Consider the following 54,402-nt stretch of genomic DNA (forward strand, 5'->3'; position numbering starts at 1 on the left):
CTCGCCACCCGCTACGACAAACTTGCCCTGACCTACCGCGGAGGAGTCGTCCTCCGCGCCATCACCATCTGGTTACACGAATTAGGAGACACGCCCTAGCGCGGTCGGAGTCGGGGCGGGCGGGCGCCGAGATCATCGCCCACGGCGAACATCCCGCCGACCTCGATTACAATGGATACCGGTCGGACCGCAGTAACCCCGGGCTCCAATATTCGCCGCCTAGAGCGGCCGCACGCCGAGAGGCGTTCTGCGGTCCGACCTTCACCTCCGCGGTGGCCCTGCCCGGCCACCTGAACGTCGAACGGTGAGCGCCGAACTGTGAGTTTTGCACCTTCACGCGCGCCGCGAAGGTGCCGAACTCACAGTTCGGCGAGGGCAGACCCCGATATGCGAGGTGGCCCTGCCCGGCCAGACCCCGCTCATGGATCTTGTCGAACGACCAATCCGCTGAGGACTCGGCACCGAACCCTCTACATGGAACGTGACGAGACCTGACATGCTTGTTCTCATGACTGCCGACTCCACGTACGACCTCGAGTCGACGGCCCCTGCCACCAAGGAGGAGCTGCTCGGCCGGATCGCGCAGGGAGACCAGGCGGCATTCGGAGAACTCTACGACCAGATCGCCCCGCGGGTTCTTGGCCTCGTCAAGCGCCTGCTGGTCGACCACGCGCAGTCCGAAGAAGTGACCCAGGAGATCTTCCTGGAGATCTGGCAGACGGCTACGCGGTACGAGGCCAAGCGTGGCGGGGCATCAACCTGGATCATGACGATGGCCCACCGACGGGCGGTCGACCGGATCCGGGCGTCGCAGGCCGGGCGTGACCGGGATACGAAGATCGGCATCCGCGACCTCGTGGCCCCGTACGACCACGTTTCCGAAACAGTAGAAGTTCGAATCGAGCACGAAAGGGTGAAGAAGGCGATGTCCAGACTGACGGAACTGCAACGCGAGGCGGTCAGCCTCGCGTACTACGGCGGTTTCAGTCATAGCGAGGTCGCCGAACGCCTGCAGATCCCGCTCGGCACCGTGAAGACCCGTCTCTCTGACGGGATGATCCGCTTGCGAGACGAATTGGGGGTGGCGTCATGACCGAGAAGAAGCCGAACCCCGCCGATCTGTCCGGCGCCTACGCCCTGAACGCACTCGGCGCGGACGAGAAGGCCGACTACGAGGCGTACCTCGCCGGATCCGACGAGGCCAGGACCGAGGCTGCCGAACTCGGCGACACCGCGCTCGCGCTCGGCCTCGCCGCCGACCCGGTCCAGCCGTCCGCCGGGCTCAAGGCGAACCTGATGGCCCAGCTCGCCTCCACCCCCCAGCTGTCCCCGCTCCCCGTGCCAGAAGCCGCTCCGGCCGACCAGGCCACTCCCGCCGACCAGGCCACTCCCGAGGCCGGCGTCGTCGTGACCGCCGTCGCCCCGCCGGCCGCGGCATCCGCCGAGCCGTCCACGAGGCGATCCGCCGCGGCCGACCGCGCCCAGCGGCGCTGGTTCCAGCGCCCCGCCGGGATGCTCGCCGCCGCCGCGGCAGCAGTCGCGCTGTTCGTCGGCGGTACCGTCGTCGGCCAGGCCCTGAACCCCAACCAGTTCGAGCAGCAGCAGGCGGCCCGGCTCGCGGAGATCAACGCCGCCCCGGACTCCCAGCGCGCGGCGACGACGACCACCGACGGCCACCCGGCCACCCTGGTCTGGTCGGGAGAGCTCGGCCTGTCCGCGCTGATGATCAAGGACCTGCCGGCGCTGGCCTCCGACGAGGACTACCAGCTCTGGTACATGAACGACGACGGGGCCGTCCCCGCCGGAACGTTCGACTCCACCGGGTCGGGAACCGTCTGGCGGGTGCTCGAGGGCACGATGCACGCCGGCGACCAGGTCGGCGTCACCGTCGAGCCGCAGGGCGGCTCACCGCAGCCCACCTCGGCGCCGATCGTGGCCATCCAAAGCTGACCGGCCGAGCGCCCTCGCACGGCGGAGCGTTCCCAGTAGGCTCGGGGCATGAACCTGCCCTTCACCCTGCTGATCGACCCGGTGCCCGCGGATTCGTCCCGCTCGGACTTCGCGGACACCTTCCACGAGATGGACTCCGCCGCACCCGCGCTGCGGGTGGGGGAGCTCAGTACGCAGCGCGGCGACGGCATCTTCGAGACGCTCAGCGTGGTCAACGGCCACCCGCAGGAGGTCGAGCCGCACATCAGCCGGCTGGTGAACTCCGCCCAGATCTGCGAGCTCCCGGTGCCGAACCCGGCCCAGTGGCGCGCTGCCATCGCCCACGCGGTGGCCCGCCTGCCGCACGACGGCGAACTCGCCCTCAAGTTCGTACTCAGCCGAGGAGTCGAGTCCGGCCCGGCGCCGACCGCCTGGCTGCACGCGACCAGGGCGCCGGACTACCGCTCGGTGCGGGAACAGGGCGTGCGCGTGATCACCCTCGACCGCGGCTACCCGCGCGGCGTCGCCGAGGTCGCGCCCTGGCTGCTCATGGGCGCCAAGACGCTCAGCTACGCGATCAACATGGCCGCCCTCCGCGAGGCCAAACGCCGCGGCGCGGACGACACGATCTTCGTCACCCACGACGGCTATGTGATGGAGGGCCCCACTTCGAGCGTCGTGATCCGCTCGGGCGGCAGCTACGTCACCCCGGCGCCGAGCGGCGCCATCCTGCACGGCACCACCCAGCAGAGCCTGTTCGAATACCTGGCCGCGGCGGGGGAGAGGGTCGAATACCGGGACGTCCCGGTCGACGAGCTGCGGGCAGCGGATGCCGCCTGGCTGGTCTCCAGCGTGCGCCTCGCCGTCGCCGTGACCGAGCTCGACGGCGCCCCGGTCCCGGTCGACGCCGAGCGCACCCGCGCCTTCAACGCCTACCTGCTCGGCCGCACCGCCTAACCGCGACCATCTGTGGCCCATTCGGACGACTGTGGCCGGCGCACCGGCCACAGTCGTCCGCTGTGGCAACAGTCGCCAACGAGGGGGTCTAGCCGAAGCGGCCGGAGACGTAATCCTCGGTCGACTGCACGGTGGGGTTCGAGAAGATCGTGGTCGTGTCGTCGTACTCGATCAGCTTTCCCGGCTTGCCGGTGCCCGCGATGTTGAAGAACGCGGTCCGGTCGGAGACCCGGGATGCCTGCTGCATGTTGTGCGTGACGATCACGATCGTGTAGTTCGCCTTCATCTCCTCGATGAGGTCCTCGATCGCGAGGGTGGAGATCGGGTCGAGCGCCGAGCAGGGCTCGTCCATCAGGATCACGTCGGGCTCGACCGCGATCGCCCGGGCGATGCACAGGCGCTGCTGCTGGCCGCCGGAGAGGCCCGAACCCGGCCCGTGCAGCCGGTCCTTGACCTCGTTCCAGAGGTTCGCGCCGCGGAGGGACTTCTCGGTCAGGTCGTCCGCGTCGCCCTTGGACATCCGGCGGTTGTTGAGCTTCACGCCCGCCAGCACGTTGTCCTGGATCGACATGGTCGGGAACGGGTTCGGGCGCTGGAACACCATGCCCACCTGGCGGCGCACGAGCACCGGGTCGACGCCCGGACCGTACAGGTTGTTGCCGTCGATGAGTACCTCGCCCTCGACGTGCGCGCCGGGGATGACCTCGTGCATGCGGTTGAGCGTGCGGAGGAGGGTGGACTTGCCGCACCCGCTCGGCCCGATGAAGGCCGTCACGCTGCGTGGCTCGATCGTCAGGGACACGCCTTCGACGGCGAGGAACTTGCCGTAGTAGGCGTTGAGGTCGGTGACTTCGATGCGCTTGGACATGTAATCCTTCGAGTTGACGGCTAGCGGCCGAGCTTGGGGGAGAAGAGTTTGGCGATGAGGCGGGCCACGCCGTTGAGCACCATGACGATCAGGATGAGCGTCAGCGCGCCGGCCCAGGCTCGGTCGAGGTACGCCTGCGCGTCCGCCCCCTGGTTGGCGTACTGGGTGTACACGAACACCGGCAGGGTCATCATCCGCTCGCTGAACAGGTTGTAGTTCATGCTCGCGGTGAACCCGGAGATGATCAGCAGCGGCGCGGTCTCGCCGATCACGCGGGAGATCGAGATCATGACGCCGGTGATGATCCCGGCGAGGGATGTCGGCAGCACGACCTTGAGGATGGTGAGCCACTTCGGCACCCCGAGCGCGTACGCGGCCTCGCGCAGGTCGTTCGGCACGAGCTTGAGCATCTCCTCGCTCGAGCGCACGACCACCGGGATCATCAGCACGCTCAGCGCGATGGCGCCGCCGAAGCCGAAACGGATGCCCGGGTCGTTGAAGAGCAGCGAGAACAGGGCGAAGGCGAAGAGGCCGGCGACGATCGAGGGGATGCCCGTCATCACGTCGACGAAGAAGGTGATGCCCCTGGCCAGGCGGCCGCGCCCGTACTCGGTGAGGTAGATCGCCGTGAGCAGGCCGATCGGGATGGAGATGAGCCCGGCGAGCCCGGTGATGAAGAGGGTGCCGATGACCGCGTGCAGCGCCCCGCCGCCGGCACCGACGATGTTCCGCTGGGACTGCGTGAAGAACGACGGGGTGAGGAAGGCGGGCAGGCCGTTGGTGAGGGTCGTCACGACGAGCGACACGAGCGGCAGCAGGGCGACCACGAACGCGGCGGTGACGAGGGCGGTCACCAGGCGGTCCTTCGCCTTGCGCACCCCCTCGACGAAGTAGGAGAGGAGGTAGATGGCCACGCAGTAGAGCACGGTGCCGAAGAACAGCGTGCCGGCAAGGTTGAAATCCTTGCTCGCGCCGGAGAGCTGCAGCATCAGGAATACGGCGGCGGCGACCAGCCAGCTGGCCCCGAGCACGGCCAGGGAAGTGTACTTGGGCAGCTTGCCGGCCGTCAGCGAGTTCGTCAGCGGCGCCGCGACGGTGGTGGTGCTCATCAGTTCGCTCCCGAGAAGGCCTTGCGGCGGTTGATGATGTACCGGGCGAGCATGTTCACGGCCAGGGTGATGACGAACAGGATCAGCCCGGTCGCGAGCAGGATGTTCACGCCGACGCCGTGCGCCTCGGGGAAGTTCAGCGCGATGTTCGCCGCGATCGTCGTGGGGTTCTGCGAGGTCAGCAGCTGGAAGATGACCTGCGGGCTGGGGGAGAGCACCATGGCCACCGCCATGGTTTCGCCGAGCGCGCGGCCCAGCCCGAGCATGGCGGCCGAGATGATGCCGGCGCGTCCGAACGGGAGCACGGCCATGGTGATCATTTCCCAGCGGGTGGCGCCGAGCGCCAGGGCGGCCTCCTCGTGCAGCACGGGCGTCTGCAGGAAGATCTCGCGCGAGATCGCGGTGATGATCGGCAGCACCATGACGGCCAGCACGACCGCGACGGTGAAGATGGTGCGCCCGGTCCCGGAGACCGGACCGGCGAAGAGCGGGAACCAGCCGAACCATTCGACGAGCGTCGAGTAGAACGGCTGGAGCATGGGCGCGAGGACGCCGATGCCCCACAGGCCGAACACGACGGAGGGCACCGCGGCGAGCAGGTCGATGATGTAGCCCAGGCCCTGCGCCAGCTTGCGCGGCGCGTAGTGCGAGATGAACAGCGCGATCCCGATGGCCACGGGGATGGCCATGATCAGCGCGAGGAAGGCAGACCAGAGAGTGCCGAAGGCGAGCGGCCAGACGTATTCCCAGAAGTTCGTGAACCCGGAGTCGAATTCGTCCGGGGCGGCCAGGAAGGCCGGGACGCTCTGTACGAACAGGAAGACGGCGACGGCGGCGAGGACCGCGAGGATGAGGCTGCCGGCCACGATCGTGGCGGTGGAAAAGACTCGGTCGCCGGCCCGCTGGGTGGTCCGGAGTGCATCGCGGTCAACTGCGGTCGTCATTGCCGGGGTCTCCCTGGAGCGCTGGGTGAAGTCGTTGGTACGGGTGGAATGGAGCCGACGGCCACAAACCCCAGTCTGCCCGACCCGCCAGCCGCATGCAATGCGACGGGCCCGGGCCGGGCAGCTTCGTGGTCGGTGTTACTTGACGGCCTTGAGGACCGCGGCGACCTTGTCCTGCAGCTCGGTCGAGAGCGGGGCGGCTCCAGCGGACTTGGCAGCCTCGGCCTGTCCCTCGGCGCCGGCCATGTAGCCGACGTAGGCCTTGACGAGTGCGGCCTGGTCGGCATCCGCGTACTCGGTGCAGACGATCGCGTAGCTGACCAGGACGAGCGGGTAGTGCGTCGCGTCGGTGGTCTTGCGGTCGAGGGCGATGGCGAGGTCGCTGGCGTCGCGGCCCTCGACGAGGGGCGAGTCGTTCACGACGGCGGCCGCGGCGTCTGCGGTGTAACCGACGAACTTGTCGCCGACCTTGATCTTGGCGACGCCCAGGTCCCCGGCGCGTGAGGCATCGGCGTAGCCGATGGTGCCCACGCCGTTGGTGACGGCGTCAACGACACCGGAGGTGCCCTGCGCGCCTTCGCCGGTCTTGTACGGGAACGGGTCGGCCGGCTTCTCGGTCCACACGTCCGGGGCGACCTGGTTGAGGTAGTCCGAGAAGTTCTTCGTGGTACCGGAGTCGTCCGAGCGGTGCACGGCGGTGATCGGCGTCGACGGGAGCTTCGCGTCCTTGTTCAGGGCGGCGATCGCCGGGTCGTTCCAGGTCGTGATGTCGCCCTTGAAGATCTTGGCGAGCGTGGCGGCGTCGAGGTTGAGGTCGGTGACCCCCTCGACGTTGAAGATCACGGCGATCGGCGAGATGTAGACGGGGAGGTCGACGGCCTTGCTGTCCGGGGCGCAGGTGGCGAAATCGCCGGCCAGCTCCTCGTCCTTCAGGAACGAGTCGGAGCCCGCGAAGTCGGAGCCGCCGGCGATGAAGGCCTCGCGGCCGGCACCCGATCCGGAGGGGTCGTAGTTGATGGTGACGTCCGGGTTGGTCTTCTGGAACGCCGCGGTCCATGCTTCCTGGGCTGCCTGCTGTGATGAGGCGCCTCCGGCGTTGATGGTGCCGGTGAGGGTGCTTGCGGCGCCGTCTGTGGGGGCCGCCCCTTCATTCGCGGCGCAGGAGGAGAGTGCGAGGGCGGCTGCGATAGCGATGACCGCGGGTCGGCCATACTGCTTGAAATTCACGAGGATCCCTTTCGAGGGTTGAATGCAAGTGACTTACTGCTGGGCAGGGCCAGTGCTGGCCCGCGAGCTAGGCTACCCGCGCGGGTTAACGGACCTCCCCCCGGTTGGTGAACGGGAGGTGAACGGGTCTCGACAAGCTCGACCACCGGGTCTCGACAAGCTCGACCACCGGGTCTCGACAAGCTCGACCACCGGAGGCAGGTCAGACCCGGGGCGAATGCGTTTCTATTGCGATGATGCCCGAACTCGGGTTGTCCGTCGACAGGTGAACGACGGAGAATCCACCGGGTTCGAGGTCGGCGGCATCCGAGATGTAGGCGCCGATCGTGGTTCCGGTGGCGAGCGCGATTTCGCGCAGGATCTCCGGGAGCACCGGGCCGTGGCTGCAGAGCACGGCCGTCTTCCGGGCGCGAACCCGTTTGCCGATTGCCGCGCGCACGTCGCCGGTGCCCTCTTCGAAGGCCTCCTGGCTGATCCGGTCGGTGCGCTTGATGTCGATGCCGGTGGCCGCGGCGAGGGGGGCGACGGTCGTCACGCAGCGCGTGGCGGTGCTCGTGACGATCCGGCGGGGGCGCCAGGCGCTGATGGTCTCCACGATGCCCGCAGCCTGCTGCACGCCGCGTTCGGTGAGCGGCCTCGAACTGTCCGTGCCGTCCCAGCCGCGCGGGGGCACGGCCTTCGCATGGCGGAGCGCGATCAGGGCGAACGTGCTGGTGATCCCGTTGTCGATCAGCCGGGCGAACGACTCGAGGATTTCGACGTCGGCGGCATAGCTGAGGTAGGTCCTGGCCCTCTTGATGGTGACCCATTCGATCGCGGCGACCTCGCCGTTGGGCACGAACGTCGACCGCTGGATCGCCTCCGGGGTCACCTCGGCGGCCCAGTAGTGCACGATCTTCTCCCGCCCGGTTGGCATGTCGTAGTGCGAGACGCCGAGCGGTACGCCGAGTGCGACGGCCAGCCCGGTTTCCTCCTCGATCTCCCGCACCGCGGTGCGGGGGAGGGACTCGCCGGGGTCGACCTTCCCCTTGGGGATGGTCACGTCGCCGTGCACGGTCCGGTGGATCAGGAGGACGTGCGGCTTGCCCTCGACCAGGCGCCAGCACACGGCGCCCGCGGCGTACACCGCCGTCTCGGTCATCGGCGGCCCGCCGGGCGCTTGCGCAGCATCGTCTGCTGCATGAGCCGGTTCTGCATGTCGTCCAGCGGGTGTCCGGCGTCGTCGCGGTGGTGCCGCGTCCACTCGCCGGTCTCGTCGAGCCACCACGAGGAGGTGCGGTCGTCCATCGCCCGGGTGAACAGACCGTCGATCTCGGCCAGGTGCCCGGGGTCGACGAGGCGCACCAGGGCCTCGACCCGGCGGTCGAGGTTGCGGTGCATCATGTCGGCGCTGCCGATGTAGACCTGCGGGTCGGCCGCGGTGTGGAAGGAGAAAATCCGTGAATGCTCGAGGTAGCGACCCAGGATCGACCGCACCCGGATGTTCTCGCTCATGCCGGCCACGCCCGGCTTCAGGCTGCAGATGCCGCGCACCCAGATGTCGACCGGCACGCCGGCCTGGCTGGCCCGGTAGAGCGCGTCGATGATGGCCTCGTCGACCATCGAGTTCACCTTGATCCGGATGCCGGCCGGCTTCCCGGCGATGGCGTTGGCCGTCTCATCCGCGATCCGCTTGAGCAGCGCCTTCCGGAGATGCAGCGGGGCGACGAGCAGACGCTTGAACTTCTTCTCGATCGCGTAGCCGGAGAGCTCGTTGAAGAGCCGGGTGAGGTCCTTGCCGACCTGGGGGTCGGCGGTCAGGAGCCCGAGGTCTTCGTAGAGGCGGCTGGTCTTCGGGTTGTAGTTGCCGGTGCCGATGTGGCTGTAGTGGCGCAGCACGCCCTGCTCGTTGCGCACGACGAGGGCCAGCTTGCAGTGGGTCTTCAGGCCGACGAGGCCGTAGACGACGTGCACGCCGGCCTTCTCCAGCTTGCGCGCCCAGGAGATATTGGCCTGCTCGTCGAACCGGGCCTTGATCTCGACCAGGGCGAGCACCTGCTTGCCCGATTCCGCCGCGTCGATCAGCGCCGACACGATCGGGCTGTCGCCGGAGGTGCGGTACAGCGTCTGCTTGATCGCCAGCACGTTCGGGTCGGCGGCGGCCTGCTCGAGGAAGGCCTGCACGCTCGTCGCGAACGACTCATAGGGGTGGTGCAGCAGGATGTCCTGGCGGCCGATGGCGCTGAAGATGTCCGGTTCGGCATTGGGCTCGGCCGGCAGGAGCTGCACGGCCGTCGTCGGCACGTGCCTCGGGTAGCGCAGCTCCGGGCGATCGATCCGCAGGTCGAAGAGTCCGCCGAGGTCCAGCGGCGAGGGCAGCCGGTAGACCTCCTGCTCCGTGACATCCAGTTCCCGGACGAGCAGGCCCAGGGTGACGTCGTCCATGCTTTCGGTGATCTCGAGCCGGATGGGCGGGCCGAAGCGGCGCCGGAGCAGTTCCTTCTCGAGCGCCTTGATCAGGTTCTCGGTCTCGTCCTCGTCGATTTCGACGTCCTCGTTGCGGGTGACCCGGAAGACATGGTGTTCGAGGATTTCCATCCCCGGGAAGAGGTCGCCGAGGTGGTTCGCGATGAGGTCTTCGAGCGTGACGAAGCGGAGGTGTTCGACGCCCTCGGTGCGGTCGACGCGCACGAACCGGGGGAGCATGGTCGGAACCTTGAGCCGGGCGAACTCCTGTTTGCCGGTCTTCGGGTTGCGCACCCGGACGGCGAGGTTGAGCGAGAGGCCGGAAATGTAGGGGAACGGATGCACCGGGTCGACCGCGAGGGGCATCAGGACCGGGAAGACCTGGTTGCCGAAGTAGTCGCGGAGCGACGCCCGCTCGCTCTCGCTCAGGCTGTCCCAGGCGACGATGTGCACCCCGGCGTCGGCCAGGGCCGGGCGCACCATGACCTGGAACGCCCGGGCGTGCCGCTCCTGCAGCACGTGCGCGGCGCGGGAGATGTCGGAGAGCGCCTCCTGCGGGGCCCGGCCGATGTTGGTCGGCACGGCCAGCCCGGTGAGGATGCGGCGTTTGAGCCCGGCCACCCGCACCATGAAGAATTCGTCCAGGTTGCTCGCGAAGATGGCGAGGAAGTTCGCCCGCTCGAGCACGGGCAGGTCCGGATCCTCGGCCAGTTCCAGCACCCGCTGGTTGAAGGCGAGCCAGCTGAGCTCACGGTCGAGGTACCGATCGCTGGGCAGTGCCGGGTCGTTCTCGCTGACCAGCGGCTCGAAATCGTCATCAAAGTCACTGCCGAGGCCGGAGTCAGCCTGGATGTTGTCGCCGTCCATCTGTCCATCCTTACACCGCCGGTCACTCTGGGGTGACGGAGAGGGTAAACGAACGCTTAACGCGGCAGCCGACGGTACTGCACGTCGATCGCGTGATCGGTGAAGCCGAGCGAGCGATACAGGTTCACTGCGGCCGTGTTGTGGGCCTCGACGTAGAGCGTCGCCGAGGTGCAGCCGCGGTCGCGCAGGCGTTCCAGCCCGGCCAGGAGCAGCGCGCGGCCGAGGCCGCGGCCGGCGGCATCCGGGTGCACGCCGATCACGTAGATCTCGCCGCTCGGTGAGCCCGGTTCGACCTTGAGCCAGTTGTAGCCGACCAGCGACCCGGTGGCTTCGTCGCGGGCGAGCAGGAAATCGGCCGGGTCGAACCACGGCTCCGTCTGCCGGGCCGTGAGGTCGGCCTGATCGAGCGAGCCCTGTTCCGGGTGGCCGGCGAAGACGAGCGCGTTGAGGGCGAGCCATTCCTCGTCGTCCACGCCCGGGCGGAACGCGCTGATCCGGGCGCCGACCGGACCGGCCGGCGGGGCCTCGGCCGGGGCCTCCCGGATTAGGGAGGCGCGCAGCTGGAGGAGGGTGCGCGCGGCGGGCATCCGGTAGCGGGTGGCGAGGACGCGTGCGGCCGGGTGGTCGCCGTGCGACCAGGCGGTGAGCTGGTCCGGCGCGTCTGCCAGGATCTGCCGGAGGGCCTCGGCGCCGTGGCCGTGGCCTCGATGGGCGGGCACGATGACGAAGTCGAGTTCACCCTGGCCGATGATGGCCGCCCCGACGGGCGCGTCGCCCACGGAGACCAGCATCGGGGTGCGACGGCCGGACGCGAGGTCGAGCATCGCCTGTTCGTTGAACGGCGAGTGGCCGTCGACCGCGGCCGCGGCGGTGGCGACGGACTCGAAGCGCTCCAGGGCCGCGGCATCCGACAGGTCAGGAACCGTGAGTGCGAGGGACACGTTCGTCCTCCTCCTCGCTGACGTTGAACCGGTAGCCGACGTTGCGCACGGTGCCGATGAGCGATTCGTGATCGCCGAGCTTCGCGCGGAGGCGCCGGACGTGCACGTCGACCGTGCGGGTGCCGCCGAAGTAGTCGTACCCCCAGACCTCGCTGAGCAGCTGCTCCCGGGTGAAGACCCGGGACGGATGGGCGGCCAGGAAGCGCAGGAGCTCGAATTCCTTGTAGGTGAGGTCCAGCGGCTTGCCGTGCACCTTAGCCGAGTAGCTGGCCTCGTCGATGACGATGCCGGCCGCCCGGATCATCGGCGACGCCTCGGCGACCTGCACGCGTCCGACGGCGAGGCGGATGCGCGCGTCGACCTCCGCGGGACCGGCCGTGTCGAGGATCACGTCGTCGACGCCCCAGTCCGGGCTGACGGCGGTGAGGCCGCCCTCGGTGATCACGACGATGAGGGGGACCGAAATCCCGGTGGTCCGGAGAATCTGGCAGAGCGACCGGGAGGCCATCAGGTTCTCCCGCGCGTCGACCAGGATCAGGTCGGATTCGGGCGCCGTGATGAGGTGGTGCGGTTGCGCGGGGATGAGCCGCGTGCCGTGCGAAAGCAACTGCAGGGCGGGAAGAACCTCATTGTTGACCGCCGAGGTCAGGATCAACAACTGCGCCACGCGCATCCTCCAAGTTTGGTGCGCCCCATACTACCTGCCCCGGAACCGACCCGCGGCAGGGCACAATGGGACAGTGAGCTGGCAGTGGAAGAGCATCGGGGCCGTCTGGCTCCTCGCCGTCGTCTGTGCCGTGCTGACGGGGATCTTCTCGGCCAGGGGCCAGGAGATCGTCTGGATCGGCCTTTCCCTGGCCGGGTGCACGCTCGCCACGCTCTGCGTGCAGCTCGCGACCGGGCGCAAGGATGGCTACGTGAACCGGGTCACCTCGAGCCTGGTCGGGGCGGTCGTCGTGCTCGCGCTCGCTACGGGATATTTCGCCGTCCTCGGCCTCGGTTAGAGTCCGGCCCCTTCCCGCCGGGTAGACTCAAGCCATGTCGACGATCGCACTCGAACTCCTCTTTCTTGGCCTCCTCGCGCTGGCGAGCCTGGCGATCGCCGGGGTTTCCGTGCTCGTGCTCCTCCGGCTGTTCCGGGGTCAGCGGTAACCAGCATGTTCGAGCTTCCGGCCCACCTGCCGTCCGAACTCGTTCCGCTGTCGTGGCTCATCGGGGTTTGGGAAGGCTCCGGCGTGCTCGATTACACGATCGGCGACGAGTCGGTCACCCGCGAATTCGGCCAAAGGGTCAGCTTCAGCCACGACGGACTCCCGCACCTCAACTACAGCTCGTACACCTGGCTCGAGCCCGCGCCCGGCACCGACGACGAGCCGACTCCGCTGGTAACCGAGACCGGATACTGGCGCCTGCACCGCAGCCAGGGCGCGGGAGATCCGGGACCCGGCCTCCTTCCCGGCCTGGGCGACCGGGCATTCGCGACGGCCGAAGAGGTTGAAACACTTCGTAATGCCGACGGCGGTTTCGACGTCGAAGTGACCCTGGTGCACCCGGGCGGCGTCGCCGAGCTCTACCTCGGCCAGGTCAAGGGACCGCGGATCGACCTGGTCACGGATGCCGTCCTGCGGACGAAGGGCGCGAAGCCCTACACCGGCGGCACGCGGCTCTACGGCCTCGTCGAGAAGCACCTCCTCTGGGCCTGGGACATCGCGGCACTCGACCAGGACCTGCGCACCCACGCATCCGGTCGCCTGTCCAGGGCGGAGTGAGACCATGACCACACCAGCCGGTTCCCCCCTTCTCGGCGTCGACGGCGCCGTGCAGGCCGACGGCCGCGACGTCGGCGTCGCCGCGCACTACGGCAACCCGATGACCGAGCAGCGCAGCCTGCTGGCCGGCACGGCCATCGTCGACCTCTCCCACCACGGCGTGCTCGGGGTGTCCGGACCCGACCGGCTCAGCTGGCTCAACTCGCTCTGCAGCCAGGAGCTGCGCAGCCTCGCCCCAGGGGCGTCCACCGAGACGCTCCTGCTGGATCCGACCGGTCGGCTGCAGTACGCCATGCGCGTGCTCGACGACGGCGTCGAAACCTACCTGATGCTCGAGGCGGCGGAACTGCCCGGGTTGAAGGCGTGGCTGGAAAAGATGCGGTTCATGCTGCGGGTGGAGATCACCGAGCACACCGAAACCTACGCGGTGATCGGCACCATGGCCGCCGAACCCGCCGCGCTGGGCCTGGAACCGGCCGCTCCGAACGGGGTGCCGCTCCTCTGGCGCGATCCATGGTCGGGCGTCGCGCCTGGCGGCTACCAGTACGCGGACGCCCCCGAGCACCCAGGGACGGCCTGGCACTGGAGCGAAGTCCTCGTGCCACGGGCCTCGCTGGCCGGGCTGCGTGCGGCCGCCGACGCAGGCAGCATCGCCGTCGCCGGCCTGCTGGCCTTCGAGGCGCTCCGCATCGCCGCCTGGCGTCCCCGGGCGGCCACCGAAGTCGACGAGAAGACCATTCCGCACGAACTCGACTGGCTGCGCACCGCGGTGCACCTGAACAAGGGCTGCTACCGGGGCCAGGAGACCGTGGCGAAGGTGCACAACCTCGGGCACCCGCCGCGCCGCCTCGTGCTGCTGCACCTCGACGGGTCCGACTCGGTGCTCCCCGGGCACGGCGACGAGGTCCTGGCCGACCGCGTGCGGCCGGGCGCCGAACCGGAGCGGGTGCCCGTGGGGCAGGTCACCTCGAGCGCCCGGCACTACGAACTCGGACCGATCGCGCTGGCCGTGGTCAAGCGCGCGATCCCGGCGGCCAGCACCCTCTACGTGCAGTCGCAGGGCATCTCCATCGCGGCCGCCCAGGAAGTGATCGTGCCGCAGTCGGCCGGGTCGGTCGCGGACATCCCGCGCCTGCCGCGCCTCGGCATCCGCACCCCGCACCGCTAACCCCTCCCAAACCCCTCCCAGTTCCCGCGAAACCGCAGTTGTGCGCGCTAAAACCGCATTATTACGCGCACAACTGCGGTTTCGCGGAGGGCATCGGGTCTCTCGGTAGAGTTGATACATGCCAGCCCCATACACACTCATCCTTCTCCGCCACGGCCAGAGCCTGTGGAACCAGCAGAACCTCTTCACGGGATGGGTGGATGTGAGGCTCAGCGAGCAGGGCATCATCGAGGCCCGCCGCGCCGGCGAGCTCATCGCCGAATCCGGCCTGCTGCCAGACGTGGTGCACACCTCCGTGCTGACCCGCGCCATCCAGACCGCCGACCTCGCCCTCGAGCAGGCGAACCGATCCTGGATCGACGTCAAGCGCTCCTGGCGCCTGAACGAACGCCACTACGGCGCGTTGCAGGGACTCGACAAGGCCGAGACGCTCGAGAAGTTCGGCCCGGAGCAGTTCCAGCTCTGGCGCCGATCGTACGACGTGCCGCCGCCCGTGCTCGCGGACGACTCCAAGTGGTCGCAGGTCAGCGACCCCCGCTACGCCGGCCTGGGCGACGCCGTCCCGCGCACCGAGTGCCTGAAAGACGTGGTTGAGCGGATGCTGCCCTACTGGGAGTCCGACATCGCGGCCGACCTGCGCGGCGGCAAGATCGTCCTCGTCACCGCCCACGGCAACTCGCTCCGCGCGCTGGTCAAGCACCTCGACGGCATCTCCGACGCCGACATCGCCGAGCTGAACATCCCCACCGGCATCCCGCTCGTCTACCGACTCGGCGAAGACCTGATGCCGCTCGGCCCTGGCGAGTACCTCGACCCCGAAGCCGCCGCCGCCGGCGCCGCCGCCGTCGCCGCCCAGGGCAAAAAGTAACCCTTCCCTGCCCGCGAAACCGCAGTTGTGCGCGCTAAACGACGTTCATAACGCGCACGACTGCGGTTTCGCGGGGGGAAGGGAGCGGGTTTAGGAACCGCTGAGCTGGTGCCAGTCGCCGGTGCCGAGGTACTGGACCTTCTTCGCGATCGACACGGCGTGGTCGGCGAAGCGCTCGTGGTACCGGCTGGCGAGCGTGGCGTCGACGGTGTCCGCGGCCTGGCCCTTCCAGGTCTCGCCCAGCACGGCGTCGAACACGCTCAGGTGCAGGGCGTCGATCTTGTCGTCCTCGTTGCGGATGGTCTCGGCCAGCACCATGTCCTCGTTGGTGAGCAACTCGGTGAGCATGTTGGCGATCTTGACGTCCAGGGCGCCCATCTCCGCGAAGGTGGGGCGCAGGCTCTTCGGGATGACCTTGTCCGGGAAGCGGTACCGGGCCAGCTGGGAGATGTGGGTGGACATGTCGCCCATCCGCTCGAGGGAGGCGCTGATCCGCAGGGCGCTGACGACGATACGCAGGTCCCGGGCGACGGGCTGCTGGCGGGCCAGGATCGTGATGGCGAGCTCGTCGAGTTCGACGGTGAGGGCGTCGATCTTGTCATCGTCGGCGATGACCTCCTCGGCCAGGCTGACATCCGACTCATTGAAGGCGCGCGTTGCCTTCTCGATCGAGACGGCGACGAGGCGTGAGATCTCGACGAGGCGCTCCTGCACCTCGGCGAGTTCCTGTTGGAATACTTCGCGCATGGCTGTGTGGTCCTTCCTGGCCGCTGGGATCGAGCACCAGCTGGCGCGTGAGACCCGCCTGGGTCCCGGCTGATCCTGCCGGTCAAAGGTTAACGGCAGGTGCCGCGGGCTTGAACACTTCCTAACGTACCGCCCCTCCGGGCTGTCGGGGACGGGCGGCGCGGGAGAAGTCACTAATCTGGAGGAATGGAATCGACGTGGCTCGTGCTGCTGTCGCTGGCACTCGGGCTGGCCGTTGGCGCCGGTTTCGTGACTCTGCTGCACGTGGCGGAGCGGCACGGGCGCCGCGCTGCCGAGGTCGTGAACCCCGCCGTCCCCGACGGGATCGACCAGGTGCTCGACGCCCTCGAGTCCGCCGGCATCGTGCTCGACCCGTCCAACAACGTGGTCAAGACCTCCCCGGGCGCGCTGGCCATGGGCCTGGTTTCGAACCAGCAGCTCGTTCATCCGGAACTGCTCGAGCTTGCCCGCCGGGTGCGCCGCTCCGGCGACCCGATCTCCGACGACCTCCTCCTCGCCCGCGGACCGTTCGGCGACGCGAGCATGCACGTGCGGGTGAGGCTGGCCCGGCTGGGCACCCGCTACGTGCTCCTGCTGGCCGAAGACCGCACGGAAGCGTTCCGGCTCGACGAGGTGCGGCGTGACTTCGTCGCCAACATCAGCCACGAATTGAAGACGCCGATCGCCTCGGTGGGCCTGCTCGCCGAGGCGCTCGTCCACGCGGCGGATGAGCCGGAGCAGGTTCGCCGTTTCGCCAACCGCCTGACCACCGAGTCGGCCAGGCTCGGCCGCCTCACCCAGGAGATCATCGAACTGTCCCGGTTGCAGTCGCAGGACGCCCTGGTCCAGCCGGACCTGGTGAACATCGACGACGTCGTCGCCGCGGCCGTCGACCAGGGCCGGATCGTCGCCGACGCCAACCACATCACGATCGCGGTGGGCAAGAAATCGCGCGCCCAGGTCTACGGCGACGAACGGCTGCTCATCGTCGCCGTGCACAACCTGATCGCCAACGCCGTGAACTACTCACCGGACGGCTCCCGCGTGGGGGTCGGCGTCCGGCGAAACGAGGGCGCCGTGGAGATCACCGTGACCGACCAGGGCGTCGGGATCCCGGAAGCGGACCTGGACCGGATCTTCGAGCGGTTCTTCCGCGTCGACCAGGCCCGCTCCCGGCACACCGGCGGCACCGGCCTCGGCCTGGCGATCGTCAAGCACGTCGTGCAGAATCACGGCGGCGACATCCGGGTCTGGTCCCAGCCGGGCAAGGGCTCAACCTTCACCATCCGCCTCCCCGAGGCGTCCCACCCCGCTCCGGCGGCGTCAGGAGAAACCCCGTGACCCGTATCCTCCTCGTCGAAGACGAGCGCTCGCTCAGCGAACCGCTGAGTTTCATCCTCGAGCGCGAGGGGTACGAGGTGAGCGTGGCCGAGGACGGGCCGAGCGCGATCCGCGAATTCGACCGGGCCGGCGCGGACGTCATCCTCCTCGACCTCATGCTGCCCGGGATCCCGGGCACCGAGGTGTGCCGGGAGATCCGCACCCGGTCAGCCGTGCCGATCATCATGCTGACAGCGAAGGACTCCGAGGTGGACATCGTGGTCGGCCTCGAGCTGGGCGCCGACGACTACATGACCAAGCCCTATTCGACCCGGGAACTGCTCGCGCGCATCCGGGCCGTCCTGCGCCGCCACGCCGAACTCATCGACGAGCGGGACAAGGCCCCGGATGTCCTCTCCGCCGGAACCGTGGAGATGGACCTCGAGCGCCACGCCGTCATGGTCTCCGGGGAACTGATCAACATGCCGCTGAAGGAATTCGAGCTCCTCGAGTACCTGCTGCGCAACGCCGGCCGGGTCCTCACCCGCGGACAGCTGATCGACCGGGTGTGGGGAACCGATTACTTCGGCGACACGAAGACGCTCGACGTGCACATCAAGCGGATCCGCTCGCGCATCGAAGCGGTCCCGTCCCAGCCGGTCATGCTGGTGACCGTCCGGGGCCTGGGCTACCGCTTCGAGGCCTGACCCGCCCGGTTCCCGCTACGGGGCGACGGTCGGCGTCGGCGTCGGCGTCGCCGTCACGGGAGCCTGGAACTCCACCGTGGGCTCCGGCGTGGGCACCAGAGTCGAGTACTGCCCGAGGGCGTCGTCGAGTACCGGCACGAGCAGCTTGGCGCCGGTCTCGTTGCCGTACTGCACGAACACCGGGAAGAGCGAGCCGGGCTGGGCGTCGATGCCCCGCAGGGTCAGGGGTTCCTCGGCCTCGCCGCCCAGGGTGAGCGTCGAGTTGGCCTCGACGGTCAGTTCCTCGGTCACCTTGTCGCCGCCTGAGGTGTACTGCACGCCCACGATGTGCGACGAGTCGCCGTGGTTCACCAGCGTGAAGACCAGGTTGGCCGAGTCTTCCCCGTCGGAGATGAGGATGGCGTTGCGCACGGAGACCTCGCCGACGTCGGCGCTCACCCCGTCGCTCGCGTCGTAGTGGATGGTCGTTGCCTGCGGCGCCATGAGGCCGCAGCCGACGGTTCCCGACAGGATGGCAGTCGCCAGAATGGCGGATGCGACGATACGCGCCCTCACAAGACCTCCAGGTCATTTCGGGCCCAGGCCGAGTGGCCGGGACGCCGCAATTTTCGCTTTGAGTTTAGCCTACCCGCGGCTCGGGGAGCGGCGTTCGGCGGCTCACGGGGAGGCGGAGGAGGGGGCACGCGGGCGGGCGCGGCTCGGCGAACCTTACCACCGCGGGCTGTGGTATCCTAGACGTTGCTGAAGGGATATAAATACATGCTTTTTGAGGTTGGCGAAACTGTCGTTTATCCCCACCACGGAGCCGCAACGATCACTGAGGTGAAGACGCGGACGATCAAGGGTGTAGAGAAACTGTACCTGAAGCTCAATGTTACTCAGGGTGATCTCACCATCGAAGTTCCAGCCGAGAACGTCGACCTCGTCGGCGTTCGCGACGTCATCGGCAAGGAGGGACTCGACAAGGTGTTCGAGGTGCTCCGCGCGCCGTTCACCGAAGAGCCCACCAACTGGTCACGCCGCTACAAGGCGAACCTGGAGAAGCTCGCCTCCGGTGACGTCATCAAGGTGTCCGAGGTCGTCCGCGACCTGTGGCGCCGCGACCAGGACCGCGGCCTGTCGGCCGGGGAGAAGCGCATGCTTGCCAAGGCACGCCAGATCCTGATCTCCGAACTGGCCCTGGCCGAGAAGACCGATGAAGAGAAGGCGTCCAGCGTTCTCGACGAGGTTCTCGCGTCCTAGCCCCCCGTTTCGTTGAAAGGCGGCGCCGAAAGGTGCCGCCTTTCTCGTTGCCCCCACAGCCCGCGTACCCGGGCGTGGTCCTTCACTCGCACGACCTCACCAGATAGCCTCCGAACATGACTGATTCACCTGCGCCCCTGGTCGCGGTCATCATCGTCGCCGCGGGCAGCGGAACCCGGCTCGGGCACGAGCTGCCGAAGGCCTTCGTGCCGCTGGCCGGGCGCACCCTGCTCGAGCGCGCCGTCGAGTCCGTCTTCGGCATGCGCGAAGCGGCCCAGGTGATCGTCGTCGCCCCGGAAGACCGGCTGGACGAGGCGCGTGCCCTCGCGGCCGGCCGCGCCGGCTCGGCAGTCGGCTACCTGGACGTGGTCTCCGGCGGAGACAGCCGGCAGGCATCCGTCAAACGGGGCCTTGCCGTGCTCCGGCCCGACGTCGACACCGTGCTCGTGCACGATGCCGCGCGCGCCCTGACTCCGTCAGCGCTCTGCGACGCGGTCGTAGCCGCGGTGCGCGCCTCCGGCGCGGGTGTCGTGCCCGGCCTCGACGTCGTCGACAGCATCAAACGCGTCGACTCGCAGGGCGCCGTCCTCGCCGGCGTCGACCGGCAGGACCTCTCGGCGGTGCAGACGCCGCAGGGTTTCCCGCGCCGGATGCTGCTGTCGGCCTTCGACACGGCAACCGAGGAGCAGACGGATGACGCGGCGCTAGTGCTGTCCGCGGGCTTCCCGGTCAGCGTCATCCCGGGCGACCCGCTCGCCTTCAAGATCACCACCGCCTGGGACCTGCACCGGGCGGAACTGCTGCTGTCCGCCCGCGCCCAGACGACCGGCCTGCCGCGCGTCGGCACCGGACTCGACGTGCACGCCTTCGACGACACCTCCGAGCTCTGGCTGGCGGGCCTGCACTGGCCGGGGGAGCGCGGGCTGTCCGGGTACAGCGACGGCGACGCGGCCGTGCACGCGATCTGCGACGCGCTCCTGTCCGCGGCCGGCCTCGGCGACGTCGGCGGAGTCTTCGGCACCGCCGATGCCCGCCTGGCCGGCGCCCACGGCGACGTATTCCTCCGCGAAACCCTGCGCCGTGTCGCCGACGCCGGTTTCCGCGTGGGCAACGTCTCGGTGCAGGTCATCGGCAACCGGCCCAGGCTCGCGCCGCGCCGGGCGGAGGCCGAGGCCTTCCTCGGCGCCATCCTCGGCGCGCCGGTGAGCGTGTCCGCCACGACCACCGACGCCCTCGGTTTCACCGGCCGGGGCGAGGGCCTCGCGGCGATCGCCTCGGCGTTGCTCGTCCCTGCCGCGTTACAGGGCCCTGTCCTAAGCTGGGAGGCGTGACCATGCGACTGTACGACTCGAAGGCCCAGGCGCTTCGCGACTTCATCCCCCTCGTCCCCGACAAGGTGGGAATCTACGTCTGCGGCCCCACGGTGCAGTCCTCGCCGCACATCGGCCACCTCCGCAGCGCACTCGTCTACGACCAGCTGCGCCGCTGGCTCACCTACCGGGGCAACGACGTCACCTTCATCCGGAACGTCACCGACATCGACGACAAGATCCTCGCCAGCGCGGACGGCGTGATGGAGCAGTGGTGGGCGCTGGCCTACCGCTACGAACTCGAGTTCACGGCCGGCTACCAGCGGCTCGGCATCCTCGCCCCGAGCTACGAACCGCGCGCGACCGCGAGCATCCAGAACATGCTCGACCTGATCGGGCGGCTGGTTGACGCCGGCCACGCCTACCCGGCCGACGACGACACCGGCGACGTCTACTTCGACACCCGGAGCTGGCCCGCCTACGGCGAGCTCACCAGGCAGAAACTCGACAACATGGAGGCGGCAGCGGATGCCGACCCGCGCGGCAAGCGCGATCCCCGCGACTTCGCGCTGTGGAAGGGCCACAAGGCAGGCGAGCCCGTCTCGGCCGCCTGGCCGTCCCCGTGGGGCGAGGGCCGCCCGGGCTGGCACATCGAATGCTCCGCCATGGCCTCCCGGTACCTCGGTGCCGCCTTCGACATCCATGGCGGCGGACTCGACCTGCGCTTCCCGCATCACGAGAACGAACTCGCGCAGTCCACGGCGGCCGGCGACGCGTTCGCGAGCTACTGGATGCACAACGGCCTCGTCCATGTGAACGGCCAGAAGATGTCGAAGTCCCTCGGCAACTCCGTCTTCGCGGCCGAGCTGCTCGAGCAGGCGCGTGCCATCGTCGTGCGCTACTACCTCGGCGCCGCCCATTACCGGTCGACCATCGACTACCACGACGGCTCGCTCGCCGAGGCCGAGGCGGCCCTCGAGCGCATCGAAAGCTTCCTCGACCGGGCCGACCGGCGCCTGGCCGACACCCGGTTCGCCGGGTCGGGGGTCGAAATCGTGCCGGAGGAGTTCGCCGAGGCAATGGACGACGACCTCGCCGTTCCCCAGGCCCTCGGCGTGCTGCACGAAACGGTGCGCGCCGGAAACGCCGCGCTCGACGCCGAGGACCTGCACGCGGCGGCATCCGCCCGTGGCCAGGTGCTCGCGATGAGCGAGGTCCTCGGCATCAACCCCCTCTCGCCCGGTTGGTCCGTTGCCACGGATGAACCGGCCATGATCGCGCTCACCGCGCTCGTCGAGCGCCTGCTCGACGACCGCGAAATTGCCCGGCAGAGCCGCGACTACGCGGCCGCAGACCGAGTCCGGGACGAACTCGTCGCCGCCGGAATCACCATCGAAGACACCCCGTCGGGTGCACATTGGAGTTTTGACTGATGAAGAACACAGACCGCAAGGCTCGCACCGGGGCCGTGCGCAAGGGCAGCCGTGGCCCGCAGGTGGGCTCGGGCGGCCAGGGCCGACAGGCTCTCGAGGGCAAGAAGCCCACGCCCAAGGCCGAGGACCGCCCGTACCACCCCGCCGGCAAGCGCAAGCTCGCCGAGGACCGCTACACCGCGGCAAGCGGTGGCCGCGCCCGCCCGGCCGCGGCGAAGGGTTCCGCGCGCGGGGCCTCTCGCGGAACCGCGGCCAGCGGCGGCGGCGGAACGTCCACGCGCAAGGCGAAGCAGGTCGACGAGCACGAGATCGTCACCGGACGCAACTCCGTGCTCGAGGCGCTGCGGGCGAAGATCCCCGCCTCCACGCTGTACATCGCGACCCGCATCGAAATGGATGACCGGGTCAAGGAGATCCTGACCCTCGCGAACAACCGCAACATCCCGATCCTCGAGGTGATGCGCCCGGAGCTCGACCGCCTCGCCGGCCGTGACTCGGTGCACCAGGGCCTCGCCCTCAAGGTGCCCGCCTACGAGTACGCGCACCCGATGGAGCTTCTCGAACTGACCATCAGCCGCGGCCATAAGCCGCTGTTCGTGGCCCTCGACGGCATCACCGACCCGCGCAACCTGGGCGCGATCATCCGCTCGACGGCGGCCTTCGGCGGCCACGGCGTGATCGTGCCGCAGCGCCGCTCGGTCGGCGTCACCGCGTCGGCCTGGAAGACCTCGGCCGGCGCCGCCGCCCGCACCCCCGTCGCGATGGCCCCCAACCTCACCCAGACGCTCAAGGCGCTCAAGGACCAGGGTGTCCTGGTCATCGGCCTGGACGGCGACGGCGACGTGATGCTGCCCGAGCTCGGCCTCGGTTTCGCCGAACGCCCGATCGTGGTCGTCGTCGGTAGCGAGGGCAAGGGCCTGTCGCGCCTCGTCACCGAGACCTGCGACGCCATCGTGTCGATCCCGATCAGTGCCGCGACTGAGTCGCTCAACGCCGGGATCGCCGCCGGAGTGACCCTGTACGAGATCTCCCGCCTGCGCTCCGCCGCCAAGGCTGCCAAGGCCGCCGCCAAGCTCGCGAAGTAACCCGCCCCCACCCCCGCGAAACCGCAGTCGTGCACGTTATGAGGCGTTCATAACGCGCACGACTGCGGTTTCGCGGGGTGGAAGTTAGACCTTGAGGCGCCAGTCGGGCTCGGCGTCGGCGTCGGTGGGCAGCGTGATCGGCAGGGTGATCGATCCCGTCGGCGGCTCGATCACGGTCGCCTCGTCCCTGCGGTGTCGCAGCACATCCTGCACGTAGGAGGTGACGGCCTCGGCCAGCGGGATCTCGCGCGACTGGTTCTGGGCCATGAACCACCGGTGGTCGAGCAGCTGGTGGAAGACCTCGGCCGGTTCGAGCTTGCCCTTGAGTTCGCGGGGGATGGCGCGGACGACCGGCTCGAAGACGCGCACGAGCCACTCGTGGGCCGTCATCTCCTCGTCGGAATCCGGCTCGCCGTAGGCGGCCCGGTAGGAGTCGAGGTCGTTGAGCAGGCGCCTGGCCTGGTTCTCCTCCGCGTCGAGCCCGGTCAGGCGCAGCAGCCTGCGCTGGTGGTGCCCGGCGTCGACGACCTTCGGCTGGATGCGCACGGTCGTGCCGGTCTCATCGGTCTTGATGGCGAGCTCGTCGATGTCGAAGCCGAGATTGTTGAGGCGTTCGACCCGCTCGCGGATGCGCCACCGCTCGGAGCTCGCGAACGACTCGGATCCGGTCAGTTCCTTCCAGAGCAACCGGTACGCCGCGACGATGCCGTTGCTGACCCGGATCGGGTCGAGCTCGTCCGCGACCCGGCCGCCGGCCTCGAGGTCCATGAGCTCGCCGGCGATGTTCACCCGGGCGATCTCGAGGTCGTTCTCGCGCTGGCCGTTGGAGAGCCCGCCGGAGTACAGCTGACCCGTTTCCGCGTCGACGAGGTAGGCGGCGAAGGCGCCGGCGTCGCGCCGGAACAGGGTGTTCGACAGCGACACATCGCCCCAGAAGAGGCCGACCATGTGCACGCGCACGAGGAGCACCGCGAGGGCGTCGACGAGGCGGGTGGCGGTATCCGGACGCAGGGTCTGCGAGTACAGCGCCCGGTAGGGGAGCGAGAACTTGAGGTGCCGGGTCACGAGCACCGAATTCAACGGCTCGCCGTCCTCATCCGACCGGTTCGTGATCACGGCGACGGGCTCGACGCAGGGGATCTCCAGCGCCTGGAGGGTGCGCAGCATGTCGTACTCCCTCTTGGCCATCTCGCTCGTAGTTTCCTTGATGGCCACGACCCGGCCGCTCAGGTGGGCGAAGCGCACCAAGTGGCGCGAGATGCCCTTGGGCAGCGCCGCGATGTTCTCGTTCGGCCAGGCGTCAAGCGGGAGCTGCCACGGCAGGTCGAGCAGCGCGGGGTCGGCGGTGGCCGAGGTGATGTTGAGGGAACCGCTCATGGATCGAGCCTCACTGTGCGGGATATGACTGTGCCGGAATGAATCTGTGCGGGATGCCTGCGGGAATGACAAGGCCGGACGGAGCGATGCCCCGTCCGGCCGTGTCAAGCGGTGAACCTAGTCCGCAACCGCTCCGCCGAGGCGCAGGCCGGATTCCGCGTCGAAGACGTGGAGGTGGTTGGGCGTCGGGGTCAGGTAGACCGTGTCCCCGGCGTTCGGGTGCGAGCGCCCGTCGACGCGGGCGACGATGTCGGTGCGCTTGCCCTCGACCGTGGAGTGTCCGTACAGGTAGCCGTCGGCGCCGAGCTCCTCGACCAGGTCGACCTCAACCTGGAGTCCCTCGCCCTGCGCGGTCGCCAGGTGGATGTCCTCCGGGCGGACCCCGATCGTCACCTTGTCGCCGCTCGCGCCGGCGAGGGTGTCGCGCTGCACGGGGACGGTCGCGGTGCCGAACTTGACGCCGCCGTCAACCCGGTCCGCCAGGAACAGGTTCATGGCCGGGCTGCCGATGAAACCGGCAACGAACACGTTGTTCGGCTTCGCGTACAGGTCGCGGGGGGTGCCGACCTGCTGCAGGACGCCGTCCTTGAGCACCGCGATGCGGTCGCCCATGGTCAGCGCCTCGGTCTGGTCGTGGGTCACGTAGACCGTGGTGACGCCGAGGCGGCGCTGGAGGGAGGCGATCTGGGTGCGGGTCTGCACACGGAGCTTGGCGTCGAGGTTAGACAGCGGCTCGTCCATGAGGAACACCTGCGGTTGGCGCACGATCGCGCGGCCCATGGCGACGCGCTGGCGCTGGCCGCCGGAGAGGGCCTTGGGCTTGCGGCTGAGGTACGGCTCCAGGTCGAGCAGCTTGGCGGCCTCGAGCACGCGGGCGGCGCGCTCGTCCTTGTTGATGCCGGCGATCTTGAGCGCGAAGCCCATGTTCTCGGCAACGGTCATGTGCGGGTACAGCGCGTAGTTCTGGAAGACCATGGCGATGTCGCGGTCCTTCGGCGGGACATCCGTGACGTTGCGCTCACCGATGAAGATGTTGCCGTCGTTGACCTCTTCGAGGCCGGCGAGCATGCGCAGCGAGGTGGACTTTCCGCAGCCGGACGGGCCGACGAGGACGAGGAATTCCCCGTCCGAGACCTGCAGGTCGAGGTGATCGACGGCGGGGCGGGTGGAACCCGGGTAGAGCCGGGTTGCCTTGTCAAAAGTGACCGAAGCCATGGTTTTCTTCTCCTTCACCGGCAGGAACGTGCCGGACGATCCGTTGTGAGTGGGATGTGATGCGCGTCCCGCGGGCGGGCCGCGCATCCTGACCAGTATTGCATGGCGGTCCGCGTGCACCTACGGTGCGCGTACAGCGACCGTTTGGGATTTTCCCAGACACGGGTTCTAGTCTGTGGAAGGCTTTGCATAAACATTGCGGGAGCCCCCATACGTTCGGAGCAACTATTCATGACTAACGGCGGACCCGGCGACAGCCGTCCTTCCAAGAACCAGCGACGCGACGCGGCCCGCAAGAAGGCCACGCAGCTGCGCGAGGAACAGAAGAAGAAGGATCGCCGCAATCGGGTCTTCCTGCAGGGTGGCATCGCCGTGGCGGCCATCGCCATCGTCGGAATCATCGCCCTGGTCATCGTCAACTCCATCCGCCCGGTCGGCCCGGGCCCGGCCAACATGGCCAGTGATGGCGTGCTGATCGGCCAGGGGCTCAATACGGTCAAGACCCCCGCGCTCCAGCCCGATGCGGAGCCGATCGCATCCGTGCCCGACTCGACCGGCGCGGTGGCCGACATCCGCGTCTACATCGACTACCTGTGCCCGTACTGCGGCCAGTTCGAACAGACCAACAGTGAGCAGATCGCCAAGTGGGTTGACACCGGGGCCGCGACCGTCGAGATCCACCCCGTGTCGATCCTCACCAGCAAGTCCGCCGGCACCCAGTACTCGCTGCGAGCGGCCAATGCCGCCGCCTGCGTGGCGAACTCCGCGCCCAACGATTTCTACGCGTTCAACGCCGCCCTGTTCAAGGACCAGCCCCAGGAGGGCACCGCGGGCCTGACCGACAAGGAAATCAAGCAGGTCGTGCGGAGCTCCGGGGTGAAATCCTCGCTGTCGAAGATCGACACCTGCATCGATGACCTGCAGTACAAGTCCTGGGTCCTGGCCGCAACCGACCGCGCGCTCACCGGACCGATCCCGAACGCGTCAATCCCCAAGGTCACCGGCACGCCGACCGTGCTCGTCAACGGCAAGCAGTACCTCGGGTCGCTGGAAGACCCCAAGGAATTCGCGGCCTTCGTGCTGCAGTCCGCCGGTGCGACCTACTCCACCTCCACGCCGACCCCGACCCCGACGCCGACTCCGGCCGGCTAGGACGCGCCCCACCCGCCGATTCTGTGATTTAGGATGGGAGATCGAGGCCTTCGGGCCTCATGCCGGCCTGGCGCAATTGGTAGCGCACCACTCTTGTAAAGTGGGGGTTACGGGTTCAAGTCCCGTGGCCGGCCCCGTAGAGCCCGGCGTCGCCGTCCCTGGGCTATTCAACTTGGCTGCTTCTCAGCGCCAGGGTTGAGTCGGCTTCGTCTCCCTGTGCGCAGAGCGCCACTGTCGCTCGACACGCAAGGCGCTAAAACGTACAATTTAGCTATGAGCACTATTCCCGCCACCGAAGCCCGCCAGAAGTGGGCGCAGACTCTCGAACGCGCCCATCGTGAGCCGGTGACTATTACCCAGCACGGCCGCGACAGCGTGGTGCTGCTGGACGCCGCGGTGGCCAAGCGAGCCCTGGCCGCCCTGGAAGATGCCCAGGACGCAGCTGCCGCCGATGCCGCACGTGCGGAGATTGATGCCGGCGAGCCGACCATTGTGCTTGACGACATCGCCCGGGAGCTTGGCATCGAGCTTGGCTGACGACTACGTCGTCGAGTTGTCTCCGGCCGCAGCGAGGAGCCTGCGCAAGCTGGATCGGCAGGTTCAGCGGCGGATCCTGGGAGTGCTCCTGCTCCTTCGCGAAACGCCCCGTCCCCCTGCCGCGAAATCGCTGGTGGGTCATCCGCTGTACCTGCGGGTGCGTACCGGAGATTACCGAATCGTCTACACGATCCAGGGTCAGAAGCTTCTCGTCCTGGTGCTCGCGCTGGGCCATCGACGCGAGGTCTACAGGGACCTCTGAGCCAGGCTGCCTGGTGCCTCCCCGACCGCAGAAGTGGGACTCGCGGCTAGAGAACGCTCAGGAACTCGGCCGGGTCGATCGACAGGCGCACGCCCGGCTTCGCGTCCGGCGGCACTCCGCCGACGTAGAGCCAGCCGAGCAGTTCCTCATTGTCGGCCAGCGCATGCACGCCGCGCACCGGCGCCGACCGGGTCTGCGGTCCGGTTCGCCACATCACGCCCCAGCCGGCGTCGGCCAGCAGCAGGCTCAGCGCGTGGGCGACCCCGGCCGCCGCGGCATCCTGCTCCCAGTCCGCGACCTTGTCGCTCACGCGGCGGCTGGCCACCAGGGCGATCAGGAGTTCGGCGCGGAGCGGTTTGGCGGCGGTCCTGGCCGCTTCGTCGGCCGTATGTCCGGATGCCGCGACCAGGGCCTCGCCCAGCCGACGCCGCGCGTCCCCGCGCACTTCGATCAGGCGCCAGGGCCTCAGCGCGCCGTGGTCGGCGACCCGCGCGGCCGCAGCTACCAGCGGGAGCAGTTCGTCGTGGCTGGGGGCATCCGGGCTCACCCTGGAGTACGACCGACGCGCGGCGAGCGCGTCGGCAACGGCGGACACCGCCGGCTACTCGACGGGCTTGAAGTTGAGTGCGATGGAGTTCATGCAGTAGCGGTCGCCGGTCGGCGTGCCGAAGCCGTCGTCGAAGACGTGCCCCAGGTGCGAGCCGCAGTTGGCGCACCGCACCTCGGTGCGCACGGTGCCCAGCGTCCGGTCTTCGATCAGCTCGACGGCCTCCGGGCGCACGGACTCGTAGAAGCTCGGCCAGCCGCAGCCCGAATCGAACTTGGTGCCGCTCTTGAACAGCTCGGCGTTGCAGGCGCCACAGGTGTAGATGCCCGAACGGCTCTCATCGAGGAGCTCGCCCGTCCAGGCGCGCTCCGTGGCGGCCCCGCGGAGAACCGCATACCGCTCGGGGCCCAGCTCCTCGCGCCACTCGGCTTCAGACTTCTTGACTTCGTGGTCCATGTGCGTCCCTTCGTCCCCGGGCACAGCCCGGTTCTCATGTCCTAAGCCTAAACTCGCGGGGCCGCCGCGGCATTCCTTTCCCGGTCGGCATCCAGCCAACTCACACGCACCCGTGCCGGGGTACGTTGGGCGAACATGGAGACCGACCCAAATAGGATGACGGTACCAAGCGGTGCGCGCAGGGAGAGGTGGCCGATGGAGAAATCACACGAACCGGCCGCCGACGGCGGGCCGGAATCGGGCTCGCTGTCCGCGCGGGACGAAGCGATCCTCAACTTCGAAGGCCAATGGCGCAGCCACGCCGGCGCCAAGGAACAGGCCATTCGGGCCGAGTTCGGGCTCTCGGCCGCACGGTACTATCAGTTGTTGGGTGCCCTCATCGACTCCCCGCTGGCCCTCGCCCGCGACCCCATGCTGGTCAAGCGCCTGCATCGGATGCGCGAAGCCAGGGCACAGGCGCGAGCGCGCCGCTCCGCCCGCCCCACCGACTGATCGAGATCGAACCAGACTGACGATGCCCCAGCCCTATCCGAAAGATCGCTTCGACGGTCACGCGCCCGCTCTTGCCCGCGTGGGCGCGCACCGGGCGCCGAGCAGGAAGGGCCGCGGCTGGATCGCGTTCTGGTGGGCTCTCGCCGCGACGGTGCTGTTGATCGCGGTCGGCGTGGGAGGACTGTTCTTCCTGAACAACCGGCTCACGCCCGACACGGCCGGACTCGCGCCCGACGCGGCGGCACCCACGGCGACGGCCAAGCCCACGCCCACGCCCACTCCCACGGCGACGCCCACGGTGCAGCCGACCGTGGACCCGAACCTGACCGTGACCGTGCTCAACGGGACCCTGACGATGGGCCTGGCCGGTTCCGCGGGCGACGCGCTCGGTGCCGACGGGTGGACCGTGGGGGCGCTTGGCGACGCCGCCACCTCCGACGTTGCCGAGACGATCGTCTACTTCGCCGATCCTGCCCTGGAGGGCGCGGCCCTCGGGGTCGCGGAGTCCCTGCCCGGGGCGGACATCCTGCTCTCGGACGACTTCGCGGAGTCCGGCGCGGACCTCACGGTGGTCGTCGGCAACGACTACGTTCCGCCGGCGGGATAAGGCTCCCCGGAGCCCCGTTTTCTGGCCATCGACCTGCGATTTGTCAACCCCCTGTTATTCCAGAGGCTCTTCGCTACGATCGGCCATGGTCGCTCATTTTGTACGTGCCGCTCGCCTCTTCCGGGGCGGACCCGCTGCACGGCCATTGTGGACGCAGTCACTGCACCGAAGCAGTTTCCGCGGAAGGCCCGGCGCGGCCAGTGGGCCCGTGCCGACGTAATCACAGCACTGGGGAGTAACACATGGCGCACGGAACCGTAAAGTGGTTCAACGCTGAGAAGGGCTTCGGCTTTATCACGATCGACGGCGGGGGGCAGGACGTCTTCGTTCACTATTCCGCCATCGATATGAGCGGATACAAAGTACTCGAAGAAGGCCAGGCGGTCGTCTTCGAGGTTGGCACCGGAGCGAAGGGACCGCAGGCCGAGTCGGTTCGACCCGCCTGATCCGCTGAGTTTCACGGACCGAGTTTCACGGCTTGCACGCCCTAACGCCGCGCGGGTGACCGCGCGGCGTTAAGGTGAAACAGTGACCGAGAACATCGAAGTGATCCAACGTGGCCGACCGGTAGCGGTGAAGATCCTTGCCGCGGTCATCCCGGTGCTGCTCCTGGCCGCCTGCACGGCGGAGGCGCCACGGCCGAGCGCGACCGCCAAGCCGACCGCCACGGAGAAGGCCTGGGTCTCGACGTACACGCCCCCGGCAGCGACGGAACTCGCCCCGCTGCGCGGCACGGCCGTGGGGAAGGGCAAGCTCAAGCACCCCTCGCTGGCCGTGAAGATCGACAACCACGAGGCCGCCAGGCCGCAGATCGCGCTTGAACGGGCCGACATCGTCTTCGAAGAGCTGGTCGAAGGCGGCCTCACCCGCTACGCCGCCATCTGGCAGTCAGACATCCCGCCGCTCATCGGCCCCGTGCGCTCGATCCGGCCCATGGACCCGGACATCATCTCGCCGTTCGGCGGAATCGTCGCCTACTCCGGCGGCCAGAAGATCTTCGTCGACATGATGCAGAAGGCCCCTGTCGTGAACGCCGTGTTCGACTACGACCGATCCGGCCTGTTCTACCGCATCGGCGGAAAGAGCGCCCCCCACAACGTCGTCGTCAAGGCGACCACTCTCGTGGCGCGGTATCCCAAGCTGGCCAAGCCGGTGCAGCAATTCGCCTACGCCCCCAGCGTCGCCGCGTCCTCAGCCGTCGTCGACGGGAAGTCGGTGAGCATCATCAACACGAGGTTCTCCGATCAGCGCTGGCCGAGCTGGGCATGGAACATCAAGTCGAAGGCCTACCTGCGGTCCCAGGAGGGTCACGTGGACCGCGACAGCAACGGCGCACAGCTGAAATCCACCAACGTGGTCATCATGCGAGTCGGCATCAGCCACGTCTACGGACCCGTTCCCAAGACGGTCGTGATCGGCTCCGGCGAGGCCTGGGTCTCCACCGGCGGCCGGACGATCCACGCCACCTGGTCGAAGAAATACCACTCCTCGTCCATCCGCCTGGTCGACAACAACGGCGTGACGATCCGCCTGGCGCCCGGCAACACGTGGATCGAGCTGGTCCCCAAGGAGACGGGGTCGGTCGAGCTGGTGCGCTAGCGCCCCGCCGTTCACTTGCACTCTCGGCACCAGAGTGCCAGAATCGTCTTTGGCACTCTCTCCTTCTGAGTGCTAACCCCATCACGTTTTTGAACGTCCGGGAGGGACGAGAAACACTTATGGCAAAGATCATTGCTTTCAACGAAGAGGCCCGTCGCGGCCTTGAGCGCGGCCTGAACATCCTCGCCGACACGGTCAAGGTCACCCTCGGCCCGCGCGGACGCAACGTCGTTCTCGAAAAGAAGTGGGGCGCCCCCACGATCACCAACGACGGCGTGTCCATCGCCAAGGAGATCGAACTCGACGACCCGTACGAGAAGATCGGTGCGGAACTCGTCAAGGAGGTCGCCAAGAAGACGGATGACGTCGCCGGCGACGGAACGACCACCGCCACCGTCCTCGCCCAGGCGCTCGTTCGCGAAGGCCTGCGCAACGTCGCGGCCGGCGCCGACCCGATCAGCCTCAAGCGCGGCATCGAGAAGGCAACTGCTGCCGTCATCGAAGAGCTCATCGCGAACGCCAAAGAGGTAGAGACCAAGGAAGAGATCGCGGCCACCGCTTCCATCTCCGCCGGTGACGCCGAGATCGGCGCCATCATCGCCGAGGCGATCGACAAGGTCGGCAAGGAAGGCGTTGTCACCGTCGAGGAGTCCAACACTCTCGGCACCGAGCTCGAGCTGACCGAGGGCATGCGCTTCGACAAGGGCTTCCTGTCGGCGTACTTCGTCACCGACCCCGACCGTCAGGAAGCGGTCTTCGAAGACCCGTACATCCTGATCGTCAACTCCAAGGTCTCGAACATCAAGGACCTGCTGCCGATCGTTGACAAGGTCATCCAGACCGGCAAGCAGCTCCTCATCATCGCCGAGGACGTCGACGGCGAGGCCCTGGCCACGCTCGTTGTGAACAAGATCCGCGGCATCTTCAAGTCCGTCGCCGTCAAGGCTCCGGGCTTCGGCGACCGCCGCAAGGCGCAGCTGCAGGACATCGCCATCCTCACCGGTGGCCAGGTCATCGCCGAGGAGGTCGGACTCAAGCTCGAGAACGTCACCCTCGACCTGCTCGGCACGGCCCGCAAGGTCGTCATCACCAAGGACGAGACCACGATCGTCGAGGGCGGCGGAGACGTCGAGGCCATCGCCGGACGCGTCCAGCAGATCCGCAGCGAGATCGAGAACACCGACAGCGACTACGACCGTGAGAAGCTCCAGGAGCGTCTCGCCAAGCTCGCCGGTGGAGTTGCCGTCATCAAGGCCGGCGCCGCGACGGAGGTTGAGCTCAAGGAGCGCAAGCACCGCATCGAGGACGCCGTCCGCAACGCGAAGGCTGCCGTTGAAGAGGGCATCGTCGCCGGTGGTGGCGTTGCGCTGATCCAGGCCGGCAAGACCGCTTTCGCCAAGCTGTCCCTGACGGGCGACGAGGCAACGGGCGCGAACATCGTGCGCGTCGCCATCGACGCACCGCTCAAGCAGATCGCACTCAACGCCGGCCTCGAGCCGGGCGTTGTCGCGGACAAGGTGCGCAACCTGCCCGTCGGCTGGGGCCTCAACGCCGCAACCGGTGAGTACGTTGACATGCTCCTCGCCGGCATCAATGACCCGGTGAAGGTCACCCGCTCCGCGCTGCTCAACGCCGCGTCGATTGCCGGACTGTTCCTCACCACCGAGGCCGTTGTCGCCGACAAGCCCGAGAAGCACCCGGCCCCGGCCGGCGACCAGGGCGGCGGAATGGACTTCTAAGTCCCCTCCCGCTTCACCGCACCAGATGATGGGCGCCTCCTTGGGGAGGCGCCCATTGTTTTGTCTCGGCCGTGTTGTCCCGGTCGCCTTGTTCCGGCCGATTTGTTCCGCCCTCTTTGCGCGGGCGCCAGGGCCGTGCGCCGGCGTCAGCGCGCGAACAACAGCGCGTTGGCCTGCTCGACCTCGGCATACTGCTGACCGGCCTGCGACAGGGCCCGATTGAGACCCTCCGCGCTCTCCTCAACCTGTCGCTGGGTGGCGCGCCAGTCCGACACCGCAGCCTGGAATGCTGCGGCCGCCTGACCGCTCCACGACCCCTCGAGGCCGGTCAGCTGCGCGAGCAGCCCGGCCACCTCGGCCTGGATGCGGCCAATGGCCGCCTGCGCGGTCGCCGTCGTGCCCAGCACGGCCTCGCTGTCCACCTGGTAGCTCGTCATGTTCGTGGTCCTCTCGTCGCCCGCTACGGTACGGCTCCCGCGGGCGGACCAGGACGATGGCCCCCTGGCGGTGGATGGCGCCCCACCGGCCGCGGGTGGGGAGGTCGCGGCCCCCGGCGGTCGCGCCGCGGCCACGAGCCGGCCATCCGGGGTGCCCATGCGCGCCATTCGGACTCGACAGCCTTGGGGACGTAACCCCACACCAAGGAGACCGCATGAGACTTCTCACCCCCACCCGCCGGATCCGACCGAGCGGGCGCAGGTCCGCGAGGGCAGCGGCCGTATTCGTCGGCGTCGCCCTCGCCGCCGGCGCGACAGTGCCCACGGCCTCCGGCGCGCACGCGACCGAGGCGCCGGAGGCCGTCACGGTCATCAATGCGGCTCACCGCGGCGCGAGTGCGTACTACCCGGAGAACACGCTGCTCTCCTTTCGGGAGGGCATCGCCCTCGGCGGCGACTTCGCCGAGCTCGACGTCCAGCGTTCCAGAGACGGCGAACTCGTCGTGATCCACGACACCAGCCTGGCCCGGACGACGAACGTCGAGCAGCTCTTCCCCGACCGTGCTCCCTGGAAAGTCAGCGACTTCACCCATGCCGAGATGCTCACCCTCGACGCCGGCTCCTGGAAGGACCCGAAGTTCGCCGGTGAGAGGATCCCGACCCTCGCCGAGTCAATCCGGACGATCCGCAACAGCAGCGGCGGCATGCTCCTGGAGATCAAGGCGCCGGAACTCTACCCCGGAATCGAGGCCGAGGTGGCCGCGGAGATGAACACCTTCCCCGGCTACGTCCAGTCGGCCGTCTCCGCCGGGCGTCTCGTCGTCCAGTCGTTCAACTTCGGCTCGATGAAGGCGTTCAAGGCACTCGAACCGACCGTGCCCGTCGGTCTCCTCGGCACTCCGACGTTCGCCCAGCTGCCCGAGCTGGCGACCTGGGCGGACCAGATCAACCCGTACCACTACTCCATCGACGCCGCCTACGTTGCCGAGGTGCACCGCCTCGGGATGGAGTGCCTGACCTGGACGGTCGACAGCGACGCGGACCTCAGGCGCGCCATCGACCTGGGTGTCGACGGCGTGATCACCAACCGGCCTGACGCGCTGGAGCGCATCCTGGCCGACCGGGTGGCGCGAGGCTAAAGCGACCTGGCCTCAGGGGCGCTCGGCGGAGTGATCCCCTGGGGCGCGTTCGGGGAGCCGGCCAGCGGGAGCCAGACCCGGAAGGTCGCCCCGCCGCCGGGGGTGTCGAGGACCTCCACGGTGCCGTTGTGGCTGGCCACGATCGAGGCGACAATGGCGAGGCCGAGGCCGCTGCCCCCGGTTTCGCGGGCGCGTGAGGTGTCCGCGCGCCAGAAGCGCTGGAAGATCTTGTCCCGAATCTGGGGCGGGATGCCCTCACCGTGGTCGACCACGGCGATCGCCGCGCGCTGGTTCCGCCGATCAACGGACACCTCGAGCTCGACCGGGCTGTCCGGCGGGCTGAACCGCAGGGCATTGCCCATCAGGTTGGTGATCACCTGGCGGATCTTGTTCTCCTCGGCCATGACGACGGCGGGGACCGCGCCGGACGGAGCCGCGGGCTCGATCTGCGGGGCCGGCGGGTCGGTTCGGCGCGGCTTGCGCGTGCGCAGCCGGGCCAGCGTCGCGCCGGCGAAGGAGATCGGGCCGGTGAGGGAAGCCGCCCCATTGGCCGGCTGCATCCTGGGCGCGTTGACGGGCCGCGCGGCCGCGGCCGAGTCGGCATCGACGGCGGGGATGTCGGCGGTCTCGTCGAGATCCTCCTGCGGCGCCCGGGACACGACGGTCACTCGTCGCCCCGGGGAGGACGCCATGGCGTCGAGCGCGGCGTCGCGGGCCAGGGGCATGAGGTCGACCTCGGCCAGGGCCAGGGGCTTCGTTTCGTCCAGGCGGGCCAGCTCGAGGAGGTCCTCGACCAGTCCGCCCATCCGGATCGCTTCCTTCTCGATGCGTTCCATCGCCTGGGCGACGTCCTCGGGCGTCTGCAGCGCGCCCATCCGGTAGAGCTCCGCGTAGCCGCGAACGGAGACGAGCGGGGTGCGCAGTTCATGGCTCGCGTCGCCGACGAACCGGCGCATCTGGTCGATGGTGCGCGCGCGGTCCTTGAAGGCGCGGTCGATGCGGTTGAGCATCGTGTTGAGCGAGCGGTTCAGCCGGCCGACTTCCGTGTTCGGGGTCGCGCCGCCGAGGCGCTGGCTGAAGTCGCCGTCGGCGATCGCGGCCGCGGTGCGTTCGACCTCGCGCAGCGGCGCGAAGGTGGTCGTCACGAGCAGCCGGGTGAGCAGCGCGCCGACGAGGACCACGCCCACGCCGAAGCCGAGGAAGATGGTGAGGTAGGTGGCCATCGTGTTCTCGGTCGGCTTCAGCGACACGGCCATCAACAGGGTTCCGTAGGTGCCCTGGGGACTGATCACGAACGGCACCGCGACGGCGTGGAACTCGGTGTCGTGGTTCGCGTTGTAGAACGTCTGGATCTCGCCGTCGAGCCGGGTCACGGTCTGGAGGTCGAGCGGCATGTCGATCATGGGCAGGTCCCGGCTGGGCCGATCCCGCCAGGTGCGGTCCCGGATGGCGCCGCTCTCGTCGTACAGGGCGACGAAGTAGTCGGACGGGACGCCCTCCGCGCTGCCCTCGGCCAGGGAAGCCGCCGAGTAGCCGTTGAGCGCGGTCTGCGCCTCGGTCTGGAGGCGCGCGTCGACCTGCTGGACGACGTACTGCCGCAGCATCGCCATCGTGCCGATGCCGGAGACGAGGAGCCCGAGGGTCAGCATCAGCACGGTCACGCCGGTGATCTTGGAGCGAAGGGAGGTACGGCTCCAGCGCTCCGTCAGTGACTCATGCATGTGGCCTTCAGTTTATCGGCGCAGCCTGTGAGCTACGCCTTGGCCGCCTTGAGCATGTAGCCGAAGCCGCGTTTGGTCTGGATGAGCGGCTCGCTCGAATGCGTGTCAACCTTGCGCCGAAGGTAGGAGATGTAGGACTCGACGATGCCGGCATCCCCGTTGAAGTCGTACTCCCACACGTGGTCGAGGATCTGCGCCTTGGACAGCACCCGGTTGGGGTTGAGCATGAGGTAGCGCAGGAGCTTGAACTCGGTCGGGCTGAGCTCGATCGGCTGGTCGCCGACCAGCACCTCGTGGGTGTCCTGGTCCATGGTGAGCTCGCCGGCCCGGATGACGGCATCCTCGTCGGCGTGCATGGTGCGACGCAGGATCGCCTTGATCCGCGCGACGATCTCGTCGAGGCTGAACGGCTTGGTGACGTAGTCGTCGCCGCCGACAGTGAGCCCGGTGATCTTGTCTTCGGTGTCATCCTTCGCGGTGAGGAAGAGGATCGGGGCCGTGTACCCGGCGGTGCGGAGGCGCTTGGTCACGCCGAAACCGTTGATGTCGGGGAGCATGACGTCGAGGATGATGAGGTCCGGCTCCTCCTCCAGTACGGCGGAGATCGCCTGGGCGCCGTTTCCCACGGCGCGCACGGCGAAGCCGGCGAAGCGCAGGCTGGTGGTGAGAAGATCCCGGATGTTGGGTTCGTCGTCGACAATGAGAATGCGGGGGCCATCGGTCATGCCACCAGTATCTGCGCGTTAGCTGGGATGTTCCTGAGAGTGGACGGTATGTGTCAGGTCGTTGACGAGCCTCGAACGGATGCCTCGGCCCGGCTGATCCTGATGCAGCACCGCCCGGCTCCCGGCTCGCTGGCCACCGCGTGATCGTGGTCGCCGCACCCGTCGGCCAGTCCCCGGACGAGCTCGTAATTGAGCTCACAGACGATGTCGGTGTGCTTCTGGGCCAGGCGGTGGAACGGGCAGTTCCCCAGCACGAGGTCGTCGCCGTCGGCATACGGTTCGAAGCCGTTTCCCGCCAGGGCGAGGGGGAGCGAGGCGGAGGCCGCGCCCCGGCTTCGCCCGGCCTCGCCGGCCACCGCGCGGAGGGTTTCGCGCACCGGCCGTTCGGTCTCGATGGACCGCTCGATCGCGCCGGCGAGGACGTCGCCGGCCAGGTCGTAGTGCCGCTCGGGGAGCGAGACGCTGATCTCGGCGTCGGCGCGGCGGTACAGTTTCGCCGGGCGACCGGAGCCGGGCCCGGTCCGCCCGCTCAGGCGGCGGTACTCGACGTCGACCAGGCCGAGCGCGGCCAGGCGTTCGAGGTGGAAGGCCGCGGTGCTCCGGGAGAGGCCGACGGATTCGGCCGCGGCATCCCGGCCGATCGGTTCGGCGTTTCGGGTGACCAGCTCGTATAGGGCCCGGCGCGCGGGATCGGCCAGCGCCGTGACGGCGGCGACCCGGCGCGGGAGCGGGGTCGCCTCGGGGGGCGTGTCCGTGGGTGTCCCGGTCGGCGTCGGCGTCTCCATGGGATGAGTCTAGCTCTAAAAATTATGAATCTTGACAAAAGAAATATTCGGTTCTAGCGTCGGGAGTACATTCCGTGGAAGGGATCCCATGTCACTCGCAGAACGCACCCCCAACCTCGGGCCCGTGCTCCACGGTCCCTCGCCGTTGCGGGCCGTGCCGGGGCCCGGCGGCCCGGCATCCGTGCCCACCGGCCGGCCGGACGCGGAGCTCGCCGCCGCGGCGGTGGCCGACCTCCTCGTCGCCCTCGGCCGCGACGTCGCCAGCCCGCACCTCGCCGACACCCCGCGGCGGGTGGCGGACGCCTTCATCGAGATGCTCACCCCCACGGACTTCTCGCCGACCACGTTCCCGAACGACAGCGGATACGCCGAACTCGTGCTCGTGCGGGACATCCCGTTCCACTCGCTCTGCCAGCACCACCTGCTTCCCTTCCAGGGCGTCGCGCACATCGGCTACCTCCCTGGCGACCGCATCCTCGGCCTGTCGAAACTGGCCAGGGTGCTCGACTATTTCGCGCGCGACCTGCAGGTGCAGGAGCGGCTGACCACGGATGTCGCCGACTGGCTCCAGGCGCAGCTCACGCCCCGAGGCGTGGGCGTCGTGATCGAGGCCGAGCACCTCTGCATGTCGCTCCGCGGGGTGCAGGTCAGCGGCTCGCGCACCACGACGAGCGCGCTGCACGGTGCGCTTCGGGACGACCCGCGCACGCGGGCGGAGTTCCTCGCCCGATGCGGGCTGAGCGCGTAGACACCGCGCGGGACGCCGCCACGAACGCCGCCACGACCACCACCTGACCACCGCCACGAACGAGGAGAAGAGCATGAACCACGACCAGACCAGCGATCGGTCATTCGTCATCGTCGGCGGGGGACTCGCCGGGGCGCGGGCGGCCGAGGGGATCCGGGCCGAAGGGTTCGCCGGACGCGTCGTGATCGTCGCCGCCGAGGATGAGATCCCCTACATCCGTCCCCCGCTCTCGAAGGAATACCTGCAGGGGAAGGCCGGACGCGACACCGTGTTCGTGCACCCGGCCGACTGGTACGACCAGCAGAACATCGACGTGCTCCGCGGCCGCACGGCATCCGTGCTCTCGCCCCGCACCCATGAGCTGACGCTCGACGGCGGCGAGGTGCTGCGCTACGACAAGCTGCTGCTGGCGACCGGGGCCGCGTCCCGCCGGTACCCTGGCCAAGGCGCCGGCCTGGCCGGCGTGCACCACCTGCGCACGATCGGCGAATCCGAGGCGCTGCGCGAGGCGCTCCGGACGGGCTCCCGCCGGGTGGTCATCGTCGGTGCGGGCTGGATCGGCCTCGAGGTCGCCGCGGCCGCCCGCGGCTACGGCAACGAGGTCACCGTGCTCGGCCGGGAGAGCGTGCCGCTGAACCTCATCGTCGGGGACGAGGTCGGAGCGGTGTTCGGCGAGCTGCACCGGGCGAACGGTGTCGACCTGCGCATGTCGACCGGCGTCGCGGACATCGTGGGCGACGGGACCGGCGTGACCGGGGTCGTGCTGGACACCGGCGAGGTCGTACCGGCCGACGTCGTCGTGGTCGGCATCGGGGCCGTCCCCAACATCGGCCTGGCCGCCGAGGCCGGCCTGGCGGTCGACAACGGGATCGTCACCGACGCGGCCTTCCGCACGAGCGCCGCCGACGTCTACGCGGTCGGCGACGTCGCGAACGTGTTCCACCCGGTGCTCGGGCACCGGATCCGCATCGAGCACTGGGCCAATGCGGAGAACGCCGGCGCCGCGGCCGGGAGGTCGATGGCCGGCGCCGAGGTCAGCTACGCCGAGATTCCGTACTTCTACACCGACCAGTTCGACCTGGGCATGGAGTACTCGGGGTACGCGGACCTCGTGCAGGATGCCGCGGTCGTGATCCGCGGCGACCTGGCCGCGCGGGAGTTCATCGCGTTCTGGGTGGCCGATTCGAGGGTGGTCGCCGGCATGAACGTGAACGTCTGGGACGTGAACCAGGCGGTGCAGGACCTCATCCGTTCCCGCGTGCGGATCGACGCCGACCGGCTGGCTGATGAGAAGATTGCACTGACCGACCTGAGTGCACCGACCGATTGACGGCCGCCGCATCCGACGACAGGGACTGACATGGCCACTGCGCCCAGCTTTGCCGGAGCCGTCCTGCCCGAGCTGGCGTCCCCGCGGCGCCTGATCGGCGGGCGCGTCTTCGATTTCTCCCGTGAGGTCGCCGTGATGGCGATCATCAACCGCACGCCGGACTCGTTCTACGACCGGGGCGCCACGTTCGAGCTCGATGCGGCCGTCGACGCCGCCCACCGGGCGATCGCCGACGGGGCCGACTGGGTGGACATCGGCGGGGCGAAGTTCGCGCCAGGGCCGGCCATCCCGATCAGCGAGGAGATCGACCGGGTCGTGCCGGTGATCCGGGCGCTGCGCGGCTCGGACGTGGTCATTTCGCTCGACACCTTCCACCCGAAGGTCGCCCTCGCGGGGATCGCGGCGGGCGCCCACGTGATCAACGACACCACCGGCGTGCACGACCCGGCCATGGCCGAGGTGGTCGCCGACAGCGACGCGACCCTGGTGATCACGCACAGCCTCGCGCTGCCGCGGACCCCGTACCCGGCGCCGCACTACGACGATGTCGTCGCCGAGGTGGCCGCCTTCCTCCGGGCGCGGGTCGACCGGGCCACCGAGCGTGGGGTTCCGCTCGAGCGCATCATCGTCGACCCGGGCCACGACCTGAATAAGAACACGAGGCACTCGCTCGAGCTGACCCGTCGGCTGGGCGAGATCACCGCGCTCGGCCTGCCGACCCTCGTGGCGGTCTCCAACAAGGACTTCGTCGGCGAGACCCTCGACCGGGAACGGGGAGCACGGGTGGAAGGATCCCTCGCTGCGGCGGTCTTCTGCATCCTTCAGGGCGCCCGGATCGTGCGCATGCACAATGTGGCCGCCGCCGTCGACGCCGCGCGGATGACCGAGGCCATCCTCGGCTTCCGCGAGCCGGCGTACCTGCGCCACAACCTGGCCTGACCGATGCCGGGCAGCCAAGCGGTGCCAGTCGGGGCGACACTCGACCGCACGGAGATCATCGAGCGCTACCAGGTAGCCGACCGGTCGGCCCCGCGGCTGCGGATGAATTTCATTTCCAGCCTCGACGGGGCGGCCACCCACGACGGGCTGAGCGGTGGGCTGGGGAACGCCGACGACAAGCTCGTCTTCGACACGCTCCGGATGCTGGCCGACGTGATGCTCGTCGGCGCGGGCACCGTGCGGGCCGAGGGGTACGGGGGCATCCGGCTGGCCCCGGCGGATGCCGCGTGGCGGGCAGCCCGGGGATGGGCCGAGCAGCCGCCGCTCGCGATCGTGTCGGGCCGGCTGGACATCGAGCCGACGCATCCGGCGTTCACCGAGGCGCCGACCCGCCCGATCGTGGTCACCCACGCGTCGGCGCCGGCGGACCGGCGGGCGGCGCTCGCCGAGGTCGCCGACGTGCTGGTCTGCGGCGAGGATGCCGTCGACCCGCGGCTCCTGCTCGCCGGGCTCGCTGCCCGGGGGCACGGCCAGGTGCTCTGCGAGGGCGGGCCGCACCTCTTCGGGTCGTTGCTCGAGGCGGACTGCGTCGACGAACTCTGCCTGACGCTCAGCCCCGTGCTCGAAGGCGGGCCCGCCGGGCGCATCGCGCGCGGCGCGGCCACGACGCACCGGCCGATGAGGTTGCTGCACGCCCTCCCCGCCGGCGACATGCTCTTCCTCCGCTACGAGCGCATTTCCCCCCGCGAAACCGCAGTTGTGCGCGCTAAAACACGTTTTTAGCGCGCACAACTGCGGTTTCGCGGGGGGAGAGAGTGCGGGTCAGGCTGCGAGGTTGTGCGAGTCGAGGATCGTGTAGCTGTACCCCTGTTCGGCGAGGAAGCGCTGGCGGTTCTGCGCGAAGTCCTGGTCGACGGTGTCCCGCGCGACGAGGGTGTAGAAGTTGGCCGACAGGCCCGATTCCTTCGGCCGGAGCAGGCGGCCGAGGCGCTGCGCCTCCTCCTGCCGGGAGCCGAACGACCCGGAGACCTGGATCGCGACCGTCGCCTCGGGCAGGTCGACCGAGAAGTTCGCGACCTTCGAGACGACGAGTACGTTCTCCTCGCCGACCCGGAAGGCCTGGTAGAGCCGCTCGCGTTCGTCGATCGGGGTCGCACCGGTGAGCTTCGGGGCGCCGAGCGCCTCGGCGAGTTCGTCGATCTGGTCGAGGTACTGGCCGATCACGAGGATGCGCTCGCCCGGATGCTTCGCCACCAGCTGCTTGACGACATCGAGTTTCGCCGGCGCCGTCGCGGCCATCCGGTAGCGCTCGTCGTCCGCGGCCGCCGCGTAGCTGAGCCGCTCGGACTGCGGCAGGTCGATCCGCACCTCGTAGCAGGAGGCGGGGGAGATGAAGCCCTGGGCCTCGATCTCCTTCCACGGCGCGTCGAACCGCTTGGGTCCGATCAGGCTGAACACGTCGCCCTCGCGGCCGTCCTCGCGCACCAGCGTCGCAGTGAGCCCGAGGCGGCGGCGGGCCTGCAGCTCCGCGGTGAGCTTGAACACCGGCGCCGGGAGCAGGTGCACCTCGTCGTAGATCACCAGGCCCCAGTCCATGGCGTCGAGCAGTTCGAGGTGGGCGTACTCGCCCTTCCGCTTGGCGGTGAGGATCTGGTAGGTCGCGATCGTGACCGGCTTGACCTCCTTCACCTGGCCCGAGTACTCGCCGATCTCGTCGGCGGTCAGGGTGGTGCGCTTGAGGAGTTCGTCGCGCCACTGCCGGGCGGAGATCGTGTTGGTGACGAGGATGAGGGTGTTGGTCTGCGCGGTCGCCATCGCGCCGGCGCCGACGAGCGTCTTGCCGGCGCCGCAGGGCAGCACGACGACTCCGGAGCCACCCTCGAAGAAGTTCGCGACGGCCTTGTTCTGGTAGTCGCGCAGGGCCCAGCCCGTCTCGAGCAGGGCGATCGGATGCGGCGTGCCGGGGGTGTACCCGGCGAGGTCCTCGGCCGGCCAGCCGAGCTTGACCAGTTCCTGCTTGAGCTGGCCGCGGGCCCACGGTTCGACCAGGAAGGAGTCCGGCGTCGGATGCCCGACCAGCAGCGGGGAAATCCGCTTGGCACCCGAGACCTCCATCAGCACGGCCTGGTCGGTGCTGCGCAGGATGAGGGCGCCTTCACCGTCGCGTTCGATGACCAGCCGGCCGTACCGGCCGACGGTCTCGGTGATGTCCACGGTCACGGTCTGCGGGATGGCGAACTTCGAGTATTTCTCCAGTGTGGCCAGCATGTCCGAGGCGTCATGCCCCGCCGCCCGCGCGTTCCACAGCCCCAGCCGGGTGATCCGGTAGGTGTGGATGTGCTCGGGGGCGCGCTCGAGCTCGGCAAACACGGCGAGGTCGTGACGCGCATCCTCCGCGAGGGAGTGCGCGACTTCGAGCAAAACAGTGCGGTCGCTTTGGACGATCAGTGGTCCGTCAGACATAACCGGTAATCCTACGCCAGCCCGCGCTGGAAAGCCGGGAGCCGGTCTACCCGACCGGCGTGATGCTGATGATGCTCGACAGCGGCAGCGTGCGCTCGATGTCGGCGCGGCGGTCCCTGGCGCGGAAGCGTCCGCCGCCGACGCTCGCCGGCTCGAGCAGGTAATCCACGACAACCCCGCCGGGCATCGCGATGCTCACCGTGACGGTCTGCTTGCCCTTGATCGCCGTGTCGAGCTGGCGAGCCAGCCATGCGTCCCCGGCCATGACCTCGCCGCCGTCGCCGGCCCGGAGCTTCTCGACCAGCGCGGCAGCGGGGTCGGCCACGACGACCGGTTGCACGATGGCGAGCTGGTGGCGGCGGAGGTGCACGATCTCGCCGTCGCCGTTCTCCGCCGCGACCGGGTAACGCGCGTCGGTGAGCGCCCAGAAGACGGTCTCGACGGGGATGCGGCTGGTCAGGCGGTCCTCGGTGTCCCGCACGAGCGCGAGCGGGGTGAGCGTCTGGTCGACGGCGATGGTGCCGAGCAGGGCGGCGTCGTCCGAGCGGATGTAACTCTGCGTCAGCGACCCCAGGGTGTGGGCGTTGCCCACCCGGACGCTGCCGTACCGGGCGGCCGATTCCCGGATGAGGTACTCGACCGGCTGCGGGATGCCGCTCAGGGACACGCCACGCAGGAAGTCGAGCAGCGAGTCGGCGGTTTCGCCGGAGGCCAGGGCGCGGCTCACCGAGGCCGCCGTGATGCGGTAGCTGGACGCGAGTTCCCGGCTCTCCACGTCGGCCAGTCCGCGGAGCCTCGCGTCGATCGATGGGGCGAGCGGGCCAGGGGCGACGATCGACAGGTCGTGCTGCAGGTACACGGCGCCGACCTCGGCCGGGAGAGACCTGCCCATCAGGGCGGCGGCCGCGTCGAGGTCGCCGGCCAGGAGGGCCACCCCCGCCGGGCTGGTCATGTGGTGCGCCATGATCCCGATCAGTTCGGCGTCGCGGGTGAACTCGGTGACGCGTTCGTCCATCCAGTCGCCGCCGGCCGGGTACAGCCAGGAAACGAAGGCGCGCAGACCCTCGCCCCAGGAGAAGGAGGGGCGGCGGGCGAGCAGGGCCCGCACATCGGCCGGCAGGGCGTCGTGCCAGGCCCGGGCGAGCGCGGCCCAGCGGCGGGTGGTTCCCTCGAGCATCCAGGCCTCGCCGGCTTCGGTGCCCAGCCAATGCCCGTTCGAGTGCGCGATGAGCCCGGAGCGGGCGGCGGCCGCGACCAGCGGCGCGACGGCGTCCAGCTCCACGGACATGACCATGGCGAGGCGTTTGGTGTCCGGCAGCCCCAGCCCGCCGCGGCTGAGTTCCCGAGCGGGCTCGCGGGAGAGCTCCGTGATCAGTTCTGCGATGGCGGAGACGGCGGTGAAGGCGCGCTCGGTGGCCAGCCGGTCGGCGAAGCGGATGTCATTCTCCGACGCCGCGGGCAGCGGCGCGGGCGGCGGCGTGGCCGCCAGCTCGGTGGCGCTGGGCAGGCCCTGGGCGGGCCAGCGGCGCAGTTGCGCGCTGACGGCTTCGTACGGGGCCAGCCGCCCATCGGCCAGGCGGGCGAGCATGAGGCGGTCGAGTTCCGCGGCGCGCGCGGCGACGTCCGCCTCCGTGACGACTGCCCCGGCCGGCACGGTCAAGCGGGAGGCGAGTTCCGCGGTCGTCGGGCCGCGCAGGTCGGCGACAGCACCTGCCGCAGCGCCGACCGGCTCCCCGGCCACGGCGAGGACGGCGAGGGTGGCGCGGTCCAGGTGGACCAGCGCGGCCTGGACCGAGGCCGGATCGAGCAGGCTCTCGGCCAGGTCGAAGAAGTCCCGGATGCCCGTGGCCGAGACGGAGCGGGCCGCGATCGCCAGGCGCAGCGAGGCGTCGTCCATGGCACGGAGACGCGTTGCGAGCGACAGCATGCCGTTACCGCCTGTTCTGACGTGCCTCGCGACTGCGGCGAACACCCGTCATCACCATGAGGGTGACAATGGCCAGGAAACCCACGGGCAGGCCGTAGTACGGCAGCGTGAAAACAACCGGCCAGATGCCGGAACTGAAACCGTCGTTGGCTCCGGCGCCGGCCACTGTCCCGATGATGATGGCCAGGAAGGCGAGGATCGACAGACCCACAACACCCGCAACCATAAATGCCAGGATGCGCTCGATCCGGCTGGAGCTCCGTGCGGTTTGATTGGTCACACCCCAAGGATAGTGGTCACACCCGACAAAGACGGGGCGGGGACCCGCCGAAGCGAATAGGCTTGGTTCGGATGACGTGCATTCCCGCGCGCCCGGAACCCAGCGAGGTCTAGATGCCTACCGGCAAGGTCAAGTTTTACGACGAGGAGAAGGGTTTTGGCTTCATCAGTTCCGATGACGGCCAGGAGGTCTTCCTGCACGCTTCCGCCCTGCCCGCCGGCGTGACGGTCAAGGCCGGAACCAAGCTCGAATTCGGGATCGCAGACGGCAAACGCGGCGCCCAGGCGCTGTCCGTGCGGGTGCTCGAGGCCCCGCCGAGCCTGTCCAAGCTCAGCCGCAAACCCGCCGATGACATGGCGATCATCGTCGAGGACCTGGTCAAGCTGCTCGACGGGATCGGCGCCAACTTACGGCGCGGCCGCTACCCGGAAAGCTCCCACAGCAAGAAGATCGCGGCGATGCTGCGCAAGGTTGCCGAGGAGCTCGATGCCTGAGCTGGCGGACGAAACCCTGCTCCAGGCCGTTGACGTGGCGCGGACGGCGCTGCTCGAGATCACCCCGGCCGACACCGTCGGTGAGCCGGTCGGCCACATCGTCGAAGGCGAACACGTCCTGTCGCTCCTCTTCGACTGCCTGATGACCGGTTACCCCGGCTGGCACTGGACGGTCAGCCTCTCCCGCATCGACGGCGATTCCCCGCCCTCGGTCCTGGAGACCGAGCTCATGCCCGGCGGCGATGCCCTACTCGCCCCCGAGTGGGTCCCGTGGTCGGACCGGCTGGCCGATCACCGCACCGCCGAGGAGCTCGCCGAGGCCGAGGCCGCTGCCGAGGCACTGGATGCGCTCGACGACTTCGACGTGGAGACGGATGACACCGCCGATCACGACGAGGACGACGACTTCGAAGACGACGACAGCGGCGACGACGAACTCGACGGCATTGACTTCGGAGAAGCGCTAGCGGCGTCTGACCTGCACCCAGGCGAGGCCGGCCACGCCGAGCCCGAGACCGATGACGGCACACCAGACCCACCATTCGACGCCGCGAGCGGCGAGTTCGACGCGGAAGACGACCGCGACGACGAGGACGACTAACCACACCACCGAACCCGCGAGGAAGGCCTTGCGCGCATCCGTGCGCGCGGGCAGCGGGTCGGGGCGTCGTTCGCTGTCCTTCAGCCAGAGACGCATCGGGCGCTACCGGCCGAGGTGTTCGACGACGTACTCGATCGCCCCGACGAGGCTGCGCACGTCGTCCGGCTCGATCGCCGTGAAGGTCGCCAGGCGCAACTGGTTGCGGCCCAGCTTGCGATACGGGTCGGTGTCGACGATGCCGTTGGCGCGCAGCGTCCGGGCGACGACCGCGGCATCCACGGTCTCGTCGAAGTCGATGGTGACCACGACCTGCGAGCGGTGGTCGGGGTTGGACACGAACGGCGTCGCGTAGTCCACGCGCTCGGCCCAGTCATAGAGAACGGATGACGATTCCCGCGTCCGCTCGGACGCCCAGGCCAGTCCGCCGTTGCCGTTGATCCACTCCAGCTGGTTTTCGAGCAGGAGCAGCGTCGTCAGCGCCGGCGTGTTCAGGGTCTGGTTGAGCCTCGAGTTGTCGATCGCGTTCTTCAGGCTGAGGAACTCGGGAATGTAGCGGCCGCTCGCCGCGATCCGTTCGACCCGTTCGATGGCGGCGGGGGAGAACAGCGACAGCCAGAGACCGCCGTCGGAGGCGAGGTTCTTCTGCGGGGCGAAGTAGTAGACATCCGACTGGGCGGCGTCGAAGTCGATTCCGGCCGCGGCGCTCGTGGCGTCGATGACGGTGAGCGCGCCGGGGTCGCCCTGCACCCGGGTGACCGGGGCCATGACGCCGGTCGAGGTTTCGTTCTGCGGCCAGGCGTACACGTCGACACCCTCGGTGACCACGACGTCGCTGCGGGAACCCGGGGCCGACGTGATCACGTCGGGCGCCTCCAGCCACGGGGCGGCCGACGCGGCCGCGAACTTGCCGCCGAATTCGCCGAAGACGAGGTTCTGGCTGCGCCGGTCGATCAGCGAGAAGGCGGCGGCGTCCCAGAAGGCCGTCGAGCCGCCGTTGCCGAGAACGACCTCGTAGCCGTCAGGTGCGCGGAGCAGTTCGCCGAGGCCCGAACGGATGCGGCCCACGAGATCCTTGACCGGTGGCTGCCGGTGGGAGGTGCCGAGCACCGCGGCGCCCGCGGTGAGGAGGTGCTCGAGTTGTTCCGGCCGGATCTTCGACGGGCCGCAGCCGAATCGTCCGTCGCTGGGCAGGAGTTCAGTGGGAATTGTCAGATCCGGCATACCGTGATTCTAGTTGGCCGCGGGCCGACGGGTAGGGTTGTGACGTTGTAAGCGGATGAGCGGAGGGCTGCGGATGACTGATCTGATCGACACCACAGAGATGTACCTTCGCACGATCCTCGACCTCGAAGAGGAGCAGATCGTCCCGCTGAGGGCCCGCATCTCCGAGCGGCTCAGCCACTCCGGCCCGACGGTGTCGCAGACGATCGCCCGGATGGAGCGCGACGGCCTGGTCATCGTGTCGGGCGACCGCCACCTGGAGCTCACCGCGGAGGGGCGCAGCAAGGCGGTCCACGTGATGCGCAAGCACCGTCTCGCCGAACGGCTGCTCAGCGACGTCATAGGACTCGAGTGGGAGTTCGTGCACGACGAAGCCTGCCGCTGGGAGCACGTGATGAGCGAGCAGGTCGAGCGCAAGATCCTCGAGATCCTCGGCCATCCGACCGAATCCCCCTACGGCAACCCGATCCCCGGACTCGACGAGCTGGGCGACTCGCCTGCCGTCGCGTTCATGGCCGGCGTGACGAGCCTCGTCGACGTCGTCGCGGCGTCCCGCGAACCCGTGACGGCCGTCATCCGGCGCCTGGGCGAGCCGGTGCAGTTCGACCCGGAGCAGCTGCTCCAGTTGAAGCGAGCCGGTGTGCTGCCCGGCCGGAGCGGCACCTTCTCCGCATCCGGAACGTACGTTTCCGTGCGGGTCGAGGGGTTCGCCGAGGGGCTCGAGTTGCCCCATGAACTGGCCAGCCACATCTTCGTCGCCACCCCGCCGATCCGCGGCTGAACGCCCGGGGATCCTGTCCCGGGCACCCGGCCCGGTCGTTACCAATTCGTTAAGAATGTGCCGATTTAGGTGACAATCGAGGGATCGTCACGTAACGTCGACCCTGTCCCGCAGGCCGGAAGTCGGTCGAAGGGCCCGGTTCAAGACGCCTTTCCCTCCCGTCTCTTGACTCGGTACGCACACGCGATCAGTCGCAGTGGACGGGGCAACTCCCTAGTGTTGTCGAGGCGCCGGAGGTAAAAACTTTGGCTGAATACGGCATCACAAGGTTCCGTCGCGGAACAAATCCGAAACTCGACACGCACGACTCGCGGGAGATCGCCCCAGGCGTCCCCGTCCCCGCCCCAACCCCCCGGCAGCGGAAGCCCTCGATCAGGCGGGGGAGCCTCGGCAACATCGTTGTCATGACCCTCGCCGGTGGACTCGTCGCCACGCTGGCGCTCCCCGCCTACGCGTTCGTGCCGGGTTCCACCGACACCCGCTACGGGGCGACCGCGGCCACCCTGCACGCCCGCTCCGGCGCGCAGGCCATGGACGTGCCCACGCAGGCGGCAACGATCAGTGTCGCCCGCGACGGCTTCACGGCCACGACGCCGGAGGAGCTGGCGGCACGCGCCAAGGCGCGGGCCGCGGCCAGGGCGGCGACGGCCGCCGAGGCGCGCCGCAAGGAGGTCGCCAAACAGATGACCTCGTATGCGGCGTCGTACACCGGCCCGTCGGCCAAGCAGTACCTGGCGAGCCCCACGCATCCGAACGTCAGCCTGTCGTCGGTCTACAATGTCGCCGCGCAGTACCAGGGCGTCCCCTATGTCTATGGGGGTGCGACCCCGGCGGGCTTCGACTGCTCCGGACTCGTGATGTATGTCTACGCGCAATTCGGTGTCGCGCTGCCGCACTCCTCTGCCGGCCAGGCCGCCGCCGGTACCCGCGTGGCGACCTCCTCGGCCAGGCCCGGCGACCTCGTCGTGATGCCGGGCCACATCGGCTTCTACGCCGGCAACGGCAACATCCTGCATGCCCCCTACCCGGGCACGAGGGTGCGGGTGCAGCCCATCTGGACGAGCAACTACTACATCGTCCGCATCGGAACCTGAGGCGCGGCCGGCCGCGCGGCCGGCCCGCCCATAGCACACCTGGCGCGCCACATTTTCGTGGAACACCAGTTGTGCGTTAACCTGAGTGCCTGATGTTCTGCGATTTTCTTTCGGGAGAGCCAATGCGCGAGCTTCGCACAGTCCATGCCATGGATGTGCGCGGACACTCGGTGCTGCGGCACAGCAGTCAAACATGCCTGGGCCACGCCGTGGCCCGCTGGGCGTTGTCCTTGTGACAGCGCTCTTTTTTGTTTGCCCGTACCCTCCTTTTTCGCTGGGCGCCAGGACGTAGTTCGAATGGCTGGAAGCCGTCCAGCCTCCTTCGAAAGGGAGCGCATGCGCACACTGGTCCTCAACGCGGGGTACGAGCCCCTCGCCGTGGTGTCCTTCAAGCGGGCCCTGGTGCTCGTCATGAACCAGAAAGCAACGATCGTCGAGAGCGATCAGGAACACCCGGTCGCGGCCGCGTCCGGGTTCTGGGAGCGTCCCAGCGTCATCCTGCTCACCCGGTACGTGCGGATCCCGCGCTCCCGGGCCGTGCCGGTCAGCCGGCGGGGGGTGTTGCGCCGGGACGAACATCGCTGCGGCTATTGCGGCAAATCGGCGAGCACGATCGACCATGTGCTGCCGCGGTCGCGTGGCGGTCGCGACACCTGGGACAACCTGGTGGCCTGCTGCTTGCGCTGCAACAACGTCAAGGGCGACCACACTCCGGCCGAGATGAACTGGGACCTCTTGTTCGATCCGGGCATGCCGCAGGGTGCCACGTGGGTGGTCAGGGGCGTCGAACGCCCCCTTCCGCAATGGGACGAGTACCTCGCCCCGGCCGCCTGAAAGCGACCCGAAGGTAACGGCAATGTAACGCTGAAGGTGACATTGGGCGCTCCGTCCCATAGTGTGGGGGAGCCAGATGACCTAAACGTGTACTCCGGAGGATCCCCTTTTGCCCCAGCCCGGCCTGACCGGTTCTCCCGAGAACTCCAACGCAACTCCCACGCGCCGCGAACTCCGCGCGCAGCGGGAAGCTGGAGAAACCCGGGAAATTGCCGCAGCGCAGGCCGAGGCCAGGGCCGTCCCCGAGCAGGCCGCCCCCGAGCAGGCCGCCCCCGAGCAGACTGCGGTACAGAGCGTGGTCCGGAGCGTCGTTGTCGATCGAACCTTCGTCGCCGTTCCGCCCGCCGCAATGCCGCCCGCCGCAGTCGCGCCCGCCGCCGGCAGGGCCGCAGCCAGAAGGCCCGCCGCCGTCAAGCCCCCGGCCGCACCGCCTGCGGCCCGCGGCCCGAAGCGCACCAGGCGCAACAGCCCGCTGACCGTCGCGGTCACCCTGCTCGCGATCCCCGGACTGTTCCTCACCGCGGCCCTGCCCGCCTACGCGTTCACGCCGGGCCAGGGCGTCGCAGGGGCCCCCACCGCTCACCAGCGCGCGTCGGCGGAGGAGCAGGGCGTCACCGTGGCCGCCGGTTCGGCGAGCATCGCCGTGGCCCGCGACGGCTTCAGCGCGACCACGACAGCGCAACTGGCCGAACGTGAGCGCGCCGCCGCCGCGGAGAAGGCCGCGGATGCCGCCCAGGCGACGACCGCCGCCTACGCCGTGTACGGCATCCGTGCCGACGGGGACGACTACCCCTGGGCCGGCAAGAAGAGTGGGCTCTCTCCGCTCGGCTACGTCTACGGGCAGTGCGTCGACTTCGTCGCCTGGCGCCTCAACCGCGACGCCGGCGTGACCGGCGGAAACTGGCGCTGGACCTGGAGCAACCTCACCCCCGGCGGCGGAAACGCCTCCGAATGGGCCAACGCCTGGGCCGGCCACGGCTGGAAGACCAGCACCACGCCCGTCGTCGGCGCCGTAGCCTGGTTCAATTACAACCACGTCGGCTACGTGCAGTCGGTCTCGGCCAACGGCTCGGTTGTGCTCGAGGAGTACAACTGGATGGGCAGCAGCGCGTACCACACACGCACGATCCCCGCCGGCCAGGTCCCGCTCTACCTGTACCCGCCCGCGTAGCCGGGCGACCGCGGCGCTCGCCTCACCGATGCCGACGAACACGGCGCCGGGCGCACACCGCTAAACTTGACCGGTCAGCCTCTGTAGCTCAACGGAAGAGCAGTTCCGTCCTAAGGAAACGGTTGGGGGTTCGAATCCCTCCAGGGGCACCTAAACAAAGGGATGTGGGGGCCGGTTTGCTCCGGTTTTCCCCCACATCCCACGTTTACCCTTGCTAAACGTTTTGAAAACCCGGACTACGGGGCTTTCTCAACAAGCCGCAGGTGCGACTTCGGGCTCAGCCCGTCGAACGCCGTGCGGACGTCGGGCCCGGCGACGAGGACCTTCTCGATGTAGTGCCGCGTCGTCACATCGGTCCCCTTGTGGTCGACGAATGCGGAAGCCGCCTCCAGGCCGAACACCTCGGCAATCCGGGAGAGCGCCGTCTTCCGGAGGTGGTGCGGCGTCATCCAGCCGAGCCCGGCCGCGTCCCGGATGTTCCTCCACGACTCCCGCATGTTGTGCGGGTCGAGCAACGTCTCATTCCGCGAAGCGAAGAGCAGGCCGCTCGGGCCGGCGAGCCGCGCCCGGTTGCGGAGGATGGCCACCAGCCAGTCGTGGATGATGACCGTCCTCCGGCCGGCCTCGCCGTCCTTGGTGTGCAGCTGCCGGGAGTGCTTCTGGCCGTTCGGCGTGATGACAGTCGCGACGATGTGGACGCGCGGGCTGACCGGGTGGTCCAGGTCGAGGTCCTCCACCGTGAGCGCGGCGATTTCGCCGATGCGGCCAGCCAGGCCGAGCTGCGCTTCGAAAGCGTCGGCCAGCCAGGTGTTCTGCCGCATGCCGCGGACAGCATCGCGGAGTGCGACGAGCTCGTCGGTGGTCAGAGCGCGAGGCACCGGCTTGGTCGCGATGGGCCGGCTGACGTTGGCGACCGGGTTGCCGGCGATGGCGTCGCGCTGGGCAGCGAAAGCGAAAGCCTGGTTGAGCAGCGTGCGCGCAATCTCAGCCTGGCCGGCGCGCGTCCTGCGCTCCTTCACCAGCCACCGGTCCATCCGGCCGGTGGTCGCCTCGTGCAGCTTCACCGCGCCGAGCCCGGGGATGATGATGCGGTTGATGACATCAGCGTAGTTGCCCTTGGTGCCCTCGCTGAGCTTGGACGTTTCCAACTTCCACGGCCACCAGGTGCGCATCAGCGTCTCGATGGTCGTCTCGCCGTTGAGGTCGGCGTCGCCGGAGGTGGCGCGCATCTTGACCGCAGCGAGGAGCAACACCTTGGCAGCGGCCCGCGTCGGACCGGTGCGCTCCATCAGCCGGACCTTGCCGTCGCCGCCGCGGTAACGGCAGCGCGCGCGGCTCTTTCCTTTTCCCCGCTGTACGAGATGTCACCGGCGACGCCGATGGGCAGGGACGGGCGGCCCATGCTAGGCCGCCGTCTGCTCGAGGGCCCAGCCGTCGAGCCCCTCGATGTGGTAGCGGACGGAGCGGCCGAGGCGCAGGGCCGGCGGGCCGGTGCGCGCGCTGCGCCAGTTGCGGAGAGTCTTCGGGACGACGCCCAGGCGGGACGCGGCCTGGGCTTCGGTGAGGAACGGTGACACCTGAACGGCGTCGAGGATAGCAGTGGTCATGAGTGTTTTCTTCCGGTTAGGTTCCGGGACTCAGCGGGTGCTGGGCTCCACACTGTCCATGCGCGGCACTGTGCCAGGAATTTTCAGTTCTGCTCAATTGGCGCGGTGAATTACCTGATCAACGAGTGGTTGTCGACTTTGGGTTGAGGCGGGATGCGCCTGGTGGCTGTCAGTGAACCATGCGGCTTCGCGAGTCACGACGTCGTTCATGAACGTCGCATTGGTTGGCGGGTAGCTCTCCAGGAGGTCGCCCGTGGCGCCGGTGGGCCCGCCCGCGATGAATGGCGGACCACCGTTCTCAATGGTGTGATGTTGTTCGTTGCCGAGAACGGTGAGACGACCTTCACGGCCGTGGGTGCCAAGTAGGAGCAGAAGCAGCGCCTACGCGTGATCTTCGAGAACGGCACCGAGTCCTCGATGTACCGCCAGTCACTCTCGATCCGGCTCCGCGAGGCCGAGGGCCAGGCATTGGCGCGTGCCGGGCGCGACCTCACCGAAGTGGGTGACGCCGACAAGGAGAGCGGCCACTTCTCCGTGCTTCGCTCTCGCAGCGACGACCCTCAGATCGCTGCGATGCGGGACCAGTACAAGATCAGGTTCTCCCGGAACAGCGTCGAGCAGGCTCATGGGTGTTGAGACGGGGATATGGCGCGCGGGTGGGAACAATCTCATCCACATCATCCTTCCGTGCCATGGTCACGGCTGAGGCTCGCGTGCTGGCATCACCAAGGGTGACCACTTTTGGATGTGGGACGCAGCGTCACCCGCGGTCCAGCGCAGCGAAGCGGAGCTCGATTAGTTCGGCGTACGCCGGCTCGCGCTCGATTGCGTAGGAGCGGCCTCCGGCGCGGATGATCCCTTCGGAGATCGCGCCGGAGCCAGCGAAGCCATCCAAGTAAGTTTCGCCGGGCATCACGATGAGACCGCAGAGCCAATTTGAGTATTTGATGCCTTGAGAGCCACCAGTTATTCCGTTTGAGCGCCACTGAGTATTGCGCTTCAGCGCCGCTGGTATTGCCGGTGAGCGCCAGCGGTTCAGCTCGCGCTCACCGGCGTGGGTCACGCCGCGTTGTCCGCGGCGTGTTCGCGCATGTTGGTGCCGCCGGTCTCGATCCAGATCGTGCGGTGCACGATTCGGTCCATGATCGCGTCGGCGTGGACGCCGGAGCCAAGGCGCTGATGCCAG

59 protein-coding genes, 2 tRNA genes and 1 pseudogene (1 of these 62 only partly in view) are annotated in these 54,402 nt (G+C 68.8%); 35 read left to right on the top strand and 27 right to left on the bottom strand.

The window, feature by feature from the left end:
• Positions 1-508: 508 nt before the first annotated feature.
• The 3 genes from E3O23_RS12380 to E3O23_RS12390 are packed head-to-tail and all read left to right on the top strand — an operon-like array spanning position 509 to position 2,886.
• Positions 509-1,093, top strand: a complete 585-nt coding sequence (locus E3O23_RS12380; RefSeq protein ID WP_241983466.1) for a sigma-70 family RNA polymerase sigma factor — start codon at positions 509-511, stop codon at positions 1,091-1,093.
• Positions 1,090-1,950, top strand: a complete 861-nt coding sequence (locus E3O23_RS12385) for an anti-sigma factor (RefSeq protein ID WP_134491464.1) — start codon at positions 1,090-1,092, stop codon at positions 1,948-1,950. Before E3O23_RS12380 ends, E3O23_RS12385 begins: the two co-directional genes overlap by 4 nt.
• A gap of 48 nt (positions 1,951-1,998) precedes the next feature.
• Positions 1,999-2,886, top strand: a complete 888-nt coding sequence (locus E3O23_RS12390; RefSeq protein ID WP_134491466.1) for an aminodeoxychorismate lyase — start codon at positions 1,999-2,001, stop codon at positions 2,884-2,886.
• An 88-nt stretch (positions 2,887-2,974) separates the two neighbouring features.
• On the opposite strand, the gene pstB is transcribed toward E3O23_RS12390, so the two are convergent.
• From pstB to E3O23_RS12430, 8 genes are all read right to left on the bottom strand, one after another.
• Positions 2,975-3,754 carry a phosphate ABC transporter ATP-binding protein PstB gene (gene pstB, locus E3O23_RS12395; RefSeq protein WP_134491468.1) on the bottom strand — a complete coding sequence of 260 codons (780 nt, stop codon included), beginning with the start codon at positions 3,752-3,754 and terminating at the stop codon, positions 2,975-2,977.
• A 20-nt stretch (positions 3,755-3,774) separates the two neighbouring features.
• Positions 3,775-4,863, bottom strand: coding sequence for a phosphate ABC transporter permease PstA (gene pstA / locus E3O23_RS12400; RefSeq protein ID WP_134491470.1), 1,089 nt, complete (start codon positions 4,861-4,863; stop codon positions 3,775-3,777).
• Complete coding sequence (gene pstC / locus E3O23_RS12405; protein ID WP_134491472.1) at positions 4,863-5,807, bottom strand: phosphate ABC transporter permease subunit PstC; 945 nt, start codon at positions 5,805-5,807, stop codon at positions 4,863-4,865. Before pstC ends, pstA begins: the two co-directional genes overlap by 1 nt.
• A gap of 138 nt (positions 5,808-5,945) precedes the next feature.
• Complete coding sequence (pstS, locus tag E3O23_RS12410; protein ID WP_134491474.1) at positions 5,946-7,034, bottom strand: phosphate ABC transporter substrate-binding protein PstS; 1,089 nt, start codon at positions 7,032-7,034, stop codon at positions 5,946-5,948.
• Between the two features lie 202 nt (positions 7,035-7,236).
• Positions 7,237-8,175: an NUDIX hydrolase gene (locus E3O23_RS12415; RefSeq protein ID WP_134491476.1), complete on the bottom strand. Its 939-nt coding sequence runs from the start codon at positions 8,173-8,175 to the stop codon at positions 7,237-7,239.
• Positions 8,172-10,346: an RNA degradosome polyphosphate kinase gene (locus E3O23_RS12420; protein ID WP_134491478.1), complete on the bottom strand. Its 2,175-nt coding sequence runs from the start codon at positions 10,344-10,346 to the stop codon at positions 8,172-8,174. The genes E3O23_RS12415 and E3O23_RS12420 overlap by 4 nt, the downstream gene beginning before the upstream one ends.
• Positions 10,347-10,402: 56 nt before the next feature.
• Complete coding sequence (gene mshD / locus E3O23_RS12425; protein WP_134491480.1) at positions 10,403-11,287, bottom strand: mycothiol synthase; 885 nt, start codon at positions 11,285-11,287, stop codon at positions 10,403-10,405.
• Positions 11,262-11,954 carry a winged helix-turn-helix transcriptional regulator gene (locus E3O23_RS12430; RefSeq protein WP_174776646.1) on the bottom strand — a complete coding sequence of 231 codons (693 nt, stop codon included), beginning with the start codon at positions 11,952-11,954 and terminating at the stop codon, positions 11,262-11,264. The genes mshD and E3O23_RS12430 overlap by 26 nt, the downstream gene beginning before the upstream one ends.
• A gap of 73 nt (positions 11,955-12,027) precedes the next feature.
• Here E3O23_RS12430 and E3O23_RS12435 point away from each other — a divergent pair, with 73 nt between their 5' ends.
• The 4 genes from E3O23_RS12435 to E3O23_RS12450 all read left to right on the top strand — a co-directional run bounded on the left by E3O23_RS12435 (position 12,028) and on the right by E3O23_RS12450 (position 15,092).
• A complete protein-coding gene (locus tag E3O23_RS12435; protein ID WP_134491484.1) occupies positions 12,028-12,291 on the top strand; it encodes a hypothetical protein in 264 nt (87 codons plus the stop codon).
• Between the two features lie 153 nt (positions 12,292-12,444).
• Positions 12,445-13,056, top strand: coding sequence for a nitrobindin family protein (locus E3O23_RS12440; protein ID WP_134491486.1), 612 nt, complete (start codon positions 12,445-12,447; stop codon positions 13,054-13,056).
• Positions 13,057-13,060: 4 nt separating this feature from the next.
• Positions 13,061-14,224, top strand: a complete 1,164-nt coding sequence (gene ygfZ, locus E3O23_RS12445; protein WP_134491488.1) for a CAF17-like 4Fe-4S cluster assembly/insertion protein YgfZ — start codon at positions 13,061-13,063, stop codon at positions 14,222-14,224.
• A gap of 118 nt (positions 14,225-14,342) precedes the next feature.
• Entirely contained in the window at positions 14,343-15,092 is a 750-nt protein-coding gene (locus E3O23_RS12450) for a phosphoglyceromutase (RefSeq protein WP_134491490.1), read from the top strand.
• Between the two features lie 90 nt (positions 15,093-15,182).
• Here E3O23_RS12450 and phoU read toward each other — a convergent pair whose 3' ends face one another.
• Entirely contained in the window at positions 15,183-15,839 is a 657-nt protein-coding gene (gene phoU / locus E3O23_RS12455) for a phosphate signaling complex protein PhoU (RefSeq protein WP_092322210.1), read from the bottom strand.
• A 186-nt stretch (positions 15,840-16,025) separates the two neighbouring features.
• Here phoU and E3O23_RS12460 point away from each other — a divergent pair, with 186 nt between their 5' ends.
• Both E3O23_RS12460 and E3O23_RS12465 read left to right on the top strand, forming a co-directional pair.
• On the top strand, positions 16,026-17,180 hold the full coding sequence (locus tag E3O23_RS12460) for a sensor histidine kinase (protein ID WP_134491492.1): 1,155 nt from the start codon (positions 16,026-16,028) through the stop codon (positions 17,178-17,180).
• Positions 17,177-17,866 carry a response regulator transcription factor gene (locus tag E3O23_RS12465; protein ID WP_134491494.1) on the top strand — a complete coding sequence of 230 codons (690 nt, stop codon included), beginning with the start codon at positions 17,177-17,179 and terminating at the stop codon, positions 17,864-17,866. Before E3O23_RS12460 ends, E3O23_RS12465 begins: the two co-directional genes overlap by 4 nt.
• A 15-nt stretch (positions 17,867-17,881) precedes the next feature.
• On the opposite strand, the gene E3O23_RS12470 is transcribed toward E3O23_RS12465, so the two are convergent.
• The gene (locus tag E3O23_RS12470; RefSeq protein ID WP_134491496.1) at positions 17,882-18,421 is read right to left on the bottom strand and encodes a hypothetical protein; all 540 of its coding nucleotides are present in this window, start codon (positions 18,419-18,421) and stop codon (positions 17,882-17,884) included.
• A gap of 204 nt (positions 18,422-18,625) precedes the next feature.
• Between E3O23_RS12470 and E3O23_RS12475 the strand changes: the two genes are divergently transcribed.
• From E3O23_RS12475 to rlmB, 4 genes are all read left to right on the top strand, one after another.
• Complete coding sequence (locus tag E3O23_RS12475) at positions 18,626-19,108, top strand: CarD family transcriptional regulator (protein WP_134491498.1); 483 nt, start codon at positions 18,626-18,628, stop codon at positions 19,106-19,108.
• 116 nt (positions 19,109-19,224) lie between these two features.
• On the top strand, positions 19,225-20,439 hold the full coding sequence (gene ispD / locus E3O23_RS12480; protein ID WP_134491500.1) for a 2-C-methyl-D-erythritol 4-phosphate cytidylyltransferase: 1,215 nt from the start codon (positions 19,225-19,227) through the stop codon (positions 20,437-20,439).
• Positions 20,436-21,851 carry a cysteine--tRNA ligase gene (gene cysS, locus E3O23_RS12485; RefSeq protein ID WP_134491502.1) on the top strand — a complete coding sequence of 472 codons (1,416 nt, stop codon included), beginning with the start codon at positions 20,436-20,438 and terminating at the stop codon, positions 21,849-21,851. The genes ispD and cysS overlap by 4 nt, the downstream gene beginning before the upstream one ends.
• Positions 21,851-22,936 carry a 23S rRNA (guanosine(2251)-2'-O)-methyltransferase RlmB gene (rlmB, locus tag E3O23_RS12490; protein WP_134491504.1) on the top strand — a complete coding sequence of 362 codons (1,086 nt, stop codon included), beginning with the start codon at positions 21,851-21,853 and terminating at the stop codon, positions 22,934-22,936. The genes cysS and rlmB overlap by 1 nt, the downstream gene beginning before the upstream one ends.
• 84 nt (positions 22,937-23,020) lie before the next feature.
• On the opposite strand, the gene E3O23_RS12495 is transcribed toward rlmB, so the two are convergent.
• Both E3O23_RS12495 and E3O23_RS12500 read right to left on the bottom strand, forming a co-directional pair.
• Positions 23,021-24,313, bottom strand: a complete 1,293-nt coding sequence (locus tag E3O23_RS12495) for a DUF4032 domain-containing protein (protein WP_134491506.1) — start codon at positions 24,311-24,313, stop codon at positions 23,021-23,023.
• A gap of 117 nt (positions 24,314-24,430) precedes the next feature.
• A complete protein-coding gene (locus E3O23_RS12500; protein ID WP_134491508.1) occupies positions 24,431-25,528 on the bottom strand; it encodes an ABC transporter ATP-binding protein in 1,098 nt (365 codons plus the stop codon).
• Between the two features lie 231 nt (positions 25,529-25,759).
• Here E3O23_RS12500 and E3O23_RS12505 point away from each other — a divergent pair, with 231 nt between their 5' ends.
• From E3O23_RS12505 to E3O23_RS12520, 4 genes are all read left to right on the top strand, one after another.
• Positions 25,760-26,680 (top strand): DsbA family protein, encoded by a 921-nt coding sequence (locus E3O23_RS12505; protein ID WP_134491509.1) that lies wholly within the window; start codon positions 25,760-25,762, stop codon positions 26,678-26,680.
• Between the two features lie 61 nt (positions 26,681-26,741).
• Positions 26,742-26,814 (top strand) — tRNA-Thr (locus E3O23_RS12510).
• A 139-nt stretch (positions 26,815-26,953) separates the two neighbouring features.
• Positions 26,954-27,217 (top strand): type II toxin-antitoxin system Phd/YefM family antitoxin, encoded by a 264-nt coding sequence (locus E3O23_RS12515; RefSeq protein WP_134491511.1) that lies wholly within the window; start codon positions 26,954-26,956, stop codon positions 27,215-27,217.
• Positions 27,210-27,479 carry a type II toxin-antitoxin system RelE family toxin gene (locus E3O23_RS12520; RefSeq protein ID WP_241983467.1) on the top strand — a complete coding sequence of 90 codons (270 nt, stop codon included), beginning with the start codon at positions 27,210-27,212 and terminating at the stop codon, positions 27,477-27,479. The genes E3O23_RS12515 and E3O23_RS12520 overlap by 8 nt, the downstream gene beginning before the upstream one ends.
• Positions 27,480-27,525: 46 nt before the next feature.
• Here E3O23_RS12520 and E3O23_RS12525 read toward each other — a convergent pair whose 3' ends face one another.
• Both E3O23_RS12525 and msrB read right to left on the bottom strand, forming a co-directional pair.
• On the bottom strand, positions 27,526-28,074 hold the full coding sequence (locus tag E3O23_RS12525; RefSeq protein WP_134491515.1) for a nitroreductase family protein: 549 nt from the start codon (positions 28,072-28,074) through the stop codon (positions 27,526-27,528).
• Positions 28,075-28,080: 6 nt separating this feature from the next.
• On the bottom strand, positions 28,081-28,482 hold the full coding sequence (gene msrB / locus E3O23_RS12530; RefSeq protein WP_134491517.1) for a peptide-methionine (R)-S-oxide reductase MsrB: 402 nt from the start codon (positions 28,480-28,482) through the stop codon (positions 28,081-28,083).
• Between the two features lie 195 nt (positions 28,483-28,677).
• Here msrB and E3O23_RS12535 point away from each other — a divergent pair, with 195 nt between their 5' ends.
• The 5 genes from E3O23_RS12535 (at position 28,678) to groL (ending at position 32,919) form a co-directional block, all read left to right on the top strand.
• Positions 28,678-28,974 carry a DUF3263 domain-containing protein gene (locus tag E3O23_RS12535; RefSeq protein ID WP_198415184.1) on the top strand — a complete coding sequence of 99 codons (297 nt, stop codon included), beginning with the start codon at positions 28,678-28,680 and terminating at the stop codon, positions 28,972-28,974.
• A 22-nt stretch (positions 28,975-28,996) separates the two neighbouring features.
• Positions 28,997-29,581 carry a LytR C-terminal domain-containing protein gene (locus tag E3O23_RS12540; protein WP_134491521.1) on the top strand — a complete coding sequence of 195 codons (585 nt, stop codon included), beginning with the start codon at positions 28,997-28,999 and terminating at the stop codon, positions 29,579-29,581.
• A gap of 242 nt (positions 29,582-29,823) precedes the next feature.
• On the top strand, positions 29,824-30,027 hold the full coding sequence (locus E3O23_RS12545; protein ID WP_134491523.1) for a cold-shock protein: 204 nt from the start codon (positions 29,824-29,826) through the stop codon (positions 30,025-30,027).
• 82 nt (positions 30,028-30,109) lie between these two features.
• The gene (locus tag E3O23_RS12550) at positions 30,110-31,180 is read left to right on the top strand and encodes a DUF3048 domain-containing protein (RefSeq protein ID WP_134491525.1); all 1,071 of its coding nucleotides are present in this window, start codon (positions 30,110-30,112) and stop codon (positions 31,178-31,180) included.
• Positions 31,181-31,299: 119 nt separating this feature from the next.
• Positions 31,300-32,919, top strand: a complete 1,620-nt coding sequence (groL, locus tag E3O23_RS12555; protein ID WP_134491527.1) for a chaperonin GroEL — start codon at positions 31,300-31,302, stop codon at positions 32,917-32,919.
• Positions 32,920-33,065: 146 nt separating this feature from the next.
• Here groL and E3O23_RS12560 read toward each other — a convergent pair whose 3' ends face one another.
• Entirely contained in the window at positions 33,066-33,356 is a 291-nt protein-coding gene (locus E3O23_RS12560; RefSeq protein WP_134491529.1) for a WXG100 family type VII secretion target, read from the bottom strand.
• Between the two features lie 215 nt (positions 33,357-33,571).
• On the opposite strand from E3O23_RS12560, the gene E3O23_RS12565 reads away from it, so the two are divergent.
• Positions 33,572-34,495: a glycerophosphodiester phosphodiesterase gene (locus E3O23_RS12565; protein WP_134491531.1), complete on the top strand. Its 924-nt coding sequence runs from the start codon at positions 33,572-33,574 to the stop codon at positions 34,493-34,495.
• On the opposite strand, the gene E3O23_RS12570 is transcribed toward E3O23_RS12565, so the two are convergent.
• Genes E3O23_RS12570 through E3O23_RS12580 form a run of 3 tightly spaced genes read right to left on the bottom strand, consistent with a single transcriptional unit; the run spans position 34,492 to position 37,726 of the window.
• A complete protein-coding gene (locus tag E3O23_RS12570) occupies positions 34,492-36,216 on the bottom strand; it encodes a sensor histidine kinase (RefSeq protein ID WP_134491533.1) in 1,725 nt (574 codons plus the stop codon). The genes E3O23_RS12565 and E3O23_RS12570 overlap by 4 nt on opposite strands.
• A 32-nt stretch (positions 36,217-36,248) precedes the next feature.
• Positions 36,249-36,941: a response regulator transcription factor gene (locus E3O23_RS12575; RefSeq protein ID WP_092322181.1), complete on the bottom strand. Its 693-nt coding sequence runs from the start codon at positions 36,939-36,941 to the stop codon at positions 36,249-36,251.
• A gap of 53 nt (positions 36,942-36,994) precedes the next feature.
• Entirely contained in the window at positions 36,995-37,726 is a 732-nt protein-coding gene (locus E3O23_RS12580; protein WP_134491535.1) for a helix-turn-helix transcriptional regulator, read from the bottom strand.
• An 88-nt stretch (positions 37,727-37,814) separates the two neighbouring features.
• Between E3O23_RS12580 and folE the strand changes: the two genes are divergently transcribed.
• The 4 genes from folE (at position 37,815) to E3O23_RS12600 (ending at position 41,526) form a co-directional block, all read left to right on the top strand.
• Positions 37,815-38,474, top strand: coding sequence for a GTP cyclohydrolase I FolE (gene folE, locus E3O23_RS12585; protein ID WP_134491538.1), 660 nt, complete (start codon positions 37,815-37,817; stop codon positions 38,472-38,474).
• A gap of 73 nt (positions 38,475-38,547) precedes the next feature.
• A complete protein-coding gene (locus E3O23_RS12590; RefSeq protein ID WP_134491540.1) occupies positions 38,548-39,804 on the top strand; it encodes an NAD(P)/FAD-dependent oxidoreductase in 1,257 nt (418 codons plus the stop codon).
• A 30-nt stretch (positions 39,805-39,834) separates the two neighbouring features.
• Entirely contained in the window at positions 39,835-40,743 is a 909-nt protein-coding gene (gene folP, locus E3O23_RS12595) for a dihydropteroate synthase (RefSeq protein ID WP_134491541.1), read from the top strand.
• 3 nt (positions 40,744-40,746) lie between these two features.
• The gene (locus tag E3O23_RS12600) at positions 40,747-41,526 is read left to right on the top strand and encodes a pyrimidine reductase family protein (protein WP_134491542.1); all 780 of its coding nucleotides are present in this window, start codon (positions 40,747-40,749) and stop codon (positions 41,524-41,526) included.
• Between the two features lie 39 nt (positions 41,527-41,565).
• Here the strand turns inward: E3O23_RS12600 and E3O23_RS12605 are convergent, their stop codons facing one another.
• From E3O23_RS12605 to E3O23_RS12615, 3 genes are read right to left on the bottom strand one after another with little or no spacing between them, the layout of a single operon-like run.
• A complete protein-coding gene (locus tag E3O23_RS12605) occupies positions 41,566-43,206 on the bottom strand; it encodes a DNA repair helicase XPB (protein WP_134491543.1) in 1,641 nt (546 codons plus the stop codon).
• 46 nt (positions 43,207-43,252) lie between these two features.
• Positions 43,253-45,133, bottom strand: a complete 1,881-nt coding sequence (locus tag E3O23_RS12610; protein WP_134491544.1) for a helicase-associated domain-containing protein — start codon at positions 45,131-45,133, stop codon at positions 43,253-43,255.
• A 4-nt stretch (positions 45,134-45,137) separates the two neighbouring features.
• Positions 45,138-45,413 carry a multidrug ABC transporter ATPase gene (locus E3O23_RS12615; protein ID WP_134491545.1) on the bottom strand — a complete coding sequence of 92 codons (276 nt, stop codon included), beginning with the start codon at positions 45,411-45,413 and terminating at the stop codon, positions 45,138-45,140.
• A gap of 113 nt (positions 45,414-45,526) precedes the next feature.
• On the opposite strand from E3O23_RS12615, the gene E3O23_RS12620 reads away from it, so the two are divergent.
• Both E3O23_RS12620 and E3O23_RS12625 read left to right on the top strand, forming a co-directional pair.
• Positions 45,527-45,907, top strand: a complete 381-nt coding sequence (locus tag E3O23_RS12620; protein ID WP_134491546.1) for a cold-shock protein — start codon at positions 45,527-45,529, stop codon at positions 45,905-45,907.
• Positions 45,900-46,508 (top strand): DUF3027 domain-containing protein, encoded by a 609-nt coding sequence (locus tag E3O23_RS12625; protein ID WP_134491547.1) that lies wholly within the window; start codon positions 45,900-45,902, stop codon positions 46,506-46,508. Before E3O23_RS12620 ends, E3O23_RS12625 begins: the two co-directional genes overlap by 8 nt.
• Here the strand turns inward: E3O23_RS12625 and E3O23_RS18535 are convergent.
• Both E3O23_RS18535 and serC read right to left on the bottom strand, forming a co-directional pair.
• Positions 46,434-46,604, bottom strand: a pseudogene (locus tag E3O23_RS18535) (DUF2530 domain-containing protein); the annotation flags it as partial. The gene E3O23_RS12625 and the pseudogene E3O23_RS18535 sit on opposite strands and share 75 nt — an antisense overlap.
• Positions 46,605-46,610: 6 nt before the next feature.
• Positions 46,611-47,729, bottom strand: a complete 1,119-nt coding sequence (gene serC / locus E3O23_RS12630) for a phosphoserine transaminase (RefSeq protein ID WP_134491549.1) — start codon at positions 47,727-47,729, stop codon at positions 46,611-46,613.
• 73 nt (positions 47,730-47,802) lie between these two features.
• Here serC and E3O23_RS12635 point away from each other — a divergent pair, with 73 nt between their 5' ends.
• The 5 genes from E3O23_RS12635 (at position 47,803) to E3O23_RS12655 (ending at position 51,758) form a co-directional block, all read left to right on the top strand.
• Positions 47,803-48,510, top strand: coding sequence for an iron-dependent transcriptional repressor DtxR (locus E3O23_RS12635; protein ID WP_134491550.1), 708 nt, complete (start codon positions 47,803-47,805; stop codon positions 48,508-48,510).
• Between the two features lie 404 nt (positions 48,511-48,914).
• Complete coding sequence (locus E3O23_RS18365; protein ID WP_198415185.1) at positions 48,915-49,604, top strand: C40 family peptidase; 690 nt, start codon at positions 48,915-48,917, stop codon at positions 49,602-49,604.
• A gap of 336 nt (positions 49,605-49,940) precedes the next feature.
• Positions 49,941-50,438: an HNH endonuclease gene (locus tag E3O23_RS12645; protein WP_134491551.1), complete on the top strand. Its 498-nt coding sequence runs from the start codon at positions 49,941-49,943 to the stop codon at positions 50,436-50,438.
• Between the two features lie 109 nt (positions 50,439-50,547).
• Positions 50,548-51,609 (top strand): CHAP domain-containing protein, encoded by a 1,062-nt coding sequence (locus E3O23_RS12650; RefSeq protein WP_134491552.1) that lies wholly within the window; start codon positions 50,548-50,550, stop codon positions 51,607-51,609.
• Positions 51,610-51,686: 77 nt separating this feature from the next.
• Positions 51,687-51,758: transfer RNA gene (locus tag E3O23_RS12655), tRNA-Arg, on the top strand.
• Positions 51,759-51,845: 87 nt separating this feature from the next.
• Here the strand turns inward: E3O23_RS12655 and E3O23_RS12660 are convergent.
• Together E3O23_RS12660 and E3O23_RS12665 are read right to left on the bottom strand one after the other, a co-directional pair.
• A complete protein-coding gene (locus E3O23_RS12660) occupies positions 51,846-52,898 on the bottom strand; it encodes a site-specific integrase (protein ID WP_134491553.1) in 1,053 nt (350 codons plus the stop codon).
• Between the two features lie 114 nt (positions 52,899-53,012).
• Complete coding sequence (locus E3O23_RS12665; RefSeq protein WP_134491554.1) at positions 53,013-53,216, bottom strand: helix-turn-helix transcriptional regulator; 204 nt, start codon at positions 53,214-53,216, stop codon at positions 53,013-53,015.
• Between the two features lie 387 nt (positions 53,217-53,603).
• On the opposite strand from E3O23_RS12665, the gene E3O23_RS12670 reads away from it, so the two are divergent.
• Positions 53,604-53,852 carry a hypothetical protein gene (locus tag E3O23_RS12670; protein WP_134491556.1) on the top strand — a complete coding sequence of 83 codons (249 nt, stop codon included), beginning with the start codon at positions 53,604-53,606 and terminating at the stop codon, positions 53,850-53,852.
• A gap of 124 nt (positions 53,853-53,976) precedes the next feature.
• Here E3O23_RS12670 and E3O23_RS12675 read toward each other — a convergent pair whose 3' ends face one another.
• The gene (locus E3O23_RS12675) at positions 53,977-54,279 is read right to left on the bottom strand and encodes a hypothetical protein (RefSeq protein WP_134491557.1); all 303 of its coding nucleotides are present in this window, start codon (positions 54,277-54,279) and stop codon (positions 53,977-53,979) included.
• Positions 54,276-54,402, bottom strand: the final stretch of a protein-coding gene (locus tag E3O23_RS12680; RefSeq protein ID WP_134491558.1) for an ATP-binding protein. Its footprint extends 623 nt past the window's final position; 127 of the gene's 750 nt are visible here — the last part of the coding sequence; the start codon falls outside the window, past its right edge; it ends in the stop codon at positions 54,276-54,278. Before E3O23_RS12680 ends, E3O23_RS12675 begins: the two co-directional genes overlap by 4 nt.

Source organism: Cryobacterium tagatosivorans (genome assembly GCF_004402215.1).
Taxonomy (GTDB): domain Bacteria; phylum Actinomycetota; class Actinomycetes; order Actinomycetales; family Microbacteriaceae; genus Cryobacterium; species Cryobacterium tagatosivorans.

Bases quoted from the DNA above. Each gene is read 5' to 3' on its own strand.
- E3O23_RS12380 (WP_241983466.1), top strand. From the start codon at position 509: ATGACTGCCGACTCCACGTACGACCTCGAGTCGACGGCCCCTGCCACC.
- E3O23_RS12385 (WP_134491464.1), top strand. From the start codon at position 1,090: ATGACCGAGAAGAAGCCGAACCCCGCCGATCTGTCCGGCGCCTACGCC.
- E3O23_RS12390 (WP_134491466.1), top strand. From the start codon at position 1,999: ATGAACCTGCCCTTCACCCTGCTGATCGACCCGGTGCCCGCGGATTCG.
- pstB (WP_134491468.1), bottom strand. From the start codon at position 3,754: ATGTCCAAGCGCATCGAAGTCACCGACCTCAACGCCTACTACGGCAAG.
- pstA (WP_134491470.1), bottom strand. From the start codon at position 4,863: ATGAGCACCACCACCGTCGCGGCGCCGCTGACGAACTCGCTGACGGCC.
- pstC (WP_134491472.1), bottom strand. From the start codon at position 5,807: ATGACGACCGCAGTTGACCGCGATGCACTCCGGACCACCCAGCGGGCC.
- E3O23_RS12415 (WP_134491476.1), bottom strand. From the start codon at position 8,175: ATGACCGAGACGGCGGTGTACGCCGCGGGCGCCGTGTGCTGGCGCCTG.
- E3O23_RS12420 (WP_134491478.1), bottom strand. From the start codon at position 10,346: ATGGACGGCGACAACATCCAGGCTGACTCCGGCCTCGGCAGTGACTTT.
- E3O23_RS12440 (WP_134491486.1), top strand. From the start codon at position 12,445: ATGTTCGAGCTTCCGGCCCACCTGCCGTCCGAACTCGTTCCGCTGTCG.
- ygfZ (WP_134491488.1), top strand. From the start codon at position 13,061: ATGACCACACCAGCCGGTTCCCCCCTTCTCGGCGTCGACGGCGCCGTG.
- E3O23_RS12450 (WP_134491490.1), top strand. From the start codon at position 14,343: ATGCCAGCCCCATACACACTCATCCTTCTCCGCCACGGCCAGAGCCTG.
- phoU (WP_092322210.1), bottom strand. From the start codon at position 15,839: ATGCGCGAAGTATTCCAACAGGAACTCGCCGAGGTGCAGGAGCGCCTC.
- E3O23_RS12460 (WP_134491492.1), top strand. From the start codon at position 16,026: ATGGAATCGACGTGGCTCGTGCTGCTGTCGCTGGCACTCGGGCTGGCC.
- E3O23_RS12475 (WP_134491498.1), top strand. From the start codon at position 18,626: ATGCTTTTTGAGGTTGGCGAAACTGTCGTTTATCCCCACCACGGAGCC.
- ispD (WP_134491500.1), top strand. From the start codon at position 19,225: ATGACTGATTCACCTGCGCCCCTGGTCGCGGTCATCATCGTCGCCGCG.
- rlmB (WP_134491504.1), top strand. From the start codon at position 21,851: ATGAAGAACACAGACCGCAAGGCTCGCACCGGGGCCGTGCGCAAGGGC.
- E3O23_RS12495 (WP_134491506.1), bottom strand. From the start codon at position 24,313: ATGAGCGGTTCCCTCAACATCACCTCGGCCACCGCCGACCCCGCGCTG.
- E3O23_RS12500 (WP_134491508.1), bottom strand. From the start codon at position 25,528: ATGGCTTCGGTCACTTTTGACAAGGCAACCCGGCTCTACCCGGGTTCC.
- E3O23_RS12505 (WP_134491509.1), top strand. From the start codon at position 25,760: ATGACTAACGGCGGACCCGGCGACAGCCGTCCTTCCAAGAACCAGCGA.
- E3O23_RS12515 (WP_134491511.1), top strand. From the start codon at position 26,954: ATGAGCACTATTCCCGCCACCGAAGCCCGCCAGAAGTGGGCGCAGACT.
- msrB (WP_134491517.1), bottom strand. From the start codon at position 28,482: ATGGACCACGAAGTCAAGAAGTCTGAAGCCGAGTGGCGCGAGGAGCTG.
- E3O23_RS12535 (WP_198415184.1), top strand. From the start codon at position 28,678: ATGGAGAAATCACACGAACCGGCCGCCGACGGCGGGCCGGAATCGGGC.
- E3O23_RS12540 (WP_134491521.1), top strand. From the start codon at position 28,997: ATGCCCCAGCCCTATCCGAAAGATCGCTTCGACGGTCACGCGCCCGCT.
- E3O23_RS12545 (WP_134491523.1), top strand. From the start codon at position 29,824: ATGGCGCACGGAACCGTAAAGTGGTTCAACGCTGAGAAGGGCTTCGGC.
- groL (WP_134491527.1), top strand. From the start codon at position 31,300: ATGGCAAAGATCATTGCTTTCAACGAAGAGGCCCGTCGCGGCCTTGAG.
- E3O23_RS12560 (WP_134491529.1), bottom strand. From the start codon at position 33,356: ATGACGAGCTACCAGGTGGACAGCGAGGCCGTGCTGGGCACGACGGCG.
- E3O23_RS12565 (WP_134491531.1), top strand. From the start codon at position 33,572: ATGAGACTTCTCACCCCCACCCGCCGGATCCGACCGAGCGGGCGCAGG.
- E3O23_RS12570 (WP_134491533.1), bottom strand. From the start codon at position 36,216: ATGCATGAGTCACTGACGGAGCGCTGGAGCCGTACCTCCCTTCGCTCC.
- E3O23_RS12575 (WP_092322181.1), bottom strand. From the start codon at position 36,941: ATGACCGATGGCCCCCGCATTCTCATTGTCGACGACGAACCCAACATC.
- E3O23_RS12580 (WP_134491535.1), bottom strand. From the start codon at position 37,726: ATGGAGACGCCGACGCCGACCGGGACACCCACGGACACGCCCCCCGAG.
- folE (WP_134491538.1), top strand. From the start codon at position 37,815: ATGTCACTCGCAGAACGCACCCCCAACCTCGGGCCCGTGCTCCACGGT.
- E3O23_RS12590 (WP_134491540.1), top strand. From the start codon at position 38,548: ATGAACCACGACCAGACCAGCGATCGGTCATTCGTCATCGTCGGCGGG.
- folP (WP_134491541.1), top strand. From the start codon at position 39,835: ATGGCCACTGCGCCCAGCTTTGCCGGAGCCGTCCTGCCCGAGCTGGCG.
- E3O23_RS12600 (WP_134491542.1), top strand. From the start codon at position 40,747: ATGCCGGGCAGCCAAGCGGTGCCAGTCGGGGCGACACTCGACCGCACG.
- E3O23_RS12605 (WP_134491543.1), bottom strand. From the start codon at position 43,206: ATGTCTGACGGACCACTGATCGTCCAAAGCGACCGCACTGTTTTGCTC.
- E3O23_RS12610 (WP_134491544.1), bottom strand. From the start codon at position 45,133: ATGCTGTCGCTCGCAACGCGTCTCCGTGCCATGGACGACGCCTCGCTG.
- E3O23_RS12620 (WP_134491546.1), top strand. From the start codon at position 45,527: ATGCCTACCGGCAAGGTCAAGTTTTACGACGAGGAGAAGGGTTTTGGC.
- E3O23_RS12625 (WP_134491547.1), top strand. From the start codon at position 45,900: ATGCCTGAGCTGGCGGACGAAACCCTGCTCCAGGCCGTTGACGTGGCG.
- serC (WP_134491549.1), bottom strand. From the start codon at position 47,729: ATGCCGGATCTGACAATTCCCACTGAACTCCTGCCCAGCGACGGACGA.
- E3O23_RS12635 (WP_134491550.1), top strand. From the start codon at position 47,803: ATGACTGATCTGATCGACACCACAGAGATGTACCTTCGCACGATCCTC.
- E3O23_RS18365 (WP_198415185.1), top strand. From the start codon at position 48,915: ATGACCCTCGCCGGTGGACTCGTCGCCACGCTGGCGCTCCCCGCCTAC.
- E3O23_RS12645 (WP_134491551.1), top strand. From the start codon at position 49,941: ATGCGCACACTGGTCCTCAACGCGGGGTACGAGCCCCTCGCCGTGGTG.
- E3O23_RS12660 (WP_134491553.1), bottom strand. From the start codon at position 52,898: ATGGAGCGCACCGGTCCGACGCGGGCCGCTGCCAAGGTGTTGCTCCTC.
- E3O23_RS12665 (WP_134491554.1), bottom strand. From the start codon at position 53,216: ATGACCACTGCTATCCTCGACGCCGTTCAGGTGTCACCGTTCCTCACC.